The sequence below is a fragment of the Rhizobium centroccidentale genome (assembly GCF_030182565.1).
Taxonomy (GTDB): Bacteria; Pseudomonadota; Alphaproteobacteria; order Rhizobiales; family Rhizobiaceae; genus Rhizobium.
In genome coordinates, this window is sequence record NZ_JAQJCG010000008.1 from 170,138 (window position 1) to 227,358 (window position 57,221).

The following is a 57,221-nucleotide window of genomic DNA, read 5'->3' on the forward strand; positions in this document are numbered from 1 at the left end:
ACAAGGATTTTCAATGATTGCGACGACGCAATCCGAAGGCCGCGTTTTCCGCCCTTGCAACCAACCGCCAAGCGCCTATTCTGCCGCACCCAGCAACCGAATTCGGGAACAATGCCAGCATGTCCGCCTTCTTGCGCTTCACGCCGCTGATCAGCGCCCTTCCCTCCACCGTTCCTTTCGTCGGCCCAGAAGCGTTGGAGCGTCAGCGCGGGCTGACGGTCAAAGCCCGTATCGGCGCCAATGAGAACGGCTTTGGGCCAGCGCCCTCCGTCATCGCGGCCATGCGTGAGCGGGCCGGCGATATCTGGATGTATAACGATCCGGAAAATTACGAGTTGAAGCAGGCGCTTGCGGCCCATCTCGGCGTTCAATCCGCCAATATCGCCGTCGGCGAAGGGATCGACAGCCTGCTTGGCCTGATCGCGCGTATGGTCATCGAGCCGGGTACGCCCGTCGTCACCTCGCTCGGCGGCTATCCCACCTTCAATTTCCATGTCGCCGGCTTCGGCGGTCGCCTCGTCACCGTGCCCTATGTCGATGATCGCGAGGATCTCGATGGGCTGCTCCACGCGGTGAAGCGAGAGAATGCGCCGCTCGTCTATTTCGCCAATCCCGACAATCCGATGGGTAGCTGGTGGGGTGCCGACAAGATCATCGCCTTTGCCCGGGCGCTGCCGGAAAACTGCCTGCTGATCCTCGACGAAGCCTATAGCGAGACCGGGCCTGCCAGCTCGCTTCCTGATATCTCTGATCTGATCGACCTGCCGAATGTCTTGCGCACCCGTACCTTCTCCAAGGCCTATGGCCTTGCCGGCGCCCGCGTCGGCTATGCTATCGGCGCGTCGGAGACCGTACTGGCCTTCGACAAGATCCGCAATCATTTCGGCATGAACAGGCTCGCGACTGTGGCGGCGCTCGCAGCGCTGAAGGATCAGACCTATCTTTCCGAAGTAATCGGCAAGATCAGGGCTGCTCGTGAGGAGATCGACACGATCGCCCGCGACAATGGGCTGCTGCCGCTCGCCTCCGCCACCAATTTCGTCGCCATCGATTGCGGCCGCGACGGCACTTATGCCCGCGCGATCGTCGACGGGCTGATCCAGCACGGTGTCTTCATCCGCATGCCGGGCGTGGCCCCGCTCAATCGTTGCATCCGCATCAGCGTCGGACCGAAGCAAGATCTGGAGCTGCTTGCCGAAGCGCTGCCCAAAGTGTTGAAGGCGATCGGTTAGACCGAAAACGACGAAACCGCGCCTGCCTTGTCCCGGCCGGTCGCGGTTTTCATCATTCGGCTGGCATCTCCCTCGGCCGCCGACATCCCCTCTTTCGAGGTCAGGAAGTCGTATCACCTACAGCACGCCTTAGAGCGTGATGCCGAAAAGGGCAGGCGGTTTTCGGACGACTTCACGCTCTATTTCTTTGATTCTAGAGCGGATTCAGATTTTAGGTCGAACAGACCTAAAATCATCCGGCTCTAGTGCGTGGTCATCCATTCGCGGGCGGCGCGCAGCGCTGCTGCGAGCTGCATCTTGGTCAAAGTCGCGGCCACGTCGGCGCGAAGCTCGGCGGCGCGCTCGCTGCCACGGATGGCGGCGATATTCAACCATTTGTGGGCGGCAACGAGGTCCGCATTACAGCCCCTGCCGGTCGCATAGTTCACGCCCAGTTCGCAAAGGGCATCGGCGCTGTTTCCACCCATCATGGCATTTCCAGACATCGGCGTTTCGAAGCGTGCCATTGCTATTATCCCTGTTTGACTTCTGTTCGTATCTGCCCTGTTTTCCATCCGAACCTTGCCGTCATACGCGGCTTTCCGGTTCTTCCGGCCGGCGGGTTTGCCCCGCTCGTTTGATGGCTTCACTATCGCAGACGGCTTTCAAAAAACGCCTAAAATGCATGATTAATTCGATGCAAACAAAGTGCAAATGCTTGGTAAACTTGGGATTTTATTAAACATCGCTTCCCTTGCAAATTAAGGATTTTCGGGCAGGCTTTACCTTTCGTTAGGATTTGGATTTAAACTCTTTCTTCACCACAAAAAGAGCGCAGTTGAATTCGATGTCGTGTTTCGACGGCGCGCGGATATCCGCCGAAACGGGTATTTGAGCTCCGAAACCATATTTACCTTTACGTTCGCGTTAGATAATCTCACCGCATTCCCGGTCACAGAACCGGATGCGCCTTGGGGGAGGAAATGACACCATGATCCGCACTACCGTTCTTGCGATGGCATTGCTGATGAGCGCGAGTGCCGCTCTTGCCGAAGAGCCGATCGTCGGCAATTGGAAAACGGTTGCTGGCGATACCGCCGCTATTGCGCCCTGCGGCGACAGCTATTGCGTGACCCTGAAAACAGGCAAATATACCGGCAAGCAGATCGGCAAGATGCAGGGCTCGGGCAACAACTATACGGGCGAACTGACCGATCCCTCGGACGACAAGACCTATAGCGGTTCCGGCACGGTCAGCGGCAACAAGATCAAGATGCAAGGCTGCGTGCTGAAGGTATTCTGCAAGTCGCAGACCTGGACGAAGCTCTAAAACAGCATCTGCCTATTCCAGTAAGCATTTAACGTGCCTGCCCGCTCTCGGCTGGCAGGCTTTTTTATTTGCCTGCGGAAGATGCAGGCGCCCTTTCGAAGCCGGTAATATTTATGAACGCCGGATGAACCGGTATCTCAGCACCTGTTCAGCCTGACCATGGCAAAACAGTGTCCAGTATAGGGCACGGGTAGGCCAGGAATATGGACTCGATCATCATCGCGCGGCGCTTCGTTGTTATCATGCTATTTGCCGCCATCTTCGCATTCAGCTTCTCGGTTGCGGTCGAGCATGGCGGTCGCAGCGGCGCACAATCGCATTTCGGCGCAAGCTTCACCTGCCTGCAGACCGGCGCGCCTTACTGCACGACGGTGCAATAACGAACGCCTGCGAGTAATCCTCGCGCAGGCCCGTGGGCGGCTCTAAAAATAGCTGCGAGAATCCAGGCCGCCTGTTGCAACGTCGTTTGCTTGTAACCGACGACACTCTATAATGGCGCATGAGCAACAGAATCTCTCCCTTTTCACCCCTCGACATCTCCTCCCCCAGCCCGTACCAGCCGCGGACCTTCGATGATCCGGGCAAGGCCGTGGAAGCGCTGACGGAACTTTACGATCGCAATACGGCGTTCCTGATCGACAATTTCACCAAGCTTGCCAAAGGTGCGCCGATCACAGCGCGCTACCGCGCCTTCTATCCGCAGGTCAGCATCGAGACCACCAGCTTCGGCCACGTCGATTCACGCCTCTCCTACGGTCATGTCACCGCGCCCGGCGTCTACACGACGACGATCACCCGTCCGCAGCTCTTCAAGCATTATCTCAAGGAGCAGCTGACGCTCCTGATGCGCAGCCATAATGTTCCGGTGGTGGTGTCGGAATCGACGACACCTATCCCGATCCATTTCGCCTTCGGCGAAGGCGCTCATGTGGAAGCAACCGCCACCGTTTTCGAAGACATTCCGCTGCGCGACCTCTTCGACACGCCGGACTTGAACACCACGGACGACGAAATCGCCAACGGCGAATATATCCCGCCGCCGGGCGAGCCCTCGCCGCTTGCGCCGTTTACAGCACAGCGCATCGATTATTCGCTGGCTCGCCTTGTCCACTACACGGCGACCAGTGCGGCGCATTTCCAGAATTTCGTGCTGTTCACGAACTATCAGTTCTATATCGACGAGTTCTGCAAATGGGCGCGCGACCTGATGGCGAGCGGCGGCGATGGCTATACCGAATTCGTCGAACCAGGCAACATCATCACGAAGGCGGGTTCCAGCCAGCCCGAGGGCGATGTGACCGCGCCGCGGCTGCCGCAGATGCCGGCCTACCATCTGAAGAAGAGGGGCCATGCCGGGATCACCATGATTAATATCGGCGTCGGCCCATCCAACGCCAAGACGATCACCGACCACGTCGCCGTGCTGCGTCCGCATGCCTGGCTGATGCTCGGCCATTGCGCCGGCCTGCGCAACAGCCAGCGGCTCGGCGACTATGTGCTCGCCCATGCCTATATGCGCGAGGACCACGTTCTCGACGACGACCTGCCGGTCTGGGTGCCCATCCCGGCACTCGCCGAAGTGCAGGTGGCGCTGGAGGCCGCCGTTGCCGAAATCACCGGTTATGAAGGCTTCGAGCTGAAGCGCATCATGCGCACGGGCACGGTCGGCACCATCGACAACCGCAACTGGGAACTGCGCGATCAGGCAGGCCCGGTCAAGCGGCTGTCGCAAGCCCGCGCCGTTGCGCTCGATATGGAATCGGCGACGATCGCCGCCAACGGCTTCCGCTTCCGCGTTCCCTACGGCACGCTGCTCTGCGTTTCGGACAAGCCTCTGCACGGCGAACTGAAGCTGCCGGGTATGGCGACGGCCTTCTATCGCACCCAGGTGAACCAGCATCTGCAGATCGGTATCCGCGCCATTCAGAAACTGGCCGCCATGCCGCCGGAAGCGCTGCATTCGCGCAAGCTGCGCAGCTTCTTCGAAACGGCATTTCAGTAAACGACAGCGCTTGCTTGCTACTGCCCATCCACGGGCACAGAATATACATTAGCAGCGGCCGCGACTTGCGGCCGTTCGTCGTTTGGCTGCGCACCCCAGCTCAGGCACAGGATCAGCAGGGCAAAGCCCGCCAAGCCGATCCAGGTGCGGAACACGACCCTGCCGACATCGGCTGCGTCGAGCAGCTCCTCTTCCGACAGCGTCTTCTTTTGCCAGTAATGCACGATTGCGGCTTCCAGACTGTACATTTCCGTCTCTCCTTATGGTGTTGACGGAACTGGTCGACCGGGCTCGGGCTTTTTCGACAGCATCAGAAATTTTTGTCATGCTGCGGATCGAGATGTCGATTTGCTTGGCAGCCACTCGTCTAGGGCTGTCAGCAAATTGAAGAGGAGACGCTGCGATGAAATATCTCTGCCAGGTCTGGTTCGATGGCACGACGCTCGATGTCATGACCAAGGATGAAAAGCGCAAGCTCGATTCGGATTCGCTCGGCTATGACCGCGATCTGATGGCCAGCGGTAACATGATCCATGCCGAAGCGCTGCAATCGCCAAAGTCTGCGGTGACGGTGCGGGTCCGCAACGGCGAGACGGCGGTCACCGACGGCCCCTTCATCGAAACCAAGGAATATCTTGGCGGCTTCATCCTGATCGAGGCGAAGGACCTGAACGATGCGATCCGGATTGCCGCTGGCATCCCGCTCGCCAAGCTCGGCGCCATCGAGGTACGGCCGATCTATAATTTCGGCCCGGACGTTTGAGGAGGTTACCATGAAATTTCTTTGCCAGGTCTGGTTCGAGAGCGCAGAAATCGCCAAGATTTCCGAGGAGGAAGGACGAAAGCTGACCCTGGATTCGGTCGACAACGACAACCGGCTGCGCGAGAGCGGCCATCTCATTGTTGCCAATGCCCTGCGCGAACCGGAGACTGCGAAAACAGTCCGGGTGCGCCGGGGCGAAACCGCCGTTACCGACGGCCCGTTCGCGGAGATCAAGGAACATCTCGGCGGCTTCGTGCTGATCGAGGCCCGGGACATGGAGGAAGCGACGGCAATCGCCGCCACCTTCCCTGTCGCCCGATACGGCATGATCGAGGTTCGCGCCGCCTTCGACATCCGCTTTCCGAATGAATAGCAGCGAGAGGAGAAGACATGCGGTTTCTATGCCTGATCTACACATCCGTGGATGTCGACGGACGATTGTCGCCGAACGAGATGAATCATCTGATCGGCGAGCACTTCGTCTTCGACGAGGGCTTGCGGCGGGACGGCACCATGATCGTTTCCGATGCACTGGCGCTCCGAGACAAATCGATCGTCATCCGGCCGAACGGCGGCGACGGATTTTCAGTGACGGACGGCCCCTTCGCGGAGACCAAGGAGCACCTGGCCGGCTTCTATCTCATCGAAGCCCCTGACCTCGATGGCGCTGTCGATATCGCCAAACGTATTCCCTCGGCGCGCTATGGCGCCGTCGAAATCCGCCCGGTTCGTATCTTGACCCTTCGGGGAGACCTGGCAGAGGAAGGCTGACGCCGTGTCGCTGAACCAAACCATTGAAGGCATCTATCGCAGCCACTCGCGCCGCGTTCTTGCGACGCTGATCCGTCTGCTTGGCGATTTCGACCGAGCGGAGGAAGCCCTTCACGATGCCTTTGCAGCAGCGGCGCAGCAATGGACGGAGGAGACCATCCCGGCCAATCCCTATGCCTGGCTCGTCTCCGCCGGACGTTTTCGCGCCATCGACAATATAAGGCGGCGCACGCGTTTCGACGCTGCCAAGGCCGACATTGCCGACAGCCTCTATCCGGAGGGCGAGATAATGGAGACATCGCAAAGCGAGGAGATCGAGGACGACATGCTGCGACTGATCTTCACCTGCTGTCACCCGCTTATACCAGCCGAAGCGCGGATGGCGATGGCCTTGCGGGAGGTCTGCGGCCTGACGACGGAAGAGATTGCTCATGCCTTTCTGATTCCGGCCCCGACAGTCGCGCAGCGCATCGTCCGTGCCAAGAACCGCATTCGCACCGACCATATTCCCTATGAGGTCCCCAGCAAGACCGAACTGCCGGAACGGCTGGCGCAGGTACTGCATGTCATCTACCTCGTCTTCAACGAGGGCTATTCGGCATCGTCAGGTGCGGCGATCGTCCGCGCCGACCTTGCAGCCGAAGCCATCCGGCTCGGCAGGCTCCTGCTGCAGCTATTGCCGGATTCGGAAGTCGAGGGGCTGCTGGCAATCATGCTGCTGCAGGATTCGCGGCGGCATGCGCGCACCAATACCTCCGGCGATCTCGTGCTGCTCGTCGATCAGGATCGTGCGCTGTGGGATCATGGTCAGATCCGCGAGGGTTTGGCGCTGTCGGCACGGGCCATGTCTGTCGAAAGCGTCGGCGGCTATGCACTGCAGGCGGCGATCGCCGCGGAACATGCTCGCGCCATGACCGCGGAGGATACCGACTGGCGAAAGCTGGTAATGCTATACGACCTACTGCTGGTCGCAAGTCCATCCCCGGTAATCGAGCTCAATCGCGCGGTTGCCATCTCCATGTGCGATGGTCCAGTGGCGGCACTTTGCATCATCGATGGGCTGCTGCGGGAGGAGCGCATGGCACGGTATCATCTCACCCATGCGGCGAAGGCCGACTTCCTTCGCCAAATTGGCCGGATGGATGAGGCGCGGCAATCCTATCAAAGGGCGCTTTCGCTATGCCAGCAGGCGCCGGAGCAGGCTTTTCTGCGCAGGCGATTGGCCGAGCTTGACGACAAGACGACGCGGCATTAAAGCGCGGCGCGATCTTTTAGGGCGCAGCTGCGCGCTTGCGCGAGACCAGCAATCCGATCGCAGTTCCCGTCAGCGCCGAGACCACGATCAGGAGATGGGCGTTGATGCTCGCCTGTGCGAGATTTTCGATTGCCTCCTTGGCGCTCGAAGCACCAAAAGCCATGGCGCCAGCGGTGATGCCGGCCGGATAGGTGCCGACGCCTCCGGGCGCATGCACGGGCAGGACTGATGATAATTCGCCGCCGAGAGCACCGCCGAAGCTTGCTGAAAGCGGCGTGACGTTCATGAGGCCGAGCGCCCAGGCGAGTACCACGACCTTGACGAGCCAGTTGACGATCGTCGTCAGCCAGGCGCGCGCAAAGGCGCTGGCATCAACCGGCAGGCCGCGCTCCAGCTCATGCACCAGCCCTTGCGCCTTCTTTGGCAGGGCGCGGGCGGCAAGGCGGATCAGCGGCCGGCGGGAGGCGAAGCCTGCGACCGGCAGCAGCAGGAAGGCTGCCCATACGATCCAGGCCAGGACATGGTAGGGCGAAGCAAGCGCAAGACCGACGCCGGCTGCGGCCAGCAGTGCATGCAGGTCGAGCAGCCGCATGACGAACAGCGCCGAAGTTCCCCGCGCCAGCGGAATGCCGAATTCGGAGCGCATCAGCACCGGGAAGCTGGTCTCTCCAGTGCGGAAGGGCATCATGATATTCAGCAGATTATGGACCTGCGTCACACGGAACAGCGCCGCAAAATGACCCGAGGTTTCCTTCGGGAAGTAATCGTAGATGCGCCAGGTGCGCAGGAAATAGGTGCTCGTCAGGAGCGCCAGCGCCAGAAGGATCGGCAGGGCGCCGACCTTACCCCATTGCGCCAGGATCGAGGTCCAGCCCCAGAACCATTCGATGAAGGCGGCATAGGCAAGGACGACTGCGAGCGTCAGCAGCGTCATTCGGTTGCGAATAAACCAATTCTGTCGGCTGGCAACCGTCGGAGTCTTCATGTAGTTAGGGCACCCAAATGCGAGCGGAAGGCTGAAACCGGACTTTTCGCTCGTTTCGTCCGGCAGGTACTGCCGGTCTTTTAGGAGAAAGAAGTGTTGCAGACAACGGCAGAGTCGACCCTCCCCCAGGCCGATCCGGCAAGCCCTCTCGAGCTTTCGCTGGTCGTGCCTGTCTTCAACGAGGAAGAAAGCGTCGGACCGCTCATCGAGCGCATCTGTGCCGCCATGCGTGGATTTGACAAGTCCTGGGAGCTGATCCTGGTCGACGACGGCAGCACGGACGCCACGCTCGTCAATGCCCGCCGGTCACTTTCGCAGGAAGGCTTGACGCTGCGTATCGTCGAACTTCAGCGCAATTTCGGCCAGACCGCCGCCATGCAGGCCGGTATCGATGCGGCGAACGGCCGCCTGATCGCCACCATGGACGGCGATCTGCAGAATGACCCGAAGGATATACCCTCCATGGTCGAGGAGCTGGAACGGCGGCAGCTCGACCTGCTCGTCGGCTGGCGCAAGAACCGCCAGGACGGGCTTCTGCTGCGCAAGATCCCCTCCTGGTGTGCCAACTACCTGATCGGCCGCATCACGGGCGTCAAGCTGCACGATTATGGCTGCAGCCTGAAAATCTACCGCGCCTCCATCATCAAGCAGGTGAAGCTGATGGGCGAAATGCACCGCTTCATCCCCGCCTGGGTCGCCGGCGTCGTGCCGAGCTCACGGATCGGCGAAGTCCCGGTCACCCATCATGCCCGCCAGCACGGCACGTCGAAATACGGGATTTCGCGCACCTTCCGCGTCATTCTCGATCTCCTGTCGGTGATGTTCTTCATGCGCTACAAGGCGCGGCCGGGACACTTCTTCGGCTCGCTCGGCCTTGGCCTCGGCGCGCTTGCTGGGCTGATCCTGCTCTGGCTCTTCATCGACAAGTTCATCTTCGGCGACGATATCGGCAGCCGTCCGTTGCTGATGGTCGGCGTTGTGCTGCTCCTGTCGTCGGTGCAGATGATCACGACAGGCATCCTCGCCGAAATGATCGCCCGCATCTATTATCGCGACGATCTCTCGCCGAACTATATCGTGCGCAAGATCTTCGATCGAGATCATCAGGACGCCTAGGCACCGGCCTAACAGCAACGGGAGCTGAACGGCGCATGAGCTCGAAGGACGACATCACTAGCCAACTATCGGACACGGCAGACCTGCCACCATGGCGGACAACAAGCTCGACGCGCCTTGTTCATGATCGCTGGCTGAAGGTTCGTGCGGATAACTGCGTGACCGCGGAGGGCGTGGAAATCGCGCCCTATTACGTGCTGGAATATCCCGATTGGGTCGAGATCATTGCGCTCGATGCCGAGGATCATATCTACCTCGTTCAGCAGTATCGTCACGGCCTCGGCGTCGTGGCGCTCGAGCTCCCTGGCGGAGCCGTGGATGCGAGCGATGCAAGTCCGGTCGCGGCGGCCGCGCGCGAGCTGCGCGAGGAAACCGGGCTTTCATCCACCGAATGGGATTACGTCGGCAAGCTTGCACCAAATCCTGCCACGCATACAAACCACTCGCATATCGTTATTGCCCGCAATGTCGAACTTGCAAGCAAGCCGGCGGACGACCCGACCGAGCGCATCCGGTTGATCCGCATGCCGATCCGCCAAGCAATCGAGCTGGCGCTGGAAGGCAAGATGATCCAGGTCATCCATGTTGCGGCGCTGACCCTTGCCCTTCATAAGGCGGACAAGTGGGACGTGCCGAAACCCAAGCCCTGACTACGATTTCCTCTCCGCCCACACGGCATCGAGCGCGCCACGCGCGATCCGCACCATGGCATCTACTTCCTCATGGGTGATAATGAGCGGCGGCGAGGCCAGCATGCGGTCTCCGGTGGCGCGCAGGATCAGGCCGTTCGCCAGGGCCTGGTTGCGGACGGCGGAACCTATAGCGTCAGGCTTTTCGAAACGGCGGCGGGTGGATTTGTCGGCGGCGAGCTGCAGGCCGCCCATCAAGCCGATGCTGACGGCTTCGCCGACCATGTCGTGATCGGCAAGGCTGCCCCAAGCCTGGGCGAAGTAAGGGCCGATATCGTCGCGCACGCGCTCAACCAGCCTTTCCTCCTCGATGATCCGCAGATTTTCGAGAGCAGCGGCGGCGCAGACCGGATGGCCGGAATAGGTGAAGCCGTGGTTGAATTCGCCGACTTCATTGATGAGCGCATCGGCGACGCGGTCGCTGACGAGCACACCGCCGATCGGCAGGTAGCCCGACGACAGTCCTTTAGCGATCGGTGCGAGATCCGGCTCGACGCCGAAGTGCTGATGGCCGAACCAGGCGCCGAGGCGGCCGAAGCCGCAGATCACCTCGTCGCAGACGAGCAGGATGTTCCTTGTCTTGCAGATGCGTGCGATCTCGGGCCAATAGGTCGATGGCGGAATGATGACACCGCCGGCACCCTGCACCGGCTCGGCGACGAAGGCTGCGACATTGTCTTCGCCCAGCTCGTCGATCTTGGCTTCGAGTTCGCGAGCGACCTTGAGACCAAATTCCTCCGACGAGAGATCGCCACCCTCGGCATACCAATAGGGCTGACCGATATGGACGACGCCAGGGATCGGCAAGTCGCCCTGCTCGTGCATGTATTTCATGCCGCCCAAGCTGGCGCCGGCGACCGTCGAGCCGTGATAGCCGTTCTTGCGGGCGATGATGGTCTTCTTCGTCGGCTTGCCCACAGCGCCCCAATAGACCCTCGCCATGCGGAACCAGGTATCGTTGGCCTCCGAGCCGGAATTGGTGAAGAAGACATGGTTGAACTGCGGCCCCGCATGGGCACAGACCTTTTCGGCGAGAAGCGTTGCCGGCGTAGTCGTGGTGCCGAAGAAGGTGTTGTAATAGGGCAGCTCGTTCATCTGCCTGGCCACGGCGTCAGCAATCTCGGTTCGGCCATAGCCGATATTCACGCACCAGAGGCCGGCAAAGCCGTCGAGATACTTTCGCCCTTCCGCATCGAAGATATAGACGCCCTCGCCGCGCTGGATGACGCGCGCGCCTTCCGCGTTTAGCTTCTTCATGTCCGCGAAGGGATGAAGGTGATGAGCGGCATCGAGGGCGGCGAGATTGGAGCGGCTTGGTGTATCGGACATGGCTGAGACTCACCTCATTGCGATAGGTTTCTGTCAGGCGCGTCCGCCGACGCCGTTGCTATGTGCATGGCCCCTCACCCCAGCCCTCTCCCCGTCAAACGGGGAGAGGGAGTTTTCGCGCCAGACAGCCGCTTTAGGTGCGGCAACTACTGGTGGGGGTCCCCTCTCCCCGCACATGCGGGGAGAGGGTTAGGGTGAGGGGCCAGGCACGAGAGACTTAGCCTCGCCGGACTTGACTGCAAGCTATCTTGGTTTACGACCATGCCGTGAGCATGGGGGATTTACAAGAGCATGGCGGCCGACAACGCAACCGAAGGTAACGCGCGCATCGAGGTGCTGATCTCGGACATGAACGGCCGGCTGCGCGGCAAGCAGATCCCGATTTCAGCCGAAAAGAAGGTCTGGTTCGGCGCCGTACGGCTGCCGACTTCGACGCAATCGCTCGATATCTGGGGCGATGACAATGACGATATTACCGGCCTGTCGCTGGCGATCGGAGATCCGGACGGGACCTGTGTCGCCGACAAGCGCACGCTCGCCGACATGCCCTGGGCGCCGGCGGGATCGAAGCAGGTGCTGGCTACCATGCATGAGCTCGACGGCAGCCCGAGCTTCCAGGATCCGCGCGCTATTCTTTCGGCCGTTGTCGATCGCTACAAGGCGCTCGGCCTAACGCCCGTCGTCGCGACCGAACTGGAATTCTACCTTCTGGCCGGAGACTGGCGCGACAGAGGCGTCCCGTCGCCGCCGCCTGCCCTAACCTATCAGGGCGAGCCGAACGGCTTTCAGCTCTATGACATGGATGCCGTCGATCTCCTTGACGATTACCTCGAAACGTTGCGCGCCTACGCCCGGGCGCAGGGGTTGCCGGCGGATGCGACGACGGCGGAATTTGGTCCCGGTCAATTCGAGGTAAACCTGCTACATCGCCCGGATGCGCTGGCCGCTGCCGATGATTGCATCATGCTGAAGCGCGTGGCGGAACAGGCGGCGCGCAAGCATGGCCTGAAATCGACCTGCATGGCAAAGCCCTATACCGACCATGCCGGCTCGGGACTGCACGTGCATGCCAGCATCATCGACGCTCAAGGGCGCAACGTCCTCGATGCTGCAGGCAGCGAGCCGAAGAGGCTGAAGTCGATCTGCGCGGGACTGCTACAGACCTTGCAGGACGCGCAGCTGGTCTTTGCGCCCTATGCCAATTCCTATCGCCGATTCCAGCCGGGTTCGTTTGCGCCCGTCGATCTCACCTGGGGCTTCGGCCATCGCGGCACGGCCGTGCGCATCCCGGAAAAGGACGGGCCGGGCGCGCGCATCGAGCACCGCGTCGCCGGCGCCGATGCCAATCCCTATCTGATGCTGGCGGCAATTCTCGGCGGTATGTTGCTGGGCCTTGAGAACGACCTCGATCCGGGTGAGGAGACGACGCCGGCTTACGCGCCGACCGATGCACCCAAGCTGACGCATGATTTCCTGACCGCCGTCGAGCGCTTCCGCGCCTCGGCCTTCATTGCCGACATTTTCGGCGAGCGGTATCAGAAGCTCTACGGCGAGACGAAGCATAAGGAAGCGCTCGGCCACCTGCGCACGGTTTCCGATTTTGACTATCGCACCTATCTGCCGCGCCTCTGACTCTCTCAGATAGCGACGCTGTCGACGGCGCCTTCGCGCGCAACGCTGGCGGCCGTCCCCTCTCGCACCATCACCTTGAGCTCGCCCGGATGCACCTTGAGCGTCACGTCGCGCTCGAGCGGCAATAATTCGCCATCCATGACGCAGTTGGCGAGCTGGCGCAGTTTCGGGAAATGCAGATGCACCTCCGGTGCGTGCATGACCATGACATCAGCATTCTCACGAACCCGGCCGCGCAGCATGTCGATGGCAAGTCGTGCGACACCGAGCGGTCGCAGCGGCTTTGCCGTGTAGAAGCCCAGCTCGCCGCTGCGCAGGCTATCGGCATAGAGCAGCGCATTGGCGCCGAAGGGATTGTTGGAGACCGAGATCGCCGAAACATGCCGGCGCTCGCGGATGCCACCGGCCTCGAAGTCGACGTCGAATTCCGGTGGATTGGCAATGACGCCGAAGGCGGCGCGGGTGCTTGCGGACATTTTTCCAATGCGCGAGCGATAAGTGTAGCCATTGCGATAACGGACCATGCGCGCATGCAAGCCCGCTGAAAACTGGTGAATGAAAGCGCGACCGTTGGCGCTGCCGATATCGACATTGTCGACCTCACCCGTCGCGAGCACGTTCAGCGTCTGCCATATGTCGAGCGGCAGGCGCAGAGAACGGGCAAAGAGGTTCATGGTGCCGGCCGGAATGACACCGAGGGCGACGCCGTTTTTCCAGGCGATGGCCGCAGCAGCCGAAATCGTGCCATCGCCGCCGCCCGCAACGATCCCGTCAATGTCGTCGCGGCGTGCAGCACGCTCCATCGCCGAGACGACGTTGCGCCCCTCCACGACAACAGCTTCGAAATCGTGACCGGCGTCACGGAAGACCTGCTCCGCTCTCTTTTCATAGGCAGCCATGTCAGTCGTGCGGAACGTTCCGCCATCGCGATTGAAAAAGCCGATCAACTTCATCGGGGGCTCTCGGTCGTTCCGCAAATTGTATCAGGGGCTAAGGCCCGTGCGCTTCTTCTCAGATGGTTTTGGAGAGAACGATTTCAAGCGCTGTAGCCGTTTCGCCGAGATCGGCTGCAGCGCACTTATGCATGATCCGCCATGCTGCACTGCAAAAAATGCACGCGACAGAAACATTGCCCTCATTGATAGTATCAACAAGGGTGTGTCCATGCCCCCGTGTCCCTTATTCCATTTTGATGCACTGAGCGCCGAATGCCGGGATTTGCCGCATCATTCGCGGCGCTTGAATTTCGTGTGCCGCCCAAGGAGTTTCCGTGAGCGATATTTCCGTCGAGGCCCTCGATAGCCAGACCATCGTCGAAGCGCCGTCTCGCACCGCCATAGCGCTGGTGACTTTGGCGCTGGCCGTCGGCAGCTTCGGTATCGGCACGGGTGAATTCGTCATCATGGGACTTCTGCCCAATGTTGCCGACACCTTCGGCGTCACCACTCCGGAAGCAGGTCATGTAATCAGCGCCTATGCGCTCGGCGTCGTCGTCGGTGCACCAATCATCGCCGTGCTCGCCGCCAAGATGGCGCGTCGCACGCTGCTCCTGCTGATGATGGCGATCTTTGCCGCGGGCAATATTTCCAGCGCTTTCGCACCGACTTTCGAAAGCTTCACGGCGCTGCGTTTCATCACCGGCCTGCCACATGGCGCCTATTTTGGGGTTGCCGCACTCGTTGCCGCCTCGATGGTGCCGGTACACCGCCGCGTGCGCGCCGTCGGCCAGGTCATGCTCGGCCTCACGATCGCGACGCTGATCGGTACGCCGATCGCGACTTTCCTCGGGCAGCTTCTGAATTGGCGCGCAGCCTTCATGATGGTCGGCGCCATCGGCCTCGCCACTATGCTGCTGATCGCCCTTTTCCTCCCCAAGGACAGGGTCGAGGAAGGCGCCAGCATCGCCCGTGAACTCGGTGCTTTGAAGCGCATCCAGGTCTGGCTTTCTCTCGGCGTCGCTGCCGTCGGCTTCGGCGGCATGTTTTCGATCTTCAGCTATGTCGCCACGACGACGACCGAAGTCGCCGGCCTTGGCTCCGCCATGGTGCCGATCGTGCTGGCTCTCTTCGGCATCGGCATGAATGTCGGCAACATCGTCGGCTCGCGCCTTGGCGATATCTCCATCAAGGGAACGATCGGCGGCATGATGATCTTCAATATCATCATTATGACGCTCTTCTCGCTGACAGCGGCTAACCCGATCATGCTCTGCATCTGCGTCTTCCTGATCGGCTGCGGCTTTGCCGCCTGCCCGGCCGTGCAGACGCGGCTGATGGATGTGGCCGCGGATGCGCAGACCCTAGCTGCTGCGTCCAATCACTCCGCCTTCAACATCGCCAATGCGCTCGGCGCCTGGCTGGGCGGTTTGGTGATCTCCTGGGGCTTCACGGCTGCCGCGACCGGCTATGTCGGTGCGGTGCTCTCCGTGGCAGGCCTTGCAGTCTTCGCCGTTTCAGTTGGCCTGGAGCGCCGCACCGGGCGCGCATGACATGCCTGGGGCGCCCAGCTGCTGGCGCCCATCGCGGCAAAATACATTCTCCTCGCCCCAGGCAGCCATCGCCTTGATGATCGGCCCCAGGCTGGCGCCAAGCGGCGTCAGCGCATACTCGACGCGCGGCGGCACCACCGGAAAGACGGTGCGTGACAGCAGCCCGGATTCTTCCAGTTCCCGCAATTGCTTGGTCAGCATGCGCTGCGTCACCGACGGCAGTTTGCGGCGGATTTCGTTGAAGCGCAGCGTTCCTTCCATCAGGTGAAACAGGATCACGCCTTTCCATTTGCCATCGAGCACGCTCAGCGTCGCCTCGACCGGGCAACCTGGAAAATTTCCGACGAGTTTGGAGCGGGGAACCGACATCGACAGTATCCTTTTTGTACCTACGTACAGAAATTGTGCATTCTTGCGCCTTTTAAGGATAATGCGCATCTAGCCTCTGTGCAACCAACCCAGGAGCTTCTCCCATGCGCGCAGTCGCCTACAAGCAACCGCAACCCATTTCCGCAGAGACATCGCTGATCGACATCGAGCTGCCGACGCCCGAGGCAAAGGGCCATGATCTGCTGGTCGAAGTGAAGGCCGTTTCCGTCAACCCGGTCGACGTCAAGGTCCGCGCCAATGTCACCCCACCCGAAGGCGAATATAAGATCATCGGCTGGGATGCCGCCGGCATCGTCAAGGCGGTCGGGCCCGACGTCACCATGTTCAAGCCGGGAGACGAAGTCTTCTATGCGGGTGCCATCAATCGCGACGGTTCGAATGCCGAATTCCACCTCGTCGACGATCGCATCGTCGGCGCCAAGCCCAAGAGCCTCGATTTTCCAGCGGCTGCCGCACTGCCGCTGACCTCGATTACCGCCTATGAAACGCTGTTCGACCGGCTGAAGGTGGAGGATCCGGTTCCCGGCGCGGCCAATGCCATTCTCATCATCGGCGGAGCCGGCGGCGTCGGATCGATCGCCATCCAAATCGCCCGCGCGCTGACCGATCTCACTATCATTGCGACGGCATCCCGCCCGGAAACGCAGGCCTGGGTGAAGGAATTGGGCGCCCATCACGTCATCGATCATTCGAAGCCGCTTGCGCCACAGATCGAGGCGCTCGGCATCGGCGCCCCCGCATTCGTCTTCTCGACTACCAACACATCAGATCATACCGGCTCAATTGTCGAGGCTATCGCGCCGCAGGGCCGATTTGCCCTCATCGACGATCCGAAGACGTTCGATGTCGTGCCCTTCAAGTGGAAGGCGGTATCGATCCATTGGGAGATGATGTTCACCCGCCCCCTCTACAACACGGCCGACATGATCGAGCAGCACAAGCTGTTGACGAAGATCGCCGAACTGGTGGATGCCGGCAAAATCAGGTCGACGCTGACCGAGACCGCGGGCACGATCAATGCCGCCAATCTCAAGAAGGCGCATGCCCTCGTCGAGACCGGCAAGATGAAGGGTAAGGTCGTTCTGGCCGGCTTCTGAGTGACCAATATTTGCGACAGATCAGGCCGGGCGAATATCGTCCGGCCGCTTTGTTTTAACGCATTGGCACTGGGTTTTGTTGCATAGCAAAAATTTGCAGCCGCCTAAACAAATTTTTATCGCAGGATCGAGCGTTTAGGCACGTCCGCCTCTTGACTTTTCATGCCTTCGGCGCGACTTCTCCGCACGTGGGGAACAGCGTTTTCCATACCGATTAACCGGAGCCATCTTTCGATGCCTAGCGACAGTAGTAGTCGATTGCCTTTGCCGTCAGTAGCATTCGTGCACTAACCGACTCCTGTCGGCTCGCCACGATCCGCTACGACGGCGGATCGACCGGAAAGGCGAGCTATAATGAACATCAACAGCTTTCCCGTGCGGGCCGGCAATGCCGCTCGTGCATTCATCAATAACAATCGCGCCGTCACCATCGCGGAACGCGTCGAGGCTCTGAACGCAACAGACGTGGCAGAGGCTGCCCGCATCCTCGCCAAAATGCCGGAAGAGCGCGCTGTGCGCATTCTCGACCGGCCGGAACTGCGCAACGCACCCGCCATTCTCGAAGTCATGGGCAATGCAGATGCCGCGCGCCTGCTGCATGGCATGTCAAACGACCGCGTCGCCGACGTGCTGCTCGAAATGGATATCGACACGCGCGCCCGTCTCTTCGCAACGTTCGACGAGCATGCAAGGCAGGCGATTCAGAGCCTGATGGGCTATCCGCCGCGCACGGCCGGCGGCATCATGACGACGGAATTCGTCAGCGTTTTCGCGAGCTGGACCGTTGCCCAGACGCTCGACCACGTTCGCCAGGTCGAGCGCTCCCGCGAAACGGTCTATGCCATCTATGTGCTCGATGACGAAACGCACGTGCTGCTGCATGTCGTGACGCTGCGCCGCCTCATCACCGGTGAACCGGATGCCTGCATCCTGACCGTGGCCCAGAAGGGCGTGCCCGTCACGGCACCGCCGCTGATGAAGCAGGAGGACGTCGCGCGCCTGATCCGCCGACACGATCTGCTGGCGCTCCCCGTCGTCGACGACAAGGGCCACATGCTCGGCATCGTCACCGTCGACGACGTCATCGACACGATGATCGCCGATACGACCGAGGACGCCCAGAAGTTCGGCGGTATGGAAGCCCTCGGCCAGCCCTATATGAAGATCAGCTTTGCGGGCATGATCCGCAAGCGCGCCGGCTGGCTCGCAGCCCTCTTCCTCGGCGAAATGCTGACCGCAAGCGCCATGCAGCATTTTGAAGGAGAGCTGGAGAAGGCCGTCGTGCTGACGCTCTTCATCCCGTTGATCATGAGCTCGGGCGGCAATTCCGGCTCGCAGGCGACATCGCTCATCATCCGGGCGCTGGCACTCGGCGAGCTCAAGCTTTCGGACTGGTGGCGTGTAGCGATCCGCGAGCTGCCGACAGGCATCGTGCTCGGAGCGATCCTTGGCCTCGTCGGCTTTGCCCGTATCGTGCTCTGGCAGAACATCGGCCTCTTCGACTACGGCCCGCACTGGCAGCTCGTCGCCTTTACGGTTTTCGCTGCCCTGATCGGCATCGTCACCTTCGGCTCGCTCGCCGGCTCGATGCTGCCATTCGTCTTGCAGAAGCTGCGGCTCGATCCCGCCAGCGCCTCGGCGCCCTTCGTCGCGACGCTGGTCGATGTCACCGGCCTTGTCATCTATTTCTCGGTCGCGCTGCTGATCCTCAGCGGAACGATGCTCTGAGGACAATCAGATTCTCATCGAAAGGGGCCAGCAATGGCCCCTTCTGTGTTTTCACTCCGGCTGCTTCATTCAGGCTGCGGCAGTTTCAGAGCACCATTGGTCTTGATGGTGCGGATGGCGAAGTTCGAACGCAGATCGACCACGCCGGGAAGCACCAGAAGTTTTTCCGACATCACCTTCTCATAGGCAGCAAGATCCTCCACCACGACCTCCGCCAGGAAATCGGCCGTACCCGAAATCAGATGGCAGGCGACGACTTCCGGAATGGCGAGCAATGCTGCCTGCTGCGTCTCGGAATTCTCCTTTGAATGATGACCGACCTTGAGTTCCACAAAGACCGTCAGACCGAGGCCGGCCTGCTTGCGGTCGATATCTGCGCGGTAGCCGCGCAAGAGCCCGGATTTTTCCAGATTTCGGATGCGCCTCAGGCAGGGAGACGGCGAGAGATTTACCCGCTCGGCGATCTCGACATTGGTGGCGCGCGCATCCTCCTGCAGACAGTTGAGGATCGCAATATCGAACTTATCCAATTTTGGCATATCCGGGAAACTTGATCTCTCATATTGGCAGATCATTGCTCATAGCATGATTTCTGAGCCAGAACTAGCAAGGACATGCCTCAGCCTTCGGCGCTATATTTTCCTCATTCGAAAGAGAACCGGATCGTTGGAAAGGATATGTCGATGACCGCTTTGTCTCTCTCCACCCGCAAGGCAACCCCCACCATGGTCGGCTATGCCGGTGCCATCGTGACCGTCTTGATCTGGGCAAACTGGATTCTTGCCACACGTCATACAGCCGAAACGCAGATGGGCACCATCGATCTCGGCCTGATCCGCTACGGCGTTCCTGCTCTGGTGCTCGCTCCCGTCTGGTGGCGGACAGGTCTACTGCCGAAGGGCGTGCCTTTGAAGCTGCTGGCGCTGATGGTCTGCGGCTCCGGCGCCCTCTTCTTCCAGCTCACCACTTTCGCCATCCAGTTCACGCCGGCATCGTCGGCCGGTATTCTGCTCGGCGGCTCCATGCCGTTAGCTGCCGCCCTGATCGGCGTGCTGCTGTTTCGCGAGCGGCTCGATATCACCCGTTGGCTCGGTCTTGGCGGCATCGTCGCCGGCGTCGTGATCCTGCTTGCCCGCAGCCTCTATGGCGTCCCGATCTCCTGGGAGGGCTTTACGCTGCTGCCGCTTGCCGCGCTGCTCTGGGCAACCTATACCCACGCCTTCCGCCGCTCCGGGCTGAGCGCCGTGCAGTCGAGCGCCATCATCGCCGTCTGGTCGTTCCTGATCCATGTCGCAATGGCCGCCATCTTCGGCAGCTCGCTTGCCTCGGTGCCGCTACCGGAAATCGGTCTGCAGATCGTCAGTCAGGGGCTGCTGTCAGGTCTTGCCGCTACGCTTGCCTATGGTCTTGCCGTCCAGGCTCTCGGTGGCACGCAGGCCGCAGCCTTCACCGCAATTACGCCGGTTCTCGCCACCATCGGCGGCGGCTTTCTGCTCGGTGAAGAAATCGGAATGGCGGGCATTGCCGCAGCGATTGTTACGGGACTGGGAGTGGCGCTTTCGACCGGGGTGCTCGCCCGGAGATAAACGCATCATCTGCAAGACAATGGATCGAGGGCTGCCATGTGCGGCCTTCGGCATTGAAAGCGACATCATCTGATGCTAGTTTTGATGACAACGGAGATATCAATGCGCACCACCGTAGCCATCGACGATAAGTTGCTTGCGGATGCACGCGAGGTTACCGGTCTCGCCGAGACCTCGGCGATCCTGCGTGAAGCGTTAAAAGCGCTTGTGGAACGGGAAGCCGCCCAAACCCTGATACGTCTCGGCGGCACCGAACCGAATATCACAGCTCCCCCTCGTCGCCAGTTTGGCGTCGAATGATCCTGGTCGATACGTCGATCTGGATCGATCACTTTCATATGTCGGAGGCGCGGCTCCAGTCTCTACTGGAGCAAAAGCAGGTCGTCGTTCATCCTTTCGTCGTCGGTGAGATCGGCCTTGGAAATCTGCGGCAATATGATCTCATAATGGGAAGCCTCCGCCGACTGCCCCCGATTGCGAGAACCTCGGATGAGGACGTTCTTTATTTCATCCGAAGCAACAAACTGCAGGGTACGGGAATCGGCTATATCGATGCTCATCTCGCGGCCGCGACAATACTGGCGCCTGGAACCTATCTCTGGACGCGAGACAAGCGGCTGCAACGTGTCGCCGAAAACCTCGGAATTGCCGCGCCGCTATAATTCAGAAGCGCAGCGCCATGGCTACACGTCTGGCCGGATCGGCGCCGTGGGCCAATTCATTCTCCAGGATTTGCGTGAGGGCTGCCGACCTTTCTCCGTCATCGAGGATTTGAAACCCCATTGAGGTATAGAATGGCGCGTTGAAAGCCACCTGCCGGTCTGTCGTGAGCGTTACACCCTCAGCACCTTGAGCTCGGGCCGTTTCAATCACAGCCTCCATCAGCCGCCGCCCGACACCTCGCTTCTGCCAATGCCTGACGACATCGAGTTCGGCGATGTGAACGGAGCCATCCTTGCGGATGCCGGCCAGGAAGCCGAACGGCGTGTCCTCGCCGTCGACGGCAACGAACAGCAAGCCTTCCGCAAGGGATTGCTCCAACACGTCAAGCGGCAGCGACGTCGGCTCGCAGGCGACCGCGCCGGCCCCATGCAGAGCCCAGAAGGCATCTATCTCGATGGCAGCGAGCAGATGCAGTTCGTCTGCCCTGACCGAACGGATCGTCCAGGCGCCTTGTTCGATCTCCGTCATTGCATCTCACATATTCGGATAGACCGGCCCCTCGCCGCCCTGCGGGGGAACCCAGTTGATGTTCTGGTTCGGGTCCTTGATGTCGCAGGTCTTGCAGTGGACGCAGTTCTGGGCGTTGATGACGAAGGTTTCCTTGCCGTCCTTCTCCACCCATTCGTAGACGCCTGCGGGACAATAACGCGTCGACGGGCCGGCGAAGATATCATGTTCCGACGACACCTGCAGCGCCATGTCCCTGACCTGCAGATGCACCGGCTGATCTTCCTCGTGGTTGGTGTTCGACAGGAACACCGAGGAAAGGCGGTCGAAGGTCAGAACGCCATCCGGCTTCGGATAGTCGATCTTTTGGTGCTGGGCGGCGGGCTCCAGCGATTGGGCATCCGTCTTGCCATGCTTCAGCGTGCCGAAGAAGGAGAAGCCGAATAGCTGGTTCATCCACATGTCGAGGCCGCCGAGCGCCACGCCGATCGCCGTGCCGAACTTCGACCACAGCGGCTTGACGTTCCGGACGCGCTTCAGATCCTTGCCGATATCCGAAGAGCGCCATTCATTCTCGATCTCGATCACTTCGTCATTGCCGCGACCGGCCGCGATCGCTTCGGCGATCCTGTCCGCCGCCAGCATGCCCGACAGCACCGCATTGTGGCTGCCCTTGATACGGGGAACGTTGACGAAGCCGGCCGAACAGCCGATCAGCGCGCCACCCGGGAATGTGAGCTTCGGCACCGATTGCCAGCCGCCTTCAGTGATGGCACGGGCGCCATAGGAGATGCGCTTGCCACCCTCGAAGGTGCCGCGGATCGCCGGATGCGTCTTGAAGCGCTGGAACTCCTCGAAGGGATAGAGATAGGGGTTCTTGTAGTTCAGGTGCACGACAAAGCCGACGGCGACGAGATTGTCTTCCAGATGATAGAGGAACGAACCGCCGCCCGTCTTCATGCCGAGAGGCCAGCCGAAGGAGTGCTGCACGAGACCCTTCTTGTGGTTTTCGCGCTTGACCTCCCAGAGCTCCTTGATGCCGATGCCGAACTTCGGTACATCGCTGTCCCGCGCGAGATCGAACTTGGCGATGAGCTGCTTGGCAAGCGAGCCGCGCACGCCTTCGCCGATCAGGACGTATTTGCCTAGGAGCGCCATGCCGCGCGTATAGTTCGGGCCGGGCTCGCCGTTCTTCTCAATGCCCATATCGCCGGTCGCGACACCGATGACGGCGCCCTCGTCATTATAGAGCACTTCGGTCGCGGCAAAGCCGGGATAGATCTCGACGCCGAGGCCCTCGGCCTTCTCGGCCAGCCAGCGACAGACGTTGCCGAGCGAGACGATATAGTTGCCGTGATTGCTCATCAGCGGCGGCATCAGGAAATTCGGCAGGCGGATGGAGCCAGCCGGCCCCAGGAACAGGAAATGATCGTCCGTCACCTCGGTCTTGAAGGGATGACCCTCCTCCTCGCGCCAGTTCGGCAGCAGTCGGTCGATGCCGATCGGATCGACGACGGCGCCCGAAAGAATATGCGCGCCGACCTCGGCCCCCTTCTCGAGCACGACGACGGTCAGATCCGGATTGATCTGCTTCAGCCGGATCGCCGCCGACAGGCCCGCGGGACCTGCGCCGACAATCACAACGTCGAATTCCATGCTCTCGCGTTCCGGCAGCTCGTTCGCGTCAGTCATTCATCTTCTCCGCTTGGCCAGCTTCCGATAATCTCGGACCACGGCCTTATCCCCTTGGGCGTCTTCCCCGTTTCGGTTATCTCTTGTCAAAATGGGAGGGGATTGTCGAGCCGGGAAGCGACAGGCAATCCCCCAATTTGCCCAACACGTAAAACAAGTTAAATGACCCTTACGTTAACGTCAATATTCTGATGGTATTTGCCGTCAGTTGTGAAGCGCACCTTCCATAGTCGCCGGATGGCCCTCTATAAATGCCGATCAGACAATCCGAATAGCATGAAGGGTAATCAAGATGGATCTTGGTATTGGCGGAAAACGCGCGCTGGTGCTCGCCTCGTCGAAGGGGCTGGGCCAGGGCATCGCAGTGGCGCTCGCCCGCGAGGGCGCGAACGTCCTACTCTGTGGCCGAAGCGGCGAAAGGCTCGAGAACAATTGCAAGGCCATCAATGCCGAGGGCAAGGGTCGGGCGGATTGGATCTGGGCGGACCTCAATGACGAGAACTTCGTGGATGTGGTCACCAAGGCAGCCATAGAGAAGCTTGGCGGCATCGATATTCTCGTCAACAACAGCGGCGGACCGACGCCCGGCACGACGGAAGATATGACCGCCGACCGGCTGGAGACCTATTTCATCTCCATGGTGTCCCGGATCATCACCCTGACCACTGCGCTCTTACCAGGCATGAAGGCACAAGGCTGGGGACGTATTCTCACCGTCGCCTCCTCCGGTGTCATCGAGCCCATTCCCAATCTCGCGCTTTCCAACACGCTGCGCCCGGCGCTTGCCGGCTGGAGCAAGACGCTGGCCAGCGAAGTGGCTGCGCATGGCATCACGGTCAACATGCTGCTGCCGGGCAGCATTGCGACAGATCGGCTAGCCGAGCTCGATACCGCCACAGCCAAGCGCGGAGGCAGGAGCCTCGAAGATGTCAGCGCCGAGCGTCAACAGCGCATTCCCGCCGGTCGGTATGGCCGCGTCGAGGAATTCGCCGCCACCGCCGCCTTTCTTTGCAGCGAACCGGCGAGCTACGTGACAGGCATCATGGTCCGCTGCGATGGGGGAGCTGCTCGCTCTCTTTGAGATCGCCACCGGCGAATAGAGTGCGGGGCCCTTGCAATAGGGCCTGACAACACAATTCCGTGAGCTGAAGCAACGCTTCTATGCACGCCGCAGCACATCTCCACACTATAAATACCGCCTAAAGCTGTTTTTGCCGACCGATTATTACATAGCGGCAATCAAAAAATAGTCATTTGGCTGTTTGTTGCACCGCACAAACAGAAACAATTCGAAAGCTTTCCAAGCTTTAATTTTTCGTCGTCCCGAACTGTGGTAGATTGCAAGGCATCAACGTTCATGAATTCGCGTTAAAGGGACAGAATTACCGAACGTTAGCGGCGACGGCGATGTGATGAATTGCGGCGAAGCTCGTTTTTGTTGTGCGACGCAATAAATACACTTCAACGTCACTGCGCTTCCTGCAACAAGCCCCGACCGGTTCTTTAAGTATGAAAAAATTCTGGCTTCCCCTCGGCCTTCTTGTCGTCGCAGCCCTTGCCGCATGGGGCTATCGCGACCGTATTCCTTTCCTTTCCGCATTTGTCGATCAAGCCTCAGCAGAAACCAAAGATACCGGCAAGGCGGCGCAGGCCGGCGGCAAGCGTCAGGCCGGCCCAATCGCGGTAAAGACCGTTGCCGCCGTCAAAACTTCGCTCCCCATGGACGTTCCCGCGACCGGCTGGGTCGTGCCGATCGATTCAACGACGATCGCCGCACAGGAAGCCGGGCTGATCACGCAGATCGCGGTAAAAGATGGCGCGACGGTCAAAGCTGGCGACCTGATCGCAAAGCTTGATCCGCGCACGGCACAGGCTGCCGTCAACAAGGACCAGGCGAACATTACGAAAGACCAGGCAAACCTTGCCCAAGCGGAGACCGCGCTGACCCGTGCCAATAGCTTGCTTACGAGCAGCGCCGGCACTCAGGCGACTGCCGATGAAGCACGTGCGACTCGCGACTCCGCCATTGCCACGCTCAGCGCGGACCAGGCACAGCTTGCCTCGGATCAGGTCCTGCTCGGAAATACCGACATACGGGCACCCTATGATGGCCGGCTTGGCGATGTTCAATTGAGCCTGGGGGCTTATGTCAGCGCCGGCACGCCGATCGTGACGATCAGCAAATATGATCCGGCATACATCAAATTTACCATGCAGGAAAACAATCTGCGCGAACTGCAGGAACAACTGGCCGCGGGTCCTGTCCACGTCACCACCGTTCCCCGTTCCGCACAGGGCAAGCCTCGCACCGGGACGATCACCTTTTACGATAACACAGTCGACCAGGCTTCCGGAACGATTGCCGTGAAGGCAACCTTCGAAAACGCCAACGGTGCCTTGTGGCCGGGACGCTCCGCGAATGTCATGGTTCACTTCGCCGACAACGAGCAGCTTATCGTCGTGCCGACCGTGGCCGTCAGCCCGGGGCCGGACGGCTATATCGCCTTTGTGGTGAAGGACAATAAGGTCAAGATTACGCCGGTGACAATTGCTCGCGCGAATGGCGGTCGCACAGCCGTCGCCACAGGCCTTTCGGTCGGCGATCATGTCGTTGTCGAAGGCCAGTCGCAACTGAACAACGGCACTGAAGTCAAGGAACAATTCAGCGACAATCCAAACGAGAAGGTCGCTTCGGCCGATGATGGAAAAACCGAAACCATCGCAGTTGGAGCGCAACAATGATCCCGACCTTCTGTATCCAGCGTCCGGTCGCGACCACGCTTCTCGCGATCGGCGTGGTGCTTGCCGGTCTCGCCGGCTATCAGCTGATCCCCGTCGCAGCAGTGCCGCAGGTGGATTTCCCGACGATCAACGTCTCGGCCCAGCTGACGGGCGCATCACCACAGACGATGGCGACATCGGTCGCCACGCCGCTGATCAAGCAGTTCGAGACGATCCCCGGCATCAGCGAAATTTCTTCAACAAACTCGCTTGGCAATACCAGCATCGTGCTGCAATTCAATCTCGACCGCAACATTGACGCCGCCGCCGGCGACGTGCAGGCGGCGATTTCGACCGCGCAAAGAAAACTTCCCAACAACCTGACGACCCCGCCGAGCTACCGGAAGACCAATCCGGCCGACGCGCCTGTCATGCTGATCGCCGTACAAAGCGACACCTTGCAGCGCAGCAAGCTCGACGATATCGCCGAGAACATCATCTCTCCATCGATCTCGACACTGCCTGGCGTCGCTGAAGTGACCGTAAACGGGGCGCAGACCTACGCGGTGCGCATCGACGTCGATCCGAACAAGCTTCTGGATCGCGGCATCGGTATCGACACGGTCAATACAGCCGTCGTCAACGCCAACAACCAGGTCCCGGTCGGCACGTTGCAAGACGCGGCGCAGAGCATGACGATCAATGCGGATACGCAGCGCGTCAACGCCGACGAGTTTCGCACGCTTGTGATTGCCAATCCCAACGGCAAGCCAATTCACCTCGGCGACGTCGCCGACGTGCAGGACAGCGTGGAAAACCAGAATATCGGTAGCTGGTATGATGGCCAGCGAGCGATCATTCTGGCTATTCAACGCCAGCCCGATGCCAACACGGTCGACGTCGTCGATGCCGTCAACAAGACGCTGCCGAAGCTGCAGGCCGAAATGCCGGCTTCCGTCAAAATGACCGTTATGAACGACTCGGCCCAGCCAATCCGCGAGGCCATCTCGGACGTCAAGTTTACGTTGCTGCTGACCATCGGTCTCGTCGTTCTCGTCATCTACCTGTTCACGGGCCACGTGACAGCAACGATTATCCCCGGCCTCGCCGTGCCTCTTTCGCTGATATCAACTTTCGGCATGATGTACGTGCTCGGCTATAGCGTCGACAATATCTCGCTGCTCGGGTTGACGATCGCGGTGGGCCTCGTGGTGGACGACGCCATCGTCATGCTGGAGAACATTCTACGGCACATGGAAGAAGGCATGCCTGTGCGGCAGGCGGCCATCCAGGGCGCGGCCGAAGTCAGCTATACGATTATCTCCATGTCGGTTTCGCTCATCGCCGTGTTCATCCCTATCCTGCTGATGGGCGGCGTCGTTGGCCGTATTTTCAACGAGTTCGGGATGGTCGTGGCAATCGCCATCGTGTCGTCCGCGGTGGTCTCGCTGACCGTCACGCCGATGCTCGGTTCGCGTCTTTCCAACGCCCACAGCCATCCTCCCCTGCCGGTGCGCCTCTTCAACAAGGGCTTCAACTGGACCGAGGTCAACTACGGCAAGGGCGTGGAATGGTGTATTCGCCATCGTTACATCGTGCTTGGAAGCTTCCTTGCTTCGGTCGCGCTCTCGGCCTACCTCTTCCTGACGCTGCCTGCCAGCTTCTTCCCGCAGGAAGACATCGGCCGGCTGCAGATTTCAACGCGCGCCCGCCAGGATATTTCCTATCCGGCGATGCGTGACCTACAGAACCAGGCCGCTGCGGCGATCAAGGCGAATCCCGCCGTCGAGCACGTGATGTCGGTGGTCGGAGCCAGCGCGCGTCAGACACTCAACAACGGTACGATCTACGCTCAGCTGAAGGATAAGAAGGATCGTCCGCCGCTCGACCAGACTTTGCGCGAAATGCGCGCCGCCGTCGCCAAAATCCCGGGCATTCAGGTCTTCATCAATCCTCAGCAAAGCCTTCGCTTCGGCGGACGCCAGACCGCCAGCCAGTATCAGCTCGTCATCCAGGCGCTCAACGCCGATCTGACGAACCAGTGGGCCAACAAGATGCTGCAGGAGATGCGAAAGGATCCTCGCTTCACCGACGTGACCACCGACGCGCAATACAATGCACTGCAGGCCAATATCGTGGTCGATACGGAGAAAGCCGCCGCCTACGGCATCAACAACAACCTGCTGCGTACCACGCTTGAAGAGGCCTTCAGCGACTACGCCGCCGCACAGATCCAGTCGACCGGCGACAGCTATGACGTGATCATCGAATATGATGCGAATCAGCCTTGGGACGACCAGAAACTGTCGCGTATCCATGTGACGTCCTCGAGCGGCCAGCAGGTTCCATTGTCGGCCTTCGCGCACATCGAGCGCAACACCGGCCCGGTGACCATCAACCAGACCGGTCAGCTCGTCTCGACCACGGTATCCTTCAACCTGCCGGCCGGCGAAGCGCTTGGCGACGCCACGGCACAGATCGAACAGATCAAGAAGGACATCAACATGCCGGCGGACATCTTCACGTCCTACGGCGGCACGGCGCAGATCTTCCAGCAGTCGCAGGGCAGCACGCCTTACCTGATCCTCGCTGCGGTGCTGACGATCTATGTGGTTCTCGGCGTTCTCTACGAAAGCTTCATCCACCCGCTGACCATTCTGTCCGGTCTGCCGGCCGCGGCGCTCGGCGCACTGCTTGCGCTGAAGATCTTCGGCTTCGACCTGTCGGTCATCGCGCTCATCGGCTTGCTGATGCTGATCGGTATCGTCAAGAAAAACGCGATCATGATGATCGACGTGGCGCTGGAAACGCTGCGCTCGAGTACTGGCATGTCGCCGGCGGAAGCGATCCACGAAGCCTGCGTACGCCGTTTCCGCCCGATCATGATGACCACCTTCTGCGCCCTGCTCGGCGCCCTGCCGATCGCAGTCGGCAGCGGCGCAAGCTCCGAGCTGCGCCAGCCGCTCGGTATCGCCGTGGTTGGCGGCTTGGTGGTTTCGCAGCTTCTGACGCTGTTCATTACGCCGGTCATCTTCCTTGAGATGAACCGCCTGAGCGACTTCCTCGGTCGTTTCGGCCGGCGCAAGGACGATGACCCGCACCAGAAGGAATCCCCGTCGGCGATTGCCGCGGAATGACAAAACGGGCGCCGAAAGGCGCCCATTCCCTTTCAAGCAGAGCGAAACGCATCGCCGGTGAAATACTGTCGGCGGATGCCATGGCGGGGCAAAAATAAAAGCGTCTCCACGTCTTGAACTTGAGGTCCAGCCATGTCATGACGCGCCCTCTTTGCGACAGGGCGCGTCATGCGTCCCATCAGGGGCTTGGTCCCAATCCAGACAATTTCGACGGAAAGGAGTGCGGGCATGGCTCGGGCGCTTGGTTTCGACTTCGGCACGACGAACACGGTTCTGGCGATGGCCGATGGACCCGCGACACAATCGGTCGCCTTCAACAGTGCTGCCGGCACTGCCGACAGCATGCGCACCGCGCTCTCCTTCATGAAAGATCCGGGGCTGGGTGCGGCCGCACTCAAGGTCGAGGCCGGGCACGCGGCCATCCGGCAGTTCATCGACAATCCCGGCGACTGTCGCTTCCTGCAGTCGATCAAGACCTTTGCGGCAAGCGCGCTCTTCCAGGGCACGCTGATCTACGCCAAGCGCCACAGCTTCGAGGATCTGATGGAGATCTTCGTGCGCCGTCTGCGCGCCTACGCCGGAGAGGGATGGCCGGAGAATGTTTCGCGCATCGTCACCGGCCGACCGGTGCATTTTGCCGGCGCCAATCCGAACCCTGGCCTTGCGACCGAGCGCTACAATGCCGCTCTTGCACGGTTCGGCTTTCCGGAAATCCATTATGTCTACGAGCCGGTCGCAGCCGCATTTTATTTCGCGCAGCACCTGAAGAAGGATGCGACCGTGCTGGTGGCCGACTTCGGGGGCGGTACGACCGACTATTCGCTCATCCGCTTCGAGACCTACGGCGGAAAGCTGACGGCGACGCCTATCGGCCATTCCGGCGTCGGCATCGCCGGCGATCATTTCGATTTCCGGATGATCGACAACATCGTCTCGCCGGCCATCGGCAAGGGCAGCTTCTTCAAGAGCTTCGACAAGCTTTTGGAAGTGCCGACCTCCTACTACGCCAATTTCGGCCGCTGGAACCAGCTTTCGATCTTCAAGACCTCGCGCGAATATGCCGACCTGAAGACGCTGGTGCGCAGCAGCCTCGAGCCGGAGAAGCTGGAGACCTTCATCGAGCTCGTCGAGCATGACGAAGGCTATCCGCTCTATCAGGCCGTATCGGCGACGAAGATGGCGCTTTCGAGCGAGGAAGAGGCCGAATTCAACTTCCCGCCGCTCGGCAAGGCCGGCCGCAAGCACGTTCGCCGCGCCGACTTCGAAAGCTGGATCGCCGAGGATCTTGCCCGCATCGAAGGGGCGCTGAATGACGTGCTGACAACGACGAACACATCGCCCGATGCGATCGACAAGGTATTCCTGACCGGCGGCACCTCCTTCGTTCCCGCAGTACGGCACATCTTTACGGAACGCTTCGGCCGGGAGCGGATCGAGACGGGCGGCGAATTGCTGTCCATCGCCCATGGTCTGGCCCTGATCGGCGAACGCGACGATATCACCCAGTGGACGGCCTGACATAGCGCCCACCCTGCCCTTTCGTTCCTGCGCGGCTTTGGATAGAGTTCGCGCATGATTTCCGCCAACGACCTCACGCCGGCCGAGCTTGCCGCCCTTCTGCATTTCCATGCGGATGCGGGCGTCGATTGGCTGCTGGAAGATGAGCCGGTGGATCGGTTTGCCGAATTCGAGGCGATGCGCGCCGCACGACAGGGCGCGCGGGCAACACAGCCTCGGACCGAAGCTCCAGCACCTGCGGCGCGGCCGCAAACCGAGCGTCGCCAAGCTGCCAAGCCGGCGGCATCTCCCGCAGCAGCGGCGCCGCGTGCAACGCCCGCCATTCCCGACGAGCAAGCCGTGGAGCAGGCCCGATTCGCCGCCGAAAGCGCGCGCTCGCTCAGCGAGCTGAAGACGGCGCTTGAAGCCTTCAACGGCTGCAATCTCAAGAACAGCGCCCGTTCGACGATCTTTGCCAGCGGCACGCCGGAGGGCCGCATCATGGTGATCGGGCCGATGCCGAGCGCCGACGATGATCGCAAGGGGGCGCCGTTTGCCGGCCGCGCAGGACAGTTGCTCGACAGGATGCTCGCCGCCATCGGCTTGCAGCGCGATTCGATCGTGCTTACCAACGTCATTCCGTGGCGGCCGCCGGGCAACCGCGCCCCTTCTCCGGCGGAGATCGAGATATGTCGTCCGTTCATAGAACGGCAGATTGCGCTTGCCGAGCCGAAGGCAGTGCTGCTGCTCGGCAATTTCACCGCCCGCCACTTTTTCGGCGGTGGCGAAACCATCCATGGATTGCGCGGACAATGGCGGGAAATCAGCATTCTCGGCCGAACCGTCCCCGCTATCGCCAGCCTGCATCCGCAGGAATTGCTGACCGCGCCGATCAATAAACGCCTGGCTTGGAGCGACCTTCTGGCCTTCAAGAATTATATCGTCGCCGAAATATTAGGCTAATTCCAACAGATATTAATGGAGAATGACACCAGTCATGCATTTTTAGCATGGCAGTCTTCTTTTGCTGTGCATTGCAGAATCTATGCTGCACTGCAATATAAAGGTTGTCTTGGGAGGAATTCGAAAGGAACCAAGGCAATGACTGCACGTTTTCGCCCTATTCACTGCGGGTTTGATACCCTGCGCCGCGCCATCGAGCCCGTGCGCGCCACAAACGGACATCGCAACCTCGGCATCGCTGCCAATGAGCAGATGACCGCGCGGGGCACAGGAGTCTCGGCTCGCGTTAGCCGCCCGACGGCGATTTTCGCGGATTTCCGCGCCTGCTAATCTGCGGGCGCGAATTGCCGGGCGATCCAGCGTAACGTTCAAGTATCAGGATTTCCATCATGTCTTCGGGTTTGCGTTCATTCATCGCCCTGTTCGATTCCGTCGGCCATATCGGCTCTGCGGTGCGGGCCGCGGAGGAATTCGAGCGCGCGCGCAATTTTCACAAGGACGAGTGCCGCAGCACAAGTGCTGCCCGGATCGCCGCGATCAGTATTCCGCTTTGAGCTTTCACGGGCAGAATTACACTGCCTGATCATTGGCTCGAGCCGAACGGACAGATCCGAGAGGGGCTCTTGCCCTCAGGCGGACCGTGCCCAGGCGAAGGACTCATCGACCGCCGCCAATTTTACGGCCTGCCATCCGCAATACTGATCGAGAAAATTGCGCGATATCCACATGCGCGTCTTTTTGGGTTCGTCATGCCAGCCGATGTCTCCGCGATCGGCAGATTTGCGTAGGAGACGCTGCAAATGGGTGCGCGATATCATGAAATGTGCCGCCAGAGCGCGTGCATCGACATGGCCGATATCGATTCGATCGCCGACTTCTCCACTGAGATCCAGCCTGGACACGATATGATCGACGACAAGACCGCCGGATTCCGTCCAAAGAAATAGGCCGACACTTTCCGGCGGTTCACGCCAGATGTCGGCCGCCAGGCAATTGCGGGTCATGCGCGGCTGTGCGAGATCCATCAGCATCGGCGAAGCGACCAGCGCAGCTGCGCGGCTGCCATCGTCAAGGAGATCGAGCGCGGCCAGATTGGCAAGATACCAGCCGAACATCCCCGTGTAGCTGATTTCCGTCGGCACGTAGCGGCGGGGACGGCGGGCAGGTCCTGGAGCCAACTCCAGAAAGCGGTAGGTCAGCAACTCCTCGACAAAACTCAGGACCGTGTTGCGACTGGCGATGCGGTAATGCGTGATGAGATTGCGCAGGGCAACGACGGTCAGTCCCGAGCCCGGAATCCCCGGATCATATTCGAGATGAAGCGCATAAGCGGCCTGGGTCAGAAGCCAGCGCTGATGTGACGCAAGCATGCGCGCAACCCTCGGGGCGTTGTCATAACGGTTACGCAATGTCTCGGAGAGAAAGCTTAAGGATGCTACGAACTTGGGGTGACGAGCAAGTTGCTCGATGGGAAAACTCAATCGGGCCTCCTGGGGTGCCCTTCTTAAAAAGCAACAGAAAGTGGATGTTTCATTTTTGTGAACGAAATAATCGGAATCGATCATAATTCCGACGTTTAATAGCATGCTATAGTTATGCAGGCGCCTTTATATCGCAAGGGGTTAAACAAACAATTTACTTTAAATTATTGTTTCCCGACCGTAACGGCCCGCATCTAACAGCAATGCAGTCATGATGATCCACCTCAGTGTTATCGTAGCAATTGTACTGCCAGTCTGCAAATGCAGGCGCAAAGCTGCCACTTTTCATTCGGAGAGCTGAATTGAGAACTGCCCGGCGAGCGAATACTTATTGTGCCATAACAAAACATATTGCCATTGCGATATGACTTTAACTTTGGTTCAGATTTCGGTGTAATGATGCGGCACTTTCAGTCCGGAGGAAGGCTTCGGACTGTACCCGCCACAGCATAGCCTGATCAGGATAGACCATGCGCACAGACACCGGCCAGATCGTCAATCTGGCAGACTATCGTCCCACCGACTTCGTTCTGGAACGCGTGGACCTGACCTTCGATCTGCATCCGACCGAGACCAAAGTGGAGGCACGGCTGATCTTCCATCGCCGGGAAGGTATCGATCCCAAGGCGCCCCTGCTGCTCGATGGCGACGAGCTCGTGCTCTCCGGCCTGCTGCTCGATCAGGCGGAACTGCCTGCCACGCAATATGACGCCACGCCCGAGAGCCTCACGGTTCACGATCTGCCGGAAAGCACGCCTTTCGAGCTAACGATCACGACCGTCATCAACCCGGAAGCCAATACGCAGCTGATGGGCCTCTACCGCACCGGCGGCATTTATTGCACGCAGTGCGAAGCCGAAGGCTTCCGCCGCATCACTTATTTCCCCGACCGGCCGGACGTTCTCGCCCCCTATACGGTCAACATCATAGCCGACAAGGCCGCCAATCCGCTGCTGCTGTCGAACGGCAATTTCCTTGGCGGCGCCGGCTATGGCGAAGGCAGGCATTTCGCCGCCTGGTTCGATCCGCATCCGAAGCCGAGCTATCTCTTCGCGCTCGTTGCCGGCGACCTCGGCGTCGTCGAGGACACATTCACCACGATGTCCGGCCGTGAGGTCGCACTGAAGATCTATGTCGAGCACGGCAAGGAGCCGCGTGCGACCTACGCCATGGATGCGCTGAAGCGCTCGATGAAGTGGGACGAAGAGCGGTTCGGCCGCGAATACGATCTCGACATCTTCATGATTGTCGCCGTCTCGGACTTCAACATGGGAGCAATGGAAAACAAAGGCCTCAACGTCTTCAACGACAAGTACGTTCTGGCCGATCCAGAGACCGCGACCGATGCCGATTATGCCAATATCGAAGCCATCATCGCCCACGAATATTTCCATAACTGGACGGGCAACCGCATCACCTGCCGCGACTGGTTCCAGCTGTGCCTCAAGGAAGGCCTGACTGTCTATCGCGATCATGAGTTTTCCGCCGACCAGCGTTCGCGCGCCGTCAAGCGCATCGCCGAAGTTCGACATCTGAAATCGGAGCAGTTTCCGGAGGATAGCGGGCCGCTTGCCCATCCGGTGCGGCCGACGACATACCGCGAAATCAACAACTTCTATACGACCACGGTCTATGAGAAGGGCAGCGAGGTCACACGCATGATCGCGACGCTGCTCGGCCGCGATCTCTTCAAGAAGGGCATGGACCTCTATTTCGATCGGCATGACGGACAGGCCGTGACGATCGAAGATTTCGTCAGATGCTTCGAAGATGTCAGCGGCCGCGATCTCACGCAGTTCTCGCTATGGTACCATCAGGCCGGCACGCCCCTCGTCACCGCATCCGGCGCCTATGATCCCCATGCCAAGACATTCACGCTGTCGCTCGAACAGATGGTACCGGCAACGCCTGGCCAGGCCGTCAAAAAGCCGATGCATATTCCGTTGCGCATGGGCTTGCTTGCCGAAGACGGCACCATCATCACACCGACATCCGTTACAGGAGCCGAGCTGACCGGCGACGTATTGCACCTGACGAAGCAGACGCAGACGGTGACGTTCCACGGTATTCCGCGACGGCCGGTCCTGTCACTCAATCGCAGCTTCTCGACGCCAATCAACCTGCAGTTCAGCCAGAGCGCCGGCGATCTCGCTCTGATCGCCCGTCACGAGACCGATCATTTCGCCCGCTGGCAGGCGCTGATCGACCTCGGCCTGCCGAACCTCCTGCAAGCCGCCCGCGATGCACGCCAGGGCGTCGAGATCACCTGTGATCCGGCCTTCACCGACGCGCTGCTCGCAGCTGCCGCCGACGAAAGTCTGGAGCCGGCGTTCCGCGCTCAGGTCCTAACCTTGCCGAGCGAATCCGATATTGCCCGCGAACTCGGCGGCAATAACGACCCGGATGCCATTCATGCCGCACGCCAGACAATCATCAAGCGGATCGCTGTAGCTGGACAGGATGTGTTCGCCGCGCTCTATGACGGCATGCAAACGCCGGGTCACTTCAGCCCGGATGCTGCAAGCGCCGGGCGTCGCGCCCTGCGCAATGCGGCTTTGAGCTACCTGTCGCAATCGGACGAGACGCCAGCACGAGCCAAAGCGGCCTATGATGTCGCGAACAACATGACCGATCTCAGTGCGGCGCTGACCATTCTGGCCCAGCGGTTCCCTGATACTGCCGAGACGGCGGCGGCGCTTGCGCATTTCCGCGACCGCTTCGCCGACAATGCGCTCGTCATCGACAAGTGGCTCGCCATTCAGGCAGCGATTCCTGGCGCCGGGGCGTTGGAACGCATTCGACTGCTCATGGGGACACCGCTGTTCAAGCACACCAATCCGAACCGCGTGCGTGCGCTGGTCGGCACCTTTGCATTCGCCAACCCAACCGGGTTCGGCCGCGTAGATGGTGCAGGATACAATTTCCTGGCCGGCCAGATTCTCGAGATCGATCAACGCAACCCCCAGCTTGCGGCCCGCATCCTGACTTCGATGCGCTCCTGGCGCCTGTTGGAGCCAGTGCGGGCCGACCATGCACGCTCGGCACTGATGCGGATCGAGCGTGCAGGCGGTCTTTCGACGGACGTGCGCGACATCGTCGAGCGTATCCTCAAAGAGTGATTTCGATCGCTCAACATGCCGATTTCAAAGGCTGATTTGCATCGGCCTTTTCAGCTTCAGCGAGTCCCGGCCGCGCGCAACTTACCGCTGCGTGTGTAAAATATGCTGAAATCGCAGATGGTTAAGAAAGTTTTACCGCACCCTCTGGACAAGCCGAATCACGAATGATTCATTAAGGCAGATTCGGGCGAGCGGCGCAGCGAATCACACGAGGGACAAGGCTAAAGCGATGGTGGACGTGCGGCGGGCAACCGCGGCCGATGGACGGCTGCGTGTTAATTTCGACGGTCTGAAATCCTGGCATAGCGGCGTTACTGATCGAACCGGAGTGCGGATGGAAACGATTTCACGTCGTTTTCCGCAGACGGAACATATTCTCAAGCGCATCATTCCCGTCCTCATTGTGTCCTTCCTGATGGTCGTTGCCGCCTCGCATTTCTTCGGCATGATTACGGAACATAGCCGGATGGCGGCATCGGCCCGCCGCGCAACCTCGCTTTCCATCGCAGCCGCAGCCGCAGCCTTTTCGAATGACGCGAGCCTGTTTCAGGCCGGGGACCGCAGCGGCGCAGAACGGAAACTGGCCTCCTATCTGCCGCAGGATCGGCTGGACACCGGCGCTTTCGTTCTGTTGGTTCAGGCAAGCGGCCGGGTGTTCGGCTCGTCGGCCGCCGGCTCCGGCTATATCGGCATGCTTGTCTCCGATTTCTTTCCGGAAGTGTCGGCCATCCGCAGTTTTGGCGACCATGCCGACGTGATCGAGACCATGATCGGCGGCGAGCCCTATTATGCGGCGATTTCCCTGATCGGCGACAAGGGCGATTTCATTCTGTCTGCCGCCTCGATGGATCAGATCGAGAAGCTCTGGCGCGATGAGCTGACGCTCAATGTCACGCTGTTTGCCGGCATATCCTCCATCCTGCTTGTCATCCTCTATGCCTATTATACGCAGGTGAAACGCGCCCGGGACGCGGACGAAATCTTCCTCGAATCCAACCTGCGGGTCGAGACCGCACTGTCGCGCGGGCGCTGTGGCCTCTGGGATTTCGATTTCACCAGCCGCCAGTTTTTCTGGTCACGGTCGATGTACGACATGCTCGGGCTGCCGGTCGCCGACAAACCACTCGCCTTTACCGATGCGGCGCGGCTGATGCATCCGGACGACAACAGCCTGCATATGCTCGCTCGCACCGTCACCCGCGGCAATGCCGGCCAGGTGGACCAAATTCTGCGCATCCGCCACGCCAAGGGACATTACGTCTGGATGCGCGCCCGCGCCCAGGTGATCCGCACCAATTCCGGCCGCGTCCACATGATCGGCATCGCCATGGATGTAACCGAACAGCACCGGCTTGCGCAGCGCTATGCCGAGGCCGACCAGCGCCTGGCCGATGCTATCGAATGCACCTCCGAAGCTTTCGTGCTGTGGGACAAGAACGATCGCCTGGTCATGTGCAACGCGCATTTCCAGCAGGCCTATGGTCTGCCCGACAATGTGCTCGTGCCGGGCACCGAGCGGGCCGTGGTCAATGCCGCTGCGGCGCGACCGGTCATCGAGCGCCGCATCGTCGATCCCGGCCGCTCCAATCATTCGCAGACGACGGAAGTGCAGCTCGCCGACGAGCGCTGGCTGCAGATCAACGAACGGCGCACCCGCGACGGCGGCCTTGTCTCCGTCGGCACAGACATCACCCAGCTCAAGCGCAACCAGGAGCGCCTTCGCGAGTCCGAGCGCCGACTGATGGCGACGATCAATGATCTCTCTGCATCGCGGCAGATCCTTGAGAAGCAGAAGGCGGAGCTTTCGACTGCCAACGCCAACTATCTCGCCGAGAAGGAACGCGCCGAAGCCGCCAACAGGGCCAAATCGGAATTCCTCGCCAACATGTCGCACGAGCTGCGCACGCCGCTCAACGCTATCCTCGGTTTCTCCGAAATCCTGCAGGACCAGATGTTCGGTCCGCTCGGCTCGGCGCGTTACAACGAATATGCCAAGGACATTCACGACAGCGGCAAGCATCTGCTCAATGTCATCAACGACATTCTCGACATGTCCAAGATCGAAGCGGGGCATATGAAGCTCAGCTGCGAGCGGATCAATCTCGCACCGCTCATCGAGGAATGCCTGCGCTTCACCCACATTCCGGCTGCGCAGAAGAATATTCTCGTCGAGCAGGACATTTCCTCCGAGATCAAGCTCAATGCCGACCGGCGGGCGATGAAGCAGATCGTACTCAACCTGCTCTCCAACGCGGTGAAATTCACCAATGATGGCGGCCGCATCGCAGTTCGTACACGCAGGGTCGACGATGCCGTCATGCTCGTCATCGCCGATACCGGCATCGGCATTCCGAAATCGGCGCTCAGCAAGATCGGCCAGCCCTTCGAACAGGTGCAGAGCCAATATGCGAAGAGCAAGGGAGGCTCGGGCCTGGGGCTTGCCATTTCCAGATCGCTGACCGCGTTGCATCACGGCCGCATGCGCATCCGCTCCCGCGAGGGCACCGGCACGGTGATCGCGATCCGCATCCCCGATCAGAGCTAATCAGCTTGCGACCGTCGCCTGGAATACCTTTCGCACCGCCTTCGACAGGCGTTTCAGCTCTGCTTCCAGTGTGCGGATATCCGGGCAGTCACCGGCGCGGCAGACCAGCTCGATCAAGCCGGAAGGCGTATTTTTTGGATCGAACGTGCCGTCGATGCAAAGACGGATCAGCTGCGACACTTCCGTATAGAGCTGCAAAGCCTTAAGGCAGACATCGAGATCGTTGCGATCCATCAGACTGCCGCCCAGCAGTTTCAACGCTTCGGCCGTGCTGAGGCCGTTTGCATCGATGCCGACGCCGCGGACCGACGCGGTCAGCCGCAAATATTGCGCGATGAATTCGATATCGATCAGGCCGCCCGGGATCAGCTTCAGATCCCAGATGCTTTCCGACGGCTTTTCCTGTTCGATCAGGGCACGCATCTCGCGAACATCCCTGGCGATCTTGGCGACATCTCTCTTTGTCGAAAGAACCTCGCCGATGATGCGCTCCGCATCGTTCACCAATTCCTCGTCGCCACAAATCAGGCGAGACCGGGACAGCGCCATATGCTCCCAGGTCCAGGCCTCCTCCCGCTGGTACTTCTCGAAGGAATTGATGCGCGTGGCGACCGGCCCCTTGTTGCCGGAGGGACGCAAACGCATGTCGACCTCGTAGAGCACACCTTCGGCCGTCGGTGCAGAGAGCGCCGCGATCAGGCGCTGCGTGATACGCGTGAAATATCGCGTGGCATCGAGCGGCTTCGGACCATCGGATTCGCTGGCCGCGTCGTCGTAATCGTAAAGCAGGATGATATCGATATCGGAACCGGCCGAGAGCTCGAAACTGCCGAGCTTGCCCATTCCGACGATGGCAACACGGCCGCCGGGATATTCGCCGTGCGCCGCCCGGATTTCCTTCATGACGGCATCCAGCGCCGCCTCGACGATGAGATCGGCAAGATAGGTAAAGGCGCGGGCCGCCATGACCCCACCGATTGCGCCCGTCAGCAGACGAATGCCGATCAGGAAGCGCTGTTCGGAGGCAAAGATGCGCAAGAGATCGAGCGTCTCTTCATAATGCCTTGCCGGGGCAAGGAAGGTCTGGAGGCGCTCGGCGAGATAATCGCGCGTCGGCAACTCGGCCATCAACCTTGGATCCAACATGCCATCAAAGACATGCGGCTTGGCCGCGATGATCTCGGCAAGCCGCGGTGCTGACGACATGATGTTGACAATGAGCGAGAGCAATGCCGGATTGGTTCCGAGCAGCGAGAAGAGCTGAATGCCGGCGGGCAGGCCGGAAATAAAGCTGTCGAAGCGCAACAACGCCTTGTCGGCACGCTTGCTTTCGCCGAAGACACGCAGCAGCTCCGGCGTCAGTTCCGTCAACCGTTCGCGGGCTTCCACGGATTGCGTGGCGCGATACCGGCCGTAGTGCCAGGTGCGGATGACATTGGCTATGTCAGACGGCCGATCGAAGCCTAGGCGGCGTAGCGTCTCCAGGGTATCAGGATCGTCGCCCTGGCCGGTAAAGACCAGATTGCCGGTTTCGCTCGACAGCTTGGTCTCCTGCTCGAACAGGCGCGCATAGCGGCGCTCGACGGTCTTCAACGTCGTCACCAGCGCTTCGGAAAAAGCCGACACGTCCGCAAAGCCCATCATGTAGGCGATGCGCCTTAACTCGGCATCGGTTTCCGGCAGCAGATGCGTCTGCTCGTCCCGCACCATCTGGATGCGATGCTCGACATCGCGCAGGAACCAATAGGCCGATATCAGCTCGTCGCGCGTTTCCGCATCGATCCACTTCGCCTCGGTCAGTTCGGAAAGCGTTTCCTCCGTCGACCGGCTGCGCAGAGACGGCATACGGCCGCCGGCAATGAGCTGTTGCGTCTGCACGAAAAACTCGATCTCGCGAATGCCGCCGCGGCCAAGCTTGACGTTATGGCCCTTGACCGCGATCGCGCCGTGTCCCTTATGCGCGTGGATTTGGCGCTTGATGGAGTGAATGTCTGATATCGCAGCATAGTCCAGATATTTACGGAAGACGAAGGGCACGAGATCGCGGAGGAAGGCCTGACCGGCGACGATATCGCCGCCGACCGGACGCGCCTTGATGAAGGCAGCGCGCTCCCAGTTCTGCCCCCTGCCCTCATAATAGATCATCGCAGCGTCCACAGGGATCGCGAGCGGCGTCGAGCCGGGATCGGGACGCAGGCGGAGATCGGTGCGGAAGACATAGCCATCCGCCGTGCGCTCCTGAAGGATGCGCACCAGCCGCCGCATCAGCCGCGGGAAGATGTCGATGGCATCATCTGGATCGTGGACGATGCCCGCGGTCTCGTCAAAGAAGACGACCAGATCGATGTCGGAGGAATAGTTCAGCTCTTCGGCGCCGAGCTTGCCCATGCCGAGGACGATCAACCCGGATTTCCGGCTCGGGGCGGCGGGATCGGGAACCACGATCTTGCCGGCCTCGTGCGACGACAGCAACAGGTGATCGATCGCCGCTGAGATCGAGGCCTCCGCAAGCCTGCTCAACCAGCGTGTCGTCACCCTGCCGTCATAGATGCGCGCGAGATCGGCAAGGGCAACGAGGAAGGCTGCGCGGCGCTTGGCGATGCGCAGGCGGCTCATCACCTCGGATTCCGTAGGAGAAGCACCTTCGCCGTTCGCCGGCAGCCAGGCGCGGCGAGCCTCTTCTACCAAAGCCTCGATCTGCGGCGACAGCGGCTTCTCGATCGCGGCAACGAGGAGCGACGGTTCGAGATTGGCGATTTCGCGCAAATGAGGGGACAAGGTCAGAGCCGCGACGATGAAATCCCGCAATGCGCTCTCGCCTGCAAGGAGATCGGCGGCGACCGGCTCCGTTCCGGCGATCTGCTTGAGATCGGCAAGCGCAGATTTCGTCTCCGTCTGGTTCAGCGGCCGCAACCGCCCGGCTGACACATCCCGCAGCAAATCGCTTTGCGTCGTCGTCATGCAGTTCTCCCCAACAGCAAGCGGATAGAGCATGATGCCGAAAAGTGTGAGCGGTTTTCGGACAACATCATGCTCTACGTCTTTGACGCTAGAGCGGATTCAGATTTTAGGTCGTTTCGACCTAAAATCATCCGGCTCTAGAGCATTTCCGCTTTTCTTCGAATCGCGAAAACGCTCCATCTTCTGGTTTTTACGCAGTTCCGGACGCAAAACCGCTCTGCACTTTTGCTGGAACTGCTCTGGTGCAGGATTAACCTATTGTTTCTGCATGGGGAAGATCATGGTGACCGTTAATCCCTTGGCATCAGGACTGTCGGGTATCGTATCGGAAAGCTCGAGCCGGCCGCCGTGCAGCTCCATGACAGCCTCCACCAGCGCAAGGCCGAGGCCGGTTCCCGGCTTGGAGCGGCTTTCGTCCAGACGGAAGAAACGCTTGACCACATCGGCACGTTGATGGGCCGGAATGCCCGGCCCATGATCGGCGACTGCGAGCGTCACCGCGTCGTTCGTGCGCGCCAGCTTGAAAATGATCTTCTGCTCGCCATTGCAGCCCGTCGCATATTTGAGGGCGTTGTCGATGAGATTGAAGAGTGCCTGACCAATCAGCTCGCGATTGCCCTGAATTTCGACATTCGGCTCGATATCTGCCGTCAGTGTCAGACCCGCCTCTTCCGCGACCGGCTCGTAAAGTTCGGCTGTGTCGGCGACGATGGAAGAGAGATCGGCTTCAGTCATTTCGGCCGCCACCGACCCCGCCTCGACACGGGAAATCATCAGGAGAGCATTGAAGGTGCGGATCAGCTGATCGGATTCGCCGATAATGCCTTCAAGGGCGACACGACGCCCCTCGCTGTCGGCGCTGTCGAGCGCATCGGCGGCCTTGTTGCGCAGGCGCGTCAGCGGCGTCTTGAGATCATGAGCGATATTGTCGGAGACCTGCCGCAGCCCTTCGTTCAGCTTCTCGATGCGCTCGAGCATCGCATTCAGCGAAGCGGACATGCGGTCGAACTCATCGCCAGAACCGCCGACCGGCAGTCGTTGCGAGAGATCGCCCGCCATGATCTTGCGGCTGGCATCCGTCATCCGGTCGATGCGCTTCAATGCGTTGCGGCCGATGCCGAACCAGATGACCAATGCGCCGAGACCCATGATCGCCAGCGCCAGCATCAGGGCCTGGCGCACCAGCACGCGGAAGCGCTCCGGCTCGCCGAGGTCGCGGCCGATCAGGATGCGCAAGCCATTGTCGAGAATGAAAATATTGGCAATTGCCAGGTGCCGGCGCTCCGGATCGTTGGAAGCGTCGGTGTAGCGCTCATAGGAGAAAGGCAGCTCGGTCCAGCCGGCCGCGCCAAGCACACCGGGCTGTACGGATGCGACGTTGCCAGCCAGGATGTCGCCGGAAGGTCCCGCAATGACATAGAGATTGGCACCCGGCTGGCGGGCGCGGCGCTCCATGGTGCGCAGAAGTAGGTTCAGACCGCCAATGTCGTAGGCACGCTTGACCTGGCTGACCTCCTGCTGGACGGCATCGCGGATCTGTCCCGTCAGCAGCCGTTCGGACATGGCCGTGACATAGAAGACCAGCGTCGCGGCGCAAAGCGAGAAAAGAAGAATATAGAGGGCTGAAAGTCGGACTGCGGTGGACTTGAAGAGGACGCGGAAGCGACTCATCCCTCGTCCTTGATCATGTATCCGGCGCCGCGGATCGTCTTCAGCAGTGGCTGGCTGAAATCCTTCTCGATCTTGGAGCGCAGGCGCGAAACGTGGACGTCGATGACGTTCGTCTGGGGATCGAAATGATAATCCCAGACATTTTCCAGCAGCATGGTGCGGGTGACGACCTGGCCGGCATTCTTCATCAGATATTCCAGCAGGCGAAATTCGCGCGGCTGCAGCAGGATTTCCTTGCCGCCGCGGCGCACCTCGTGTGAGAGGCGGTCCAGTTCCAGATCGCCGACGCGATAGAGAACGTCTTGCTCCGGCGTGCCTTTGCGGCGGCCGAGCACTTCGACGCGCGCCAAAAGCTCACTGAAGGCATAGGGTTTCGGCAGGTAATCGTCGCCGCCGGCGCGCAGGCCGGTGACGCGGTCATCGACCTGGCCGAGCGCGGAGAGGATCAGAACCGGCGTATGAACGCCCTTGCGGCGCAGTTCACTGATAACGGACAGGCCATCGCGGCGCGGCAGCATGCGGTCTATGATGGCAACATCATAGGTGTTTTCGGTGGCCATGAAGAGACCGCTCTCCCCGTCGCTCGCGTGATCGGCAATAATGCCGGCCTCGCGAAACGCCTTGGTAAGGTAAGCCGCCGCTTCGAGATCGTCTTCGATGATCAGAATCTTCATATGAGCGACATTACCTGCCGACGCTGCCTCGGCACAACCAGAATCAGGAGAATTCACGGCATGTTGGCTAGCGGTTGTCATCTTTCACCTGCCTTGGAGCCAGTCATCTTTGACATGTTGTAAAAAGGAAGCCGCGCAAGCCGTGGCCTGCGCGGCTTCCTGATTCATTTCATTCGCTTAAAGGATCAACCGGCATTGATCGGGAGTGCGACGAAGCGGCTGCCATTGCCGGACTGAATCTGGAACAGGGCGCGCGTGCGGCCATCCTTCTTCGCCTGCTCGATGACCTTGGCGATGTCGCCGGCGTTCGAGACCTGCTGGTTGTTGACCGAGGTGATCTTCTCGCCCTCCTTCACGCCCTTGTCGGCGGCATCGGAGTCGGGATCGACAGCGGTGATCGCGACACCCTTGCCATCGTCGGAAGGGCCGACGGTGAGGCCGAGGTCAGCCAGCGCCTTCTCGGAGGACGGCTGCTGCGGCTGCTGATCCGGCTGCGAGTCGTCATTGGAGGCCTGGTTCTGATCGGCGGGAAGCGTGCCGAGTTCGACCGTGACCGACTGCGATTTGCCAGCACGCCAGATCGAAACATCGACCTTGGAGCCCGGCTGCATGGCGCCGATGCGACGAGCGAGATCACGCGGATCCTTCACCGGATCGCCATTGACCGCCGTCACGACGTCGCCATTCTTGATGCCGGCCTTCTGGCCAGGCGAGCCATCCTGCGGGGAGACGACCAGAGCACCGCTTGCTTCGGACAGGCCGAGGGATTCGGCGATGTCCTTGGTGACGGGCTGGATCTGAACGCCGAGCCAGCCGCGCGAAACCGTGCCGGTCTTGATCAGGTCGGTTACGACATCCTTGGCGGTCGTGGCCGGAATTGCGAAGGCGATGCCAACGCTGCCGCCCGACTGCGAGAAGATGGCGGTGTTGATGCCGACCACTTGGCCGTTGAGGTTGAAAGTCGGGCCACCCGAGTTGCCCTTGTTCACCGGCGCATCGATCTGGATGTAATCGTCATAGGGGCCGGAATGAATGTCGCGGCCGCGAGCCGAGACGATACCGGCCGTGACCGTGCCGCCAAGGCCGAACGGATTGCCGACGGCAACGACCCAATCGCCAACGCGGACCTTGGAGTCATCGGCCCAGCCGACATAGGTGAACTTCTTGCCCTTGGGATCGACCTTCAGGACAGCAAGATCGGTGCGGCTATCCTTGCCGACGAGCTTGGCGTCGAGTTCGGTGCCGTCATTGAGGACGACGACGAAAGCGGCACCATCGGAAACGACGTGATTGTTGGTGACGATGTAGCCGTCTTCGGAGACGAAGAAACCGGATCCTTGAGCGACCGGGCGCAGGCGGCCCTTGTCATCGGAATTCTTCTGCTGGTTCTGGCCATGCTGCTGGCCGCGACCCTGCTGCTGCTCGAACTGGCGGAAGAATTTCTTCAACGGGTGATCGTCCGGAAGGTCATCGAAGCCGCGGCCGAGACCGAAAGAATCATCCTCGTCGGCAACCGAGTTGACGCGAGATTCGACGCGAACGGACACGACAGCCGGCGATACGGCGTCCACCACATTGGCGAAGCTCGGAACCTGCGGCGCCTGAACATTGACGGCATCGGCATAGGCACTGGTGACTACGGCCGGAACACCCGTTGCCAGGGCAGCGACAGCGAGGCCGGCGACGACGGAAGCCTTCATAGCAGTGCTGCGGGACAAGGTGTCCTTGATATTCCTGAACATATGCGAATTACCTTCTCTTTTCTCGTCGGATTGGCGCCGGCAGAACCGGCTATGGTTCATCATGATGGAGATATAGGGCACGGCACCTTACAACGAACTGTCCGCCCCATGAAAAATTTGTAATGTAAGGAAATCGTTGCAATGTGACGACGGAAGATGAAGCCGCGTCACTTCCCCAGGATGTCTTTCAACTGCGCCTCTTCATCGGCACTCAGGGGGTTGCCGGTGGGCTTGCCGGTACGACGACGCGCATAGACGGCAAGGGCTAGTCCACCTGCTAAGAAAAGCGCGATCGGTGCGCCCCAGAGAATATAGGTCTTCGCGCTCAGGCGCGGCTTGAGCAGCACGAACTCGCCATAGCGGGAGACGATGTAATCAAGCACCTGCTGATCGGTGTCGCCATCGGTCAGGCGCTTGCGCACCAGCAAGCGCAGGTCACGCGCGAGATCGGCATTGGAATCATCGATGGATTGGTTCTGGCAGACCATGCAGCGCAATTCGGCCGAGATGGTGCGCGCTCGTGCCTCCAGGGCTGGATCGGAGAGGACTTCATCGGGATTGACCGCAAATGCCGGGGCCGCGGCAAAGAGCAATGCCAGTAGTATAAGCAAGCCGACGAACACCCCTGTCTTCTTTCCAGCCCCGCTATTCTTGATGCGGAATCCCCCCTCATTCGCCCTTCGGGCACCTTCTCTCCGAGGGGCCGATGGGGGTGTGACAATCAAACCTATCATTCAGCCGGCTCCAGGGTCGGACGAGCCGGTTTCGCCTTACGGCTCGGGGCGCCGACGCGCAGACGACGGTCGCTGAGCGATACGAAGCCGCCGATCGCCATGATGAGCGCGCCCAGCCAGATGCAAAGAATGAACGGCTTCCACCAGATGCGCACGACCATGGCGCCATCCTTGCCGGCATCGCCGACTGACACATAGAGTTGGTTGAGGCCGAGCGTGAGGATGCCGGATTCGGTAGTCGCCGTGCGGCTTGCCGTGAAGACACGCTTGGCGGAGGACATTTCCGCAAAGGCAACCCCGCCACGGCTAACGGTGAAGTGAGCGCGATCTTCTGTGAAATTGGGGCCGACACCCGGCTGCACGCCGTCAAAGCGCAGGCTGTAGCCGCCGAGTTCGGCTGTCTCACTCGGCTTCATGCTGGTGATGTGCTCCCCCTCGAAGGTGGTCACCGCAACAATGCCGAGTACGGTGATGCCGAGACCCGCATGGGCAAGAGCGGTGCCGAAGGCCGAGCGCGGCAGCCCGCTCAAGCGCCGCCAGGCGACACCCGCCGCCACCTTGCCGACGCCGGCGCGATACCAGAGATCGACCAAGGCGCCGAAGACCAGGAAGAAACCGGCGGCGAGGCCGAGAGCAGCAAGCACCGGCCCACCATGCTCGACATAGACCAGGACAAGGCCGGCCAGGAAGGCCAGGCTCGCGATGACATAAAGCCTCTGCAGCGCACCGAGCAGATCGCCGCGCTTCCAGGCGAGCAGCGGGCCGAACGGCACGGCAACGAGGATCGGGGTCATCAACAGTCCGAATGTCATGTTGAAGAAGGGCGGGCCGACGGAAATCTTGTCACCGGTCAGTGTTTCGAGCGCCAGCGGATAGAGCGTGCCGGTCAAAACCGTGCCGCAGGCAACCGTCAGGATCAGGTTGTTCAGCACCAGCGCGCCCTCGCGCGAGATTGGCGCGAACAATCCGCCGGCGGCAAGCTTCGGGGCGCGCAGGGCAAACAGCGACAGGGCACCGCCGATAAAGATCAGCAATATGCAGAGGATGAAGATACCGCGCGTCGGATCGCTGGCGAAGGAATGGACCGAAGTCAGCACTCCTGAGCGAACGAGGAAGGTACCAAGCAGCGACAGCGAGAAGGTGAGGATCGCCAGCAGCACCGTCCAGATCTTCAGGGCGTCGCGCTTTTCCATGACAACAGCCGAATGCAGCAGCGCCGTGCCGGCAAGCCAGGGCATGAAAGAGGCATTTTCCACCGGGTCCCAAAACCACCAGCCGCCCCAGCCGAGCTCGTAATAGGCCCAATAAGAACCCATGGCGATGCCGAGCGTCAGGAAACTCCAGGCAGCGAGCGTCCAGGGGCGAACCCACCGCGCCCAGGCGGCATCGATACGCCCTTCCAGAAGTGCGGCGACGGCGAAGGAGAAGCAGACGGAAAAGCCGACATAGCCGAGATAGAGCAAGGGTGGATGGATCGCCAGGCCGACATCCTGGAGGACGGGATTAAGATCCTTGCCCTCGGCCGGCGCCGGGTTGAGCCGAAGGAACGGATTCGAGGTAAGCAGAATGAAGACCAGAAAGGCCGAGGAGATCCACGACTGCACGGCGAGCACGTTAGCGCGCAGCACGTCGGGCAGATTGCGCCCGTATAGCGCAACGAGCGCACTGAACAGCGCCAGGATCAACAGCCAAAGCATCATCGATCCCTCGTGATTGCCCCAGACGCCGGAGATCTTGAAGATCAGCGGCATCAGCGAGTGGGAATTGGCCCAGACGTTGAGAACGGAGAAATCGGAAGCAACATAGGCATAGGTCAGCACGCCGAAGGAGAAGGCGACCAGCAGAAACATGACGATCGCGCCGACCGGGGCGATATTCATCATCGACACGTCACCGCGCCGGGCGCCGATAACAGGCAGGATGGAGACGATCAGCGCGGTCGCGAGCGCCAGCACCAGGGCATAGTGTCCGAGCTCGATGATCATTGGCTGGCCTCCTCGCCTTTCCACACGCCATCAGCCTTCAGCTTGTCGGCGACCTGCTTCGGCATGTAGCGCTCATCATGCTTGGCGAGTACGCTGTCGGCAACGAAAACGTCGCTGCCCGGCTCGAACTTGCCTTCGGTGACGACACCCTGTCCTTCGCGGAATAGATCCGGCAGGATGCCGTCATATTTGACCTTGATCGTATCGGTGCCGTCGGTGACCGAGAATTGAACCTGCGTTCCCTGACCGCGCACGATCGAGCCCTCCCCGACAAGCCCGCCCAGGCGGATCAGCGTGCCGGCATTGACTGGCGTTTTGGCGAGATCGGCCGGCATGTAGAAATAGGCGACCGACTGGCTGAAGGCGAAGAGGACGAGCAGCACGGCAACAGCGATGAAACCCATGCCGCCGGCGATCACAGCCAGTCGTTTCTGCTTGCGGGTCATTGCTGCGTCTCCTCCGTCGGCAATCCCAATTCCTTCGCCAGCGCCAAAAGCTGCTGGCCCTCCCCTCCATTAGCCGGAAAGGCCGCGAGACCGCGCTTCAACGCATCCGCTGCGCGTTCCCGATCATTCAGCACCGCATAGGAGCGGATCAACCGCATCCAGCCTTCGAAATTCTTCGGATCTTGCTTGAGCTTGGCATCGAGGCTATCGACCATACCGCGGATCATCTGCTGGCGATCGCCGCTGCTCAGTGCATTGGCCGCAGCGACATCCTCCGCGGTCGGATTGCCGGGTGCCTTGTCGTTCGCCGATGCCGTCGGCTGGCCACCATTCTTGACGATGTGTTGGTCAACGACAGCAAGCCAGGGCGCGTCAGGCGGCGATTGCTTGGCGAGAGCCTCGAAGGCAGTTTTCGCATCGGCCGCCTTCCCCTCTTGCTCCAGCGCGAGCGCCAGATAGAAAAGCGTACGCGGATTGGCGGCATCGAGCGCCAGGGATTGCTGCAGCACGCCCCGCGCCTCCGCCGTTACGATGCCATTGGCCTTGACGACCAGCACCTCGCCCAGATCGCCAAGCCGGGCCGCATTCGGCCCCAGCAGGCGGATGACGTTGCGATAGGCAAGCTCGGCATCGCCGATCCGGTTGGTCTTGAAATAGATCGGCGCCAGGACCTCCCATCCCTTGGCATCATCCGGGTTTTTGGCCAGATGCTGCTCGATCTTGACGATCGAGATGGCGAGATCGTTTCCAGGCTTTTCGAGCCGCGCTTCCAGCGGCTGCGCCGGCAGGCCGGGATCGCCATTGACGAGATACAGACAGAGACCAACGGCCGGAAGAAGGACGATGATGAAGGCCTGGGCAAGACGATAGCTACCATGCGCAGGCGATTTCACTGTTGTCTTCTCATCCTTGGCAGCAGTGATGAGGCGCCGTCCGATTTCGGCGCGGGCATAGCCAGCCTCCTGTGCGGAGATGAGGCCGCCGGCAAGATCGCGCTCCAATTCACGAAGCTGATCGCGATAAACCTCGGCCTCTCCGGAACGACGCTCCTCCGCCTCCTTCGCACCACGCAGAAGAGGATAGAGCAGCACAGCGCCGACAACCGCCGTAAGAACGGCCACGAGAATCCAGAACAGCATAGACGCCCAATACTTTAACGGGGCGCTTATTCCAACCGGGAAAGGCTATCTGACGAAGATTTGAGGCGTTTGGCCGCGCCCTTCAGTGCAGACGCCTTATTCAAGCGGCGTCCAAGTGCCGTCGTCGTTGCGGCAGGCCGCACCCCTTGCCGTCGTCGGCTTGCCGTCGACCGTGACTATATGAGTATATTGTCGGCAATTCTGGGAACCGACCTGATAGGGCGCAGCGGGGACAACCTCGCCACTCGCATTCCTGCCCTTCCATGCCACGGGTTGGCCAAGCGGCGAGGTCTCAAGCGCCCGATATTCGGCTTCCAGCGCCCGCTGCTTGTCGCTGTCGCTGAGTTTGATGCCGGTGCGCTCGACGATGCCACCATCAAGAGCATTGATGAAGGTTGCGGAAGCCGGAGGCTTCGCAGACGAAAACAGGCTCTTGCCGCCTCCCAGGCTACTTGTCGTCGAGCAACCTGAAAGCGCAACCGCTGTGAAAATAGAGGGGGCAACTAGAAAAAAGGTACGAAGCTTCATACAACCGAACCAGTATCAAAAAGCAAAACCATAGGTACTGCGCTGCGGCATCATCATGACCCACAACGCCTTTTTGGCATCATGCCGTTCTTCACGCAACATCCTTCGTCAAGCCCGGCAAAATTAGGCTCGCGCGAAGCCCGCCCCAGCTGCCTCGGGAGAGCTCGAAACGGCCTTGATATTCATTGGTGATCTCGCTGACGATCGACAGACCGAGACCGGTGCCGGGCTTGCTCTCATCCAGTCTGCGCCCACGTTTCATGGCTTCGCGGATCTGATCCGGTTCCAGCCCGGGACCGTCGTCCTCAACCACCAGTTCCACCCAATGGCGCCGCGCCGGATCGATGCCCTTGATCTCGGCCGGCGCCTCGCTTGCAACCAGACGCACTTTGCGTTCGGCAAAGCGGGCGGCATTTTCGAGGAGATTGCCGACCGTCTCCTCCAGATCCTGCTGCTCCATGGCGAGCGCCAGATTGGGCGAGACGGAGAGTTCGAACTCCTTGTCGGCGTTCAGCCGTCGCATGACGCGGACAAGCCGTTCCAGCGCCGGCTCGGCCTCGGTGCGCGCCAGCACGGATTCGCGCTGCGCGGCGATGCGGGCACGATTGAGATAGGATTGCACCTGACCCTGCATCGCCTCGGCCTGGTTCTTCACCAGATCGCCATGCGAGCGCTCCAAGACACGGGATTCATTCAGAAGAACCGCAATCGGCGTTTTTAGCGAGTGTGCGAGATTGCCGACCTGCATGCGCGCGCGCTCGACGATACGCCGGTTACTGTCGATCAGCGCATTGATCTCATTGGCAAGCGGCAGGATCTCGCGCGGAAAGTCACCTTGCAGACGCTCGCTTTCACCGGCGCGGATACGCTCCAGCGCCGCACGCGCCTTATCGAGCGGCTTCAAGCCGTAGAGAATGGCGAGCGCATTGACGATCAAGCTGCCGACGCCGAAGCCGACGAGTGCGAAGTAGAGGCTGTGGGAGAAATTGCGGACATCATCCTCGACCACGGCGACATTGCCGGTGACGCGAAACCGAGCCGCATGGTCCGTATCGAACTGGATTTCCGTTTCCGCCACCTGCACGCGATTTCCGAAGGCGTCGGTGACGATATAATAGCGCTCGTAATTCTTATCGAAAGGTGCTTCCAGGACGGATAGAACCGGCAGGTTCGACGCGCCGAGCGACGACGAAACCAAGGGGGTTGACGTATATGTGCCGAGCGGCTCGACTATCCAATACCAGCCGGTTTTCGGCTGTGAGAAACGGAGGTCTCCAAGCTGCGGACTGCCTGACAGCGCACCCTGATCACCGATCGTCACGGAATTGATGACGTTATAGAGCTGGGCGCGCAATAGGTCCTGAAAGCCGCGCTCGGCGTTCTTGCGGTAGATATCGGAGATGACAAGGCCGATCACCACCAGCGCCACAGCAGACCAAAGCGTGGTCAGCAGCAGGACGCGAGCGGTGAGAGACTTAATTCGCATTGGTTGGAGCTTGGATTCTGTAACCAAGGCCGCGAACCGTTTCGATCAGGTCGACACCCATCTTCTTGCGAAGGCGTCCGACAAACACTTCAATCGTATTGGAATCCCGATCGAAATCCTGATCATACATATGCTCGACCAGCTCGGTGCGGGAGACGACCTCGCCCTTGTGATGCATGAGATAGGCAAGCAGCCGGTATTCATGAGACGTAAGCTTGAGCGGCTTGCCGTCGACGGTCGCCTTCGAGCTCTTGGTGTCGAGCCGCACCGGGCCGCAGACGATTTCCGAGGAGGCATGGCCCGCGGCGCGGCGGATGAGCGCGCGGATGCGGGCAAGCACTTCCTCGACATGGAAAGGCTTGGCGACGTAATCGTCCGCACCGGCGTCGATGCCCGCCACCTTGTCGCTCCAGCGATCACGGGCGGTCAAGAGGAGCACCGGCACGGTGCGTCCGGCACCGCGCCATTTTTCAAGCACGGTAATGCCGTCCATTTCAGGCAAGCCGATATCGAGGATGATCGCATCATAAGGTTCGGTATCGCCGAGGAAATGCCCTTCCTCCCCATCAAAGGCCGTATCGACCACATAGCCTGCCTCCTTCAAGGCCTCGGCAAGCTGACGGTTCAAGTTGATATCGTCTTCGACTATGAGAATGCGCATCTCTAAATCCAATTTCCCCGGTTCGAGAAACAGTACCGCAAATCGTGGTGCAGTGGAATCACGGAAACAATAAGATTTCGTGTAAGATTCAAGGCTTTAGGTTGGCACCAAAAGCGCGGGGATCACATCGGCACCTTCATCGTCACCTTGCGCGGGCGCTGGCCGTTGCCCTGGACGAGAACGGTGATGATACAGCTGTCGCCGGAAGGTTGTGCCGAAAGAAGCTGGCCACCGGTCTTGGCGACGACCTCCTCGGCTGCCTCACTGCAATCGCTGTTAGCGCGCGCGACCAGGGTCGACGTCGGCGCTGGCGCCGGCAGAACAGACGAGCCGGCCAGGACGAGGGCCGCTGCTGCCATGCTTGAAAATGAGGCCATGCTTCGGACTTCCCACAGGGATATGAACTTGGTCGATTATTTACCCAAACACGTCTGAATGGCAAATGAATGGGCTGTAATTTTCGATCCATCGGGCGCAAGGGGCGCCGGGCTGATGCGTTAAGTCTTTGAAATTATTTAATGTGAATCCACTGCAACGTGACAACGGCAACCGTTTGTCGCTCCACAGCGCGGCGCCAATACAATCTATCGGCGATATGCGTGAATCGATGCATGTCCGCGCTCGCGGGCACCACATCCGGAGCCGCAGGCTTAGCCATTTTTAATCATTCTCGCTTATCATCGGTTCATGTGGGCGAGATGACAGTGCCCCCTCGTGGCCGATGCAACCGGCCTGAAGACGCCTTATCGGCATAAGGCGTGGCGATTTCCTTGAGTCCTTTGAATCGCTTGCCACGATTTCCTCTCAAGTTGAGGCCGGGGCTTCAAAAGTTGATTGAAGAACCTCAAGCCGAAAATCCGCTTGCCAACAATCCGATTCCGCTGGTGTGCTCAATCCATTGAAAAGGCTGCCCCGGGCCAGACGTTCAGAAAGGTTTACGGACGGCCGTCGCCGTCTCATAGTCTGCCGCAATGCGCATTTCGCGCAGCGGACGAACGCGCTCGATGGATCGCTGATAGTTCGGATGAGCCTTGTAAGCCGCCAATGCCGCCTCGTCGTCGAATTCGCCGTAGACTACCAGATCGACTTCGGTTCCAAGCTGATCGGTCTTGACGTTCGTGCCGATCTCCAAAAGCCGCGCATGCGGAATGGCCGTGAGGATCGAGAGGCCGGAACGGACCTCCTCAAGCTTGGCGCGATCGGGGACGGTAAAGAAGACGATATGACGGATCACGAGGCGGCTCCTTGTGCATATGCGAGGGCATCGCGCGATACCATGCGTGTGGGAGCAATTCAACAAACCGTCCCTTCGCTGCCTGGACCATCTCGTCGCAGGTCATGCAGGTGGCATTTACCGCGTGGCGGCGCGGCATGCTATCATCGCGACCATGACCGACGAGGACCTTATATCCCTTGCCCTTGGCCTTCCGGAGGCTACAGAAAGCTCACACTTCGGAACCCGCGACTTTCGTGTTCGGGGTAAGATCTTCATGACACTTCGGGGACCGGATTTCTGCGTCGTCAAGCTGACGCCGGACCAGCAGCAGATGGCTTCGACCATCATGCCTGAACATGTCGCCGCCGTACCAGGCGGTTGGGGCCTGAAGGGGTGGACACGACTTTTTCATCGCGATGCCGGAAACGAAGAGGTCAAAAGACTGATGCGCCAAGCCTGGCGGAATGCAGCGCCGAAATCTATGACTTTGCCGGAGGATTAGGCATCATGTCGTCCTCGACGGTCAGCGGCCAGTCGACGACATAATCTTCGAAATCGTCAAGATCGACATCCTTCTCGCTGACGGTGCGCCCTCTGGCGGAAACACCAGCGATATGCACCGTTTCCGGATCACCCGAGATCAGCGGATGCCACCAATAGAGATCATGGCCCTCATTGACGAGGCGGTAGGCGCAGGTGGGCGGCAGCCATTCCAGCTCCGGCACTTTCTCCGGCGTCAGCTGCACGCAGTCGGGCACGAAATCCCAGCGGTTCGGATAGCTTGTGCAGCGACAGCTTTCGCCATCCATCAGCTTGCAGCGGATCGAGGTGAAATAGACGTCGCCGCTATCCCACTCCTCGAGCTTGTTGAGACAACAGAGGCCACAGCCGTCGCAAAGGCTCTCCCATTCCGACGAAGTCATCTCCGTCAGGGTCTTGCTTTTCCAGAAGGGTATCTCGTCTGTCATCATCGTCGTCCTCGCCACCCGACAGAGGAGGAATTCGGGCTGCGGCATGCATGTCTCTTGTTCTTTTCTCTAAATCAACCAATTATTCAATTAGCCGTTCTATGAGATAATGGGCTTTGCGTGTGCCACAAGGAGACACGCGGCAGTAATGTGGTCGGGAAGTAGAGCGTGGAAGACCCATCCAATCCAGAAAACGGGCCGAAGATGGAGCCCGAGACGCCTAGGGATAACGGGGCCGAAAAGCCGCGGCGTCGGAAGCGCTATTTCTTTTTGCGCCTCGATTCATGGATCGATTCCACTTTATGGAATGCCGGTTTCGGTCTCGCCCAAGCATGGGAGGAGATCACAATCTTCTTCCGCCGTTTCCGCGTTCGCGGCTGGAAACGCATTCTTTTCGAACTGCTCGGTGAAGGCCTGACGCTGGGGACGGCCGGCTCCGTCGTCATGCTGATGCTCGCCATGCCGGCCTTCGAGGCGACGCAGGGCGACTGGCGCAACCGCGGCAATTTCGCCGTCACCTTCCTCGACCGCTACGGCAACGTCATAGGCCATCGCGGCATCATTCACGAGAATTCCGTGCCGGTCGACCAGTTGCCGGATTATTTCATCAAGGCGGTACTGGCGACCGAGGACCGGCGCTTCTTCGATCATTTCGGTATCGACGTCATTGGCCTGTTCCGCGCAGTCACCGTCAATGCGCAGGCCGGCGGCGTCGTCCAGGGTGGCTCGACGCTGACGCAGCAGCTTGCCAAGAACATCTTTCTCAGCAATGAGCGCTCCATCGAACGCAAGGTCAAGGAAGCCTTCCTGGCGATCTGGCTGGAGGCCAATCTCTCCAAGAAGGAGATCCTGAGCCTCTATCTCGACCGCACCTATATGGGCGGCGGCACCTTCGGCGCAGCGGCGGCAGCGCAGTTCTATTTCGGCAAGAGCATTACCGACGTCAATCTGGCGGAAGCCGCGATGCTTGCCGGCCTCTTCAAGGCGCCGGCGAAATATGCGCCGCATGTCAACTTGCCGGCGGCGCGTGCGCGCGCCAACGACGTACTGTCCAATCTCGTGCAGAGCGGGCTGATGACCGAGGGACAGGTCGTCGCCGCACGGCGCAACCCGGCTTCGGTGGTCGACCGCGCCCAGATCGAATCCCCGGACTATTTCCTCGATTGGGCCTTCGATGAGGTGCAGCGGCTTGCTACCCGCTTCCCCGAACGCTCGCTGATCGTGCGCACCACCATCGATATGGGGCTGCAGAAGGCGGCGGAGGATTCGGTTCAATCCAGTCTGATGGAGTTCGGCGAGCGCTATAAGGCCAAACAAGGCGCTTCCGTCGTCATCGAAAACGGCGGCGCGGTGCGCGCGATGGTCGGCGGCAGCGACTACGGCGAAAGCCAGTTCAATCGCGCGACCAAGGCGCTGCGCCAGCCGGGTTCATCCTTCAAGATCTATACGTACTCGGTCGCGATGGAAAACGGCATGACGCCGACGTCCACCATCGTCGATGCGCCGATCAGCTGGGGCAACTGGAGCCCGCATAACTACGAAAACCGCTACGAAGGCAAGGTGACGCTCACCCAGGCGCTGACGCAATCGATCAACACCATCCCCGTGCGGCTCGCCAAGGAGAAATTCGGCATTCAGCCGATCCGCAATATGGCCAAGGCCATGGGCGTCGAGACACCGATCCGTAACGACAAGACCATTCCGATCGGCACATCGGAAGTGACCGTCCTCGACCAGGCGACGGCCTATGCGGTCTTCCCGGCCAACGGCATGCAGTCGCGGCGTCACGGCATCGATCAGATCACCGGCTATGACGGCAAGGTGCTCTACGATTTCAGTCACGATGAACAGCCGGCCAAGCGCGTCCTCAGCGAAAAAGCCACATCCTATATGAACCAGATGCTGACGCAGGTTCCGGTGATCGGTACCGGCCGCAAGGCAGCCCTCGACAATGGCATCGTGGTCGGCGGCAAGACCGGCACCACGCAGGCTTATCGCGACGCCTGGTTCATCGGCTTTACCGGCAATTACACCTGCGCCGTCTGGTTCGGGAATGACGACTATACCTCCACGAACAACATGACGGGCGGCACCCTGCCGGCAATGACCTTCAAGAAGATCATGGATTACGCCAATCAGGGCATCGTACTGAAGCCGATCCCGGGAATCACCAACCCCTTCCCTGTACAGAAGCCGCAAACCGTTGCCGCCAAGAAGCCCCCCGACCCCGCCAGTGGCGGTCTGCCCCCGCTGGTGCGCCCACGCTCGCTTTCGGTGGACTCCACGAACATCCTGCGCGATATCGGCGAAAGG

General features: G+C 60.3%; 52 protein-coding genes (1 of these 52 cut by a window edge). 28 read left to right on the forward strand and 24 right to left on the reverse strand.

Annotation, left to right across the window (positions count from 1 at the left end):
• Positions 1-119: 119 nt before the first annotated feature.
• Complete coding sequence (locus PH562_RS13305; protein WP_285173585.1) at positions 120-1,232, forward strand: pyridoxal phosphate-dependent aminotransferase; 1,113 nt, start codon at positions 120-122, stop codon at positions 1,230-1,232.
• Between the two features lie 242 nt (positions 1,233-1,474).
• Here PH562_RS13305 and PH562_RS13310 read toward each other — a convergent pair whose 3' ends face one another.
• Entirely contained in the window at positions 1,475-1,738 is a 264-nt protein-coding gene (locus PH562_RS13310; protein ID WP_015339268.1) for a sel1 repeat family protein, read from the reverse strand.
• A 464-nt stretch (positions 1,739-2,202) separates the two neighbouring features.
• Between PH562_RS13310 and PH562_RS13315 the strand changes: the two genes are divergently transcribed.
• The 3 genes from PH562_RS13315 to PH562_RS13325 all read left to right on the forward strand — a co-directional run bounded on the left by PH562_RS13315 (position 2,203) and on the right by PH562_RS13325 (position 4,543).
• On the forward strand, positions 2,203-2,541 hold the full coding sequence (locus PH562_RS13315) for a DUF2147 domain-containing protein (protein ID WP_285173586.1): 339 nt from the start codon (positions 2,203-2,205) through the stop codon (positions 2,539-2,541).
• A 203-nt stretch (positions 2,542-2,744) separates the two neighbouring features.
• On the forward strand, positions 2,745-2,921 hold the full coding sequence (locus tag PH562_RS13320) for a hypothetical protein (protein WP_167078215.1): 177 nt from the start codon (positions 2,745-2,747) through the stop codon (positions 2,919-2,921).
• A 119-nt stretch (positions 2,922-3,040) separates the two neighbouring features.
• A complete protein-coding gene (locus tag PH562_RS13325) occupies positions 3,041-4,543 on the forward strand; it encodes an AMP nucleosidase (RefSeq protein WP_285173587.1) in 1,503 nt (500 codons plus the stop codon).
• A gap of 17 nt (positions 4,544-4,560) precedes the next feature.
• Here the strand turns inward: PH562_RS13325 and PH562_RS13330 are convergent, their stop codons facing one another.
• Positions 4,561-4,791: a hypothetical protein gene (locus tag PH562_RS13330; RefSeq protein WP_285173588.1), complete on the reverse strand. Its 231-nt coding sequence runs from the start codon at positions 4,789-4,791 to the stop codon at positions 4,561-4,563.
• Positions 4,792-4,946: 155 nt separating this feature from the next.
• Between PH562_RS13330 and PH562_RS13335 the strand changes: the two genes are divergently transcribed.
• From PH562_RS13335 to PH562_RS13350, 4 genes are read left to right on the forward strand one after another with little or no spacing between them, the layout of a single operon-like run.
• On the forward strand, positions 4,947-5,306 hold the full coding sequence (locus PH562_RS13335) for a YciI family protein (protein ID WP_285173589.1): 360 nt from the start codon (positions 4,947-4,949) through the stop codon (positions 5,304-5,306).
• Between the two features lie 10 nt (positions 5,307-5,316).
• A complete protein-coding gene (locus PH562_RS13340; RefSeq protein WP_285173590.1) occupies positions 5,317-5,679 on the forward strand; it encodes a YciI family protein in 363 nt (120 codons plus the stop codon).
• 17 nt (positions 5,680-5,696) lie between these two features.
• Complete coding sequence (locus PH562_RS13345) at positions 5,697-6,077, forward strand: YciI family protein (protein ID WP_285173591.1); 381 nt, start codon at positions 5,697-5,699, stop codon at positions 6,075-6,077.
• A gap of 10 nt (positions 6,078-6,087) precedes the next feature.
• Positions 6,088-7,332: an RNA polymerase sigma factor gene (locus tag PH562_RS13350; protein WP_285173646.1), complete on the forward strand. Its 1,245-nt coding sequence runs from the start codon at positions 6,088-6,090 to the stop codon at positions 7,330-7,332.
• A 16-nt stretch (positions 7,333-7,348) separates the two neighbouring features.
• On the opposite strand, the gene PH562_RS13355 is transcribed toward PH562_RS13350, so the two are convergent.
• The gene (locus tag PH562_RS13355; protein WP_285173592.1) at positions 7,349-8,317 is read right to left on the reverse strand and encodes a lysylphosphatidylglycerol synthase domain-containing protein; all 969 of its coding nucleotides are present in this window, start codon (positions 8,315-8,317) and stop codon (positions 7,349-7,351) included.
• 96 nt (positions 8,318-8,413) lie between these two features.
• On the opposite strand from PH562_RS13355, the gene PH562_RS13360 reads away from it, so the two are divergent.
• Both PH562_RS13360 and PH562_RS13365 read left to right on the forward strand, forming a co-directional pair.
• Positions 8,414-9,433 (forward strand): glycosyltransferase family 2 protein, encoded by a 1,020-nt coding sequence (locus PH562_RS13360; RefSeq protein ID WP_285173647.1) that lies wholly within the window; start codon positions 8,414-8,416, stop codon positions 9,431-9,433.
• 35 nt (positions 9,434-9,468) lie between these two features.
• The gene (locus tag PH562_RS13365) at positions 9,469-10,083 is read left to right on the forward strand and encodes an NUDIX hydrolase (protein WP_285173593.1); all 615 of its coding nucleotides are present in this window, start codon (positions 9,469-9,471) and stop codon (positions 10,081-10,083) included.
• On the opposite strand, the gene PH562_RS13370 is transcribed toward PH562_RS13365, so the two are convergent.
• On the reverse strand, positions 10,084-11,451 hold the full coding sequence (locus tag PH562_RS13370; RefSeq protein ID WP_285173594.1) for an aspartate aminotransferase family protein: 1,368 nt from the start codon (positions 11,449-11,451) through the stop codon (positions 10,084-10,086). It abuts the gene before it with no gap.
• Positions 11,452-11,742: 291 nt separating this feature from the next.
• Between PH562_RS13370 and PH562_RS13375 the strand changes: the two genes are divergently transcribed.
• Positions 11,743-13,083, forward strand: coding sequence for a glutamine synthetase family protein (locus PH562_RS13375; RefSeq protein WP_285173595.1), 1,341 nt, complete (start codon positions 11,743-11,745; stop codon positions 13,081-13,083).
• Positions 13,084-13,088: 5 nt separating this feature from the next.
• Here the strand turns inward: PH562_RS13375 and PH562_RS13380 are convergent, their stop codons facing one another.
• A complete protein-coding gene (locus PH562_RS13380) occupies positions 13,089-14,036 on the reverse strand; it encodes a diacylglycerol/lipid kinase family protein (RefSeq protein ID WP_285173596.1) in 948 nt (315 codons plus the stop codon).
• Positions 14,037-14,353: 317 nt separating this feature from the next.
• Between PH562_RS13380 and PH562_RS13385 the strand changes: the two genes are divergently transcribed.
• Entirely contained in the window at positions 14,354-15,571 is a 1,218-nt protein-coding gene (locus tag PH562_RS13385) for an MFS transporter (RefSeq protein WP_285173597.1), read from the forward strand.
• On the opposite strand, the gene PH562_RS13390 is transcribed toward PH562_RS13385, so the two are convergent.
• A complete protein-coding gene (locus PH562_RS13390; RefSeq protein ID WP_285173648.1) occupies positions 15,536-15,940 on the reverse strand; it encodes a winged helix-turn-helix transcriptional regulator in 405 nt (134 codons plus the stop codon). The two genes, PH562_RS13385 and PH562_RS13390, sit on opposite strands and share 36 nt — an antisense overlap.
• A gap of 104 nt (positions 15,941-16,044) precedes the next feature.
• Here PH562_RS13390 and PH562_RS13395 point away from each other — a divergent pair, with 104 nt between their 5' ends.
• Together PH562_RS13395 and mgtE are read left to right on the forward strand one after the other, a co-directional pair.
• The gene (locus PH562_RS13395; protein WP_285173598.1) at positions 16,045-17,058 is read left to right on the forward strand and encodes a zinc-binding alcohol dehydrogenase family protein; all 1,014 of its coding nucleotides are present in this window, start codon (positions 16,045-16,047) and stop codon (positions 17,056-17,058) included.
• Positions 17,059-17,412: 354 nt separating this feature from the next.
• Positions 17,413-18,786, forward strand: coding sequence for a magnesium transporter (gene mgtE / locus PH562_RS13400; protein ID WP_285173599.1), 1,374 nt, complete (start codon positions 17,413-17,415; stop codon positions 18,784-18,786).
• Between the two features lie 65 nt (positions 18,787-18,851).
• Here the strand turns inward: mgtE and PH562_RS13405 are convergent, their stop codons facing one another.
• On the reverse strand, positions 18,852-19,325 hold the full coding sequence (locus PH562_RS13405) for an Lrp/AsnC family transcriptional regulator (RefSeq protein ID WP_112335727.1): 474 nt from the start codon (positions 19,323-19,325) through the stop codon (positions 18,852-18,854).
• Between the two features lie 144 nt (positions 19,326-19,469).
• Here PH562_RS13405 and PH562_RS13410 point away from each other — a divergent pair, with 144 nt between their 5' ends.
• From PH562_RS13410 to PH562_RS13420, 3 genes are all read left to right on the forward strand, one after another.
• The gene (locus tag PH562_RS13410) at positions 19,470-20,372 is read left to right on the forward strand and encodes a DMT family transporter (RefSeq protein WP_285173600.1); all 903 of its coding nucleotides are present in this window, start codon (positions 19,470-19,472) and stop codon (positions 20,370-20,372) included.
• Between the two features lie 102 nt (positions 20,373-20,474).
• On the forward strand, positions 20,475-20,672 hold the full coding sequence (locus PH562_RS13415) for a type II toxin-antitoxin system VapB family antitoxin (protein WP_285173601.1): 198 nt from the start codon (positions 20,475-20,477) through the stop codon (positions 20,670-20,672).
• Complete coding sequence (locus PH562_RS13420) at positions 20,669-21,034, forward strand: type II toxin-antitoxin system VapC family toxin (RefSeq protein WP_285173602.1); 366 nt, start codon at positions 20,669-20,671, stop codon at positions 21,032-21,034. Before PH562_RS13415 ends, PH562_RS13420 begins: the two co-directional genes overlap by 4 nt.
• A 1-nt stretch (position 21,035) precedes the next feature.
• Here the strand turns inward: PH562_RS13420 and PH562_RS13425 are convergent, their stop codons facing one another.
• A complete protein-coding gene (locus PH562_RS13425; protein ID WP_285173603.1) occupies positions 21,036-21,563 on the reverse strand; it encodes a GNAT family N-acetyltransferase in 528 nt (175 codons plus the stop codon).
• Between the two features lie 6 nt (positions 21,564-21,569).
• Positions 21,570-23,234, reverse strand: coding sequence for an electron transfer flavoprotein-ubiquinone oxidoreductase (locus PH562_RS13430; protein WP_285173604.1), 1,665 nt, complete (start codon positions 23,232-23,234; stop codon positions 21,570-21,572).
• A gap of 292 nt (positions 23,235-23,526) precedes the next feature.
• Between PH562_RS13430 and PH562_RS13435 the strand changes: the two genes are divergently transcribed.
• The 7 genes from PH562_RS13435 (at position 23,527) to PH562_RS13465 (ending at position 32,106) form a co-directional block, all read left to right on the forward strand.
• Positions 23,527-24,315, forward strand: a complete 789-nt coding sequence (locus PH562_RS13435) for an SDR family oxidoreductase (protein WP_285173605.1) — start codon at positions 23,527-23,529, stop codon at positions 24,313-24,315.
• Positions 24,316-24,743: 428 nt separating this feature from the next.
• Complete coding sequence (locus PH562_RS13440; RefSeq protein WP_285173606.1) at positions 24,744-25,976, forward strand: efflux RND transporter periplasmic adaptor subunit; 1,233 nt, start codon at positions 24,744-24,746, stop codon at positions 25,974-25,976.
• The gene (locus tag PH562_RS13445) at positions 25,973-29,092 is read left to right on the forward strand and encodes an efflux RND transporter permease subunit (protein WP_285173607.1); all 3,120 of its coding nucleotides are present in this window, start codon (positions 25,973-25,975) and stop codon (positions 29,090-29,092) included. Before PH562_RS13440 ends, PH562_RS13445 begins: the two co-directional genes overlap by 4 nt.
• A gap of 228 nt (positions 29,093-29,320) precedes the next feature.
• Positions 29,321-30,610: an Hsp70 family protein gene (locus PH562_RS13450; RefSeq protein WP_285173608.1), complete on the forward strand. Its 1,290-nt coding sequence runs from the start codon at positions 29,321-29,323 to the stop codon at positions 30,608-30,610.
• A gap of 54 nt (positions 30,611-30,664) precedes the next feature.
• Positions 30,665-31,552 (forward strand): uracil-DNA glycosylase, encoded by an 888-nt coding sequence (locus PH562_RS13455; protein WP_285173609.1) that lies wholly within the window; start codon positions 30,665-30,667, stop codon positions 31,550-31,552.
• 138 nt (positions 31,553-31,690) lie between these two features.
• Positions 31,691-31,882, forward strand: a complete 192-nt coding sequence (locus tag PH562_RS13460; RefSeq protein ID WP_285173649.1) for a hypothetical protein — start codon at positions 31,691-31,693, stop codon at positions 31,880-31,882.
• 59 nt (positions 31,883-31,941) lie between these two features.
• Positions 31,942-32,106, forward strand: coding sequence for a hypothetical protein (locus PH562_RS13465; protein WP_285173610.1), 165 nt, complete (start codon positions 31,942-31,944; stop codon positions 32,104-32,106).
• Positions 32,107-32,181: 75 nt separating this feature from the next.
• Here PH562_RS13465 and PH562_RS13470 read toward each other — a convergent pair whose 3' ends face one another.
• Complete coding sequence (locus PH562_RS13470) at positions 32,182-33,033, reverse strand: hypothetical protein (RefSeq protein ID WP_285173611.1); 852 nt, start codon at positions 33,031-33,033, stop codon at positions 32,182-32,184.
• 470 nt (positions 33,034-33,503) lie between these two features.
• On the opposite strand from PH562_RS13470, the gene pepN reads away from it, so the two are divergent.
• Positions 33,504-36,152, forward strand: a complete 2,649-nt coding sequence (pepN, locus tag PH562_RS13475; RefSeq protein WP_285173612.1) for an aminopeptidase N — start codon at positions 33,504-33,506, stop codon at positions 36,150-36,152.
• Positions 36,153-36,381: 229 nt separating this feature from the next.
• Entirely contained in the window at positions 36,382-38,697 is a 2,316-nt protein-coding gene (locus tag PH562_RS13480) for a PAS domain-containing sensor histidine kinase (RefSeq protein ID WP_285173613.1), read from the forward strand.
• Here PH562_RS13480 and PH562_RS13485 read toward each other — a convergent pair whose 3' ends face one another.
• The 13 genes from PH562_RS13485 to PH562_RS13545 all read right to left on the reverse strand — a co-directional run bounded on the left by PH562_RS13485 (position 38,698) and on the right by PH562_RS13545 (position 53,958).
• On the reverse strand, positions 38,698-41,658 hold the full coding sequence (locus PH562_RS13485; protein WP_285173614.1) for a bifunctional [glutamine synthetase] adenylyltransferase/[glutamine synthetase]-adenylyl-L-tyrosine phosphorylase: 2,961 nt from the start codon (positions 41,656-41,658) through the stop codon (positions 38,698-38,700). It lies immediately after the preceding gene.
• A 255-nt stretch (positions 41,659-41,913) separates the two neighbouring features.
• The gene (locus PH562_RS13490; RefSeq protein ID WP_285173615.1) at positions 41,914-43,329 is read right to left on the reverse strand and encodes a sensor histidine kinase; all 1,416 of its coding nucleotides are present in this window, start codon (positions 43,327-43,329) and stop codon (positions 41,914-41,916) included.
• Positions 43,326-44,084 carry a response regulator transcription factor gene (locus PH562_RS13495; protein ID WP_374815905.1) on the reverse strand — a complete coding sequence of 253 codons (759 nt, stop codon included), beginning with the start codon at positions 44,082-44,084 and terminating at the stop codon, positions 43,326-43,328. Before PH562_RS13495 ends, PH562_RS13490 begins: the two co-directional genes overlap by 4 nt.
• Before the next feature lie 104 nt (positions 44,085-44,188).
• Entirely contained in the window at positions 44,189-45,745 is a 1,557-nt protein-coding gene (locus tag PH562_RS13500) for a Do family serine endopeptidase (protein ID WP_285173616.1), read from the reverse strand.
• A 167-nt stretch (positions 45,746-45,912) separates the two neighbouring features.
• Positions 45,913-46,368 carry a cytochrome c-type biogenesis protein gene (locus PH562_RS13505; RefSeq protein WP_285173617.1) on the reverse strand — a complete coding sequence of 152 codons (456 nt, stop codon included), beginning with the start codon at positions 46,366-46,368 and terminating at the stop codon, positions 45,913-45,915.
• Positions 46,369-46,475: 107 nt separating this feature from the next.
• Complete coding sequence (locus tag PH562_RS13510) at positions 46,476-48,464, reverse strand: heme lyase CcmF/NrfE family subunit (protein ID WP_285173618.1); 1,989 nt, start codon at positions 48,462-48,464, stop codon at positions 46,476-46,478.
• Positions 48,461-48,910: a cytochrome c maturation protein CcmE gene (gene ccmE, locus PH562_RS13515; protein WP_174174013.1), complete on the reverse strand. Its 450-nt coding sequence runs from the start codon at positions 48,908-48,910 to the stop codon at positions 48,461-48,463. Before ccmE ends, PH562_RS13510 begins: the two co-directional genes overlap by 4 nt.
• Positions 48,907-50,049: a c-type cytochrome biogenesis protein CcmI gene (gene ccmI / locus PH562_RS13520; protein WP_285173619.1), complete on the reverse strand. Its 1,143-nt coding sequence runs from the start codon at positions 50,047-50,049 to the stop codon at positions 48,907-48,909. The genes ccmE and ccmI overlap by 4 nt, the downstream gene beginning before the upstream one ends.
• A 96-nt stretch (positions 50,050-50,145) precedes the next feature.
• Complete coding sequence (locus PH562_RS13525; RefSeq protein WP_285173620.1) at positions 50,146-50,577, reverse strand: hypothetical protein; 432 nt, start codon at positions 50,575-50,577, stop codon at positions 50,146-50,148.
• A gap of 91 nt (positions 50,578-50,668) precedes the next feature.
• Complete coding sequence (locus PH562_RS13530) at positions 50,669-52,063, reverse strand: sensor histidine kinase (RefSeq protein WP_285173621.1); 1,395 nt, start codon at positions 52,061-52,063, stop codon at positions 50,669-50,671.
• A complete protein-coding gene (locus PH562_RS13535; protein ID WP_015339225.1) occupies positions 52,053-52,724 on the reverse strand; it encodes a response regulator transcription factor in 672 nt (223 codons plus the stop codon). The genes PH562_RS13530 and PH562_RS13535 overlap by 11 nt, the downstream gene beginning before the upstream one ends.
• A 122-nt stretch (positions 52,725-52,846) precedes the next feature.
• Positions 52,847-53,101 carry a hypothetical protein gene (locus PH562_RS13540; protein ID WP_113229446.1) on the reverse strand — a complete coding sequence of 85 codons (255 nt, stop codon included), beginning with the start codon at positions 53,099-53,101 and terminating at the stop codon, positions 52,847-52,849.
• A gap of 548 nt (positions 53,102-53,649) precedes the next feature.
• Positions 53,650-53,958, reverse strand: coding sequence for a Dabb family protein (locus PH562_RS13545; protein WP_113229445.1), 309 nt, complete (start codon positions 53,956-53,958; stop codon positions 53,650-53,652).
• Between the two features lie 154 nt (positions 53,959-54,112).
• On the opposite strand from PH562_RS13545, the gene PH562_RS13550 reads away from it, so the two are divergent.
• Positions 54,113-54,442, forward strand: a complete 330-nt coding sequence (locus PH562_RS13550; protein ID WP_285173650.1) for an MmcQ/YjbR family DNA-binding protein — start codon at positions 54,113-54,115, stop codon at positions 54,440-54,442.
• Here PH562_RS13550 and PH562_RS13555 read toward each other — a convergent pair.
• Positions 54,420-54,908 carry a YcgN family cysteine cluster protein gene (locus PH562_RS13555; protein WP_285173651.1) on the reverse strand — a complete coding sequence of 163 codons (489 nt, stop codon included), beginning with the start codon at positions 54,906-54,908 and terminating at the stop codon, positions 54,420-54,422. The genes PH562_RS13550 and PH562_RS13555 overlap by 23 nt on opposite strands.
• Positions 54,909-55,076: 168 nt before the next feature.
• Between PH562_RS13555 and PH562_RS13560 the strand changes: the two genes are divergently transcribed.
• Positions 55,077-57,221, forward strand: the 5' portion of a protein-coding gene (locus PH562_RS13560; protein ID WP_285173622.1) for a transglycosylase domain-containing protein. The gene runs 75 nt beyond the window's last position; only the first 2,145 of its 2,220 coding nucleotides appear in the window; its start codon is at positions 55,077-55,079; its stop codon lies beyond the right edge, outside the window.

What these genes read in the sequence shown, in the direction of transcription:
- PH562_RS13305 (WP_285173585.1), top strand. Translation starts at nt 120, where the DNA reads ATGTCCGCCTTCTTGCGCTTCACGCCGCTGATCAGCGCCCTTCCCTCC.
- PH562_RS13310 (WP_015339268.1), bottom strand. Translation starts at nt 1,738, where the DNA reads ATGGCACGCTTCGAAACGCCGATGTCTGGAAATGCCATGATGGGTGGA.
- PH562_RS13315 (WP_285173586.1), top strand. Translation starts at nt 2,203, where the DNA reads ATGATCCGCACTACCGTTCTTGCGATGGCATTGCTGATGAGCGCGAGT.
- PH562_RS13320 (WP_167078215.1), top strand. Translation starts at nt 2,745, where the DNA reads ATGGACTCGATCATCATCGCGCGGCGCTTCGTTGTTATCATGCTATTT.
- PH562_RS13325 (WP_285173587.1), top strand. Translation starts at nt 3,041, where the DNA reads ATGAGCAACAGAATCTCTCCCTTTTCACCCCTCGACATCTCCTCCCCC.
- PH562_RS13330 (WP_285173588.1), bottom strand. Translation starts at nt 4,791, where the DNA reads ATGTACAGTCTGGAAGCCGCAATCGTGCATTACTGGCAAAAGAAGACG.
- PH562_RS13335 (WP_285173589.1), top strand. Translation starts at nt 4,947, where the DNA reads ATGAAATATCTCTGCCAGGTCTGGTTCGATGGCACGACGCTCGATGTC.
- PH562_RS13340 (WP_285173590.1), top strand. Translation starts at nt 5,317, where the DNA reads ATGAAATTTCTTTGCCAGGTCTGGTTCGAGAGCGCAGAAATCGCCAAG.
- PH562_RS13345 (WP_285173591.1), top strand. Translation starts at nt 5,697, where the DNA reads ATGCGGTTTCTATGCCTGATCTACACATCCGTGGATGTCGACGGACGA.
- PH562_RS13355 (WP_285173592.1), bottom strand. Translation starts at nt 8,317, where the DNA reads ATGAAGACTCCGACGGTTGCCAGCCGACAGAATTGGTTTATTCGCAAC.
- PH562_RS13365 (WP_285173593.1), top strand. Translation starts at nt 9,469, where the DNA reads ATGAGCTCGAAGGACGACATCACTAGCCAACTATCGGACACGGCAGAC.
- PH562_RS13370 (WP_285173594.1), bottom strand. Translation starts at nt 11,451, where the DNA reads ATGTCCGATACACCAAGCCGCTCCAATCTCGCCGCCCTCGATGCCGCT.
- PH562_RS13375 (WP_285173595.1), top strand. Translation starts at nt 11,743, where the DNA reads ATGGCGGCCGACAACGCAACCGAAGGTAACGCGCGCATCGAGGTGCTG.
- PH562_RS13380 (WP_285173596.1), bottom strand. Translation starts at nt 14,036, where the DNA reads ATGAAGTTGATCGGCTTTTTCAATCGCGATGGCGGAACGTTCCGCACG.
- PH562_RS13390 (WP_285173648.1), bottom strand. Translation starts at nt 15,940, where the DNA reads ATGTCGGTTCCCCGCTCCAAACTCGTCGGAAATTTTCCAGGTTGCCCG.
- PH562_RS13395 (WP_285173598.1), top strand. Translation starts at nt 16,045, where the DNA reads ATGCGCGCAGTCGCCTACAAGCAACCGCAACCCATTTCCGCAGAGACA.
- mgtE (WP_285173599.1), top strand. Translation starts at nt 17,413, where the DNA reads ATGAACATCAACAGCTTTCCCGTGCGGGCCGGCAATGCCGCTCGTGCA.
- PH562_RS13405 (WP_112335727.1), bottom strand. Translation starts at nt 19,325, where the DNA reads ATGCCAAAATTGGATAAGTTCGATATTGCGATCCTCAACTGTCTGCAG.
- PH562_RS13410 (WP_285173600.1), top strand. Translation starts at nt 19,470, where the DNA reads ATGACCGCTTTGTCTCTCTCCACCCGCAAGGCAACCCCCACCATGGTC.
- PH562_RS13415 (WP_285173601.1), top strand. Translation starts at nt 20,475, where the DNA reads ATGCGCACCACCGTAGCCATCGACGATAAGTTGCTTGCGGATGCACGC.
- PH562_RS13420 (WP_285173602.1), top strand. Translation starts at nt 20,669, where the DNA reads ATGATCCTGGTCGATACGTCGATCTGGATCGATCACTTTCATATGTCG.
- PH562_RS13425 (WP_285173603.1), bottom strand. Translation starts at nt 21,563, where the DNA reads ATGACGGAGATCGAACAAGGCGCCTGGACGATCCGTTCGGTCAGGGCA.
- PH562_RS13430 (WP_285173604.1), bottom strand. Translation starts at nt 23,234, where the DNA reads ATGACTGACGCGAACGAGCTGCCGGAACGCGAGAGCATGGAATTCGAC.
- PH562_RS13435 (WP_285173605.1), top strand. Translation starts at nt 23,527, where the DNA reads ATGGATCTTGGTATTGGCGGAAAACGCGCGCTGGTGCTCGCCTCGTCG.
- PH562_RS13440 (WP_285173606.1), top strand. Translation starts at nt 24,744, where the DNA reads ATGAAAAAATTCTGGCTTCCCCTCGGCCTTCTTGTCGTCGCAGCCCTT.
- PH562_RS13445 (WP_285173607.1), top strand. Translation starts at nt 25,973, where the DNA reads ATGATCCCGACCTTCTGTATCCAGCGTCCGGTCGCGACCACGCTTCTC.
- PH562_RS13450 (WP_285173608.1), top strand. Translation starts at nt 29,321, where the DNA reads ATGGCTCGGGCGCTTGGTTTCGACTTCGGCACGACGAACACGGTTCTG.
- PH562_RS13455 (WP_285173609.1), top strand. Translation starts at nt 30,665, where the DNA reads ATGATTTCCGCCAACGACCTCACGCCGGCCGAGCTTGCCGCCCTTCTG.
- PH562_RS13460 (WP_285173649.1), top strand. Translation starts at nt 31,691, where the DNA reads ATGACTGCACGTTTTCGCCCTATTCACTGCGGGTTTGATACCCTGCGC.
- PH562_RS13465 (WP_285173610.1), top strand. Translation starts at nt 31,942, where the DNA reads ATGTCTTCGGGTTTGCGTTCATTCATCGCCCTGTTCGATTCCGTCGGC.
- pepN (WP_285173612.1), top strand. Translation starts at nt 33,504, where the DNA reads ATGCGCACAGACACCGGCCAGATCGTCAATCTGGCAGACTATCGTCCC.
- PH562_RS13480 (WP_285173613.1), top strand. Translation starts at nt 36,382, where the DNA reads ATGGTGGACGTGCGGCGGGCAACCGCGGCCGATGGACGGCTGCGTGTT.
- PH562_RS13485 (WP_285173614.1), bottom strand. Translation starts at nt 41,658, where the DNA reads ATGACGACGACGCAAAGCGATTTGCTGCGGGATGTGTCAGCCGGGCGG.
- PH562_RS13490 (WP_285173615.1), bottom strand. Translation starts at nt 43,329, where the DNA reads ATGAGTCGCTTCCGCGTCCTCTTCAAGTCCACCGCAGTCCGACTTTCA.
- PH562_RS13495 (WP_374815905.1), bottom strand. Translation starts at nt 44,084, where the DNA reads ATGACAACCGCTAGCCAACATGCCGTGAATTCTCCTGATTCTGGTTGT.
- PH562_RS13500 (WP_285173616.1), bottom strand. Translation starts at nt 45,745, where the DNA reads ATGTTCAGGAATATCAAGGACACCTTGTCCCGCAGCACTGCTATGAAG.
- PH562_RS13510 (WP_285173618.1), bottom strand. Translation starts at nt 48,464, where the DNA reads ATGATCATCGAGCTCGGACACTATGCCCTGGTGCTGGCGCTCGCGACC.
- ccmE (WP_174174013.1), bottom strand. Translation starts at nt 48,910, where the DNA reads ATGACCCGCAAGCAGAAACGACTGGCTGTGATCGCCGGCGGCATGGGT.
- ccmI (WP_285173619.1), bottom strand. Translation starts at nt 50,049, where the DNA reads ATGCTGTTCTGGATTCTCGTGGCCGTTCTTACGGCGGTTGTCGGCGCT.
- PH562_RS13525 (WP_285173620.1), bottom strand. Translation starts at nt 50,577, where the DNA reads ATGAAGCTTCGTACCTTTTTTCTAGTTGCCCCCTCTATTTTCACAGCG.
- PH562_RS13530 (WP_285173621.1), bottom strand. Translation starts at nt 52,063, where the DNA reads ATGCGAATTAAGTCTCTCACCGCTCGCGTCCTGCTGCTGACCACGCTT.
- PH562_RS13535 (WP_015339225.1), bottom strand. Translation starts at nt 52,724, where the DNA reads ATGCGCATTCTCATAGTCGAAGACGATATCAACTTGAACCGTCAGCTT.
- PH562_RS13540 (WP_113229446.1), bottom strand. Translation starts at nt 53,101, where the DNA reads ATGGCCTCATTTTCAAGCATGGCAGCAGCGGCCCTCGTCCTGGCCGGC.
- PH562_RS13550 (WP_285173650.1), top strand. Translation starts at nt 54,113, where the DNA reads ATGACCGACGAGGACCTTATATCCCTTGCCCTTGGCCTTCCGGAGGCT.
- PH562_RS13555 (WP_285173651.1), bottom strand. Translation starts at nt 54,908, where the DNA reads ATGACAGACGAGATACCCTTCTGGAAAAGCAAGACCCTGACGGAGATG.